Annotated in this window: 52 protein-coding genes and 4 pseudogenes (1 of these 56 cut by a window edge); 21 read left to right on the top strand and 35 right to left on the bottom strand. The window is 53.3% G+C overall.

From position 1 onward, the window contains the following. The 9 genes from ACMZ66_RS20935 to ACMZ66_RS20895 form a co-directional block, all read right to left on the bottom strand. Positions 1-693, bottom strand: partial view of an alpha-hydroxy acid oxidase gene (locus tag ACMZ66_RS20935; protein ID WP_416940312.1) — the 5' portion only. 429 nt of this gene lie to the left of the window's left edge; the window shows 693 of its 1,122 coding nt (coding positions 1-693); it begins with the start codon at positions 691-693; its stop codon lies beyond the left edge, outside the window. 20 nt (positions 694-713) lie between these two features. Beyond that, positions 714-1,118, bottom strand: a complete 405-nt coding sequence (locus ACMZ66_RS20930) for a universal stress protein (protein ID WP_416940310.1) — start codon at positions 1,116-1,118, stop codon at positions 714-716. A gap of 69 nt (positions 1,119-1,187) precedes the next feature. Next, positions 1,188-2,195: an alcohol dehydrogenase catalytic domain-containing protein gene (locus ACMZ66_RS20925; protein WP_416940308.1), complete on the bottom strand. Its 1,008-nt coding sequence runs from the start codon at positions 2,193-2,195 to the stop codon at positions 1,188-1,190. Then, positions 2,192-2,944: an SDR family NAD(P)-dependent oxidoreductase gene (locus tag ACMZ66_RS20920; RefSeq protein WP_416940306.1), complete on the bottom strand. Its 753-nt coding sequence runs from the start codon at positions 2,942-2,944 to the stop codon at positions 2,192-2,194. The genes ACMZ66_RS20925 and ACMZ66_RS20920 overlap by 4 nt, the downstream gene beginning before the upstream one ends. Positions 2,945-2,950: 6 nt before the next feature. After that, the gene (hisD, locus tag ACMZ66_RS20915) at positions 2,951-4,258 is read right to left on the bottom strand and encodes a histidinol dehydrogenase (RefSeq protein ID WP_416940304.1); all 1,308 of its coding nucleotides are present in this window, start codon (positions 4,256-4,258) and stop codon (positions 2,951-2,953) included. A 9-nt stretch (positions 4,259-4,267) separates the two neighbouring features. Further along, on the bottom strand, positions 4,268-5,599 hold the full coding sequence (locus ACMZ66_RS20910) for a TRAP transporter large permease (RefSeq protein WP_416940302.1): 1,332 nt from the start codon (positions 5,597-5,599) through the stop codon (positions 4,268-4,270). Positions 5,600-5,607: 8 nt separating this feature from the next. Further along, positions 5,608-6,042, bottom strand: a complete 435-nt coding sequence (locus ACMZ66_RS20905) for a TRAP transporter small permease (protein WP_416940300.1) — start codon at positions 6,040-6,042, stop codon at positions 5,608-5,610. 206 nt (positions 6,043-6,248) lie between these two features. Next, complete coding sequence (locus ACMZ66_RS20900) at positions 6,249-7,388, bottom strand: TRAP transporter substrate-binding protein (RefSeq protein WP_416940298.1); 1,140 nt, start codon at positions 7,386-7,388, stop codon at positions 6,249-6,251. 27 nt (positions 7,389-7,415) lie between these two features. After that, entirely contained in the window at positions 7,416-7,592 is a 177-nt protein-coding gene (locus ACMZ66_RS20895) for a hypothetical protein (RefSeq protein ID WP_416940296.1), read from the bottom strand. 191 nt (positions 7,593-7,783) lie between these two features. On the opposite strand from ACMZ66_RS20895, the gene ACMZ66_RS20890 reads away from it, so the two are divergent. Beyond that, positions 7,784-8,812 carry a LacI family DNA-binding transcriptional regulator gene (locus ACMZ66_RS20890; protein WP_416940294.1) on the top strand — a complete coding sequence of 343 codons (1,029 nt, stop codon included), beginning with the start codon at positions 7,784-7,786 and terminating at the stop codon, positions 8,810-8,812. A 1,087-nt stretch (positions 8,813-9,899) separates the two neighbouring features. Here the strand turns inward: ACMZ66_RS20890 and ACMZ66_RS20885 are convergent. The 7 genes from ACMZ66_RS20885 to ACMZ66_RS20855 form a co-directional block, all read right to left on the bottom strand. Next, entirely contained in the window at positions 9,900-11,006 is a 1,107-nt protein-coding gene (locus ACMZ66_RS20885) for an ABC transporter ATP-binding protein (RefSeq protein WP_416940292.1), read from the bottom strand. A 1-nt stretch (position 11,007) separates the two neighbouring features. Then, positions 11,008-11,823, bottom strand: coding sequence for an ABC transporter permease (locus tag ACMZ66_RS20880; protein ID WP_416940290.1), 816 nt, complete (start codon positions 11,821-11,823; stop codon positions 11,008-11,010). After that, a complete protein-coding gene (locus tag ACMZ66_RS20875) occupies positions 11,820-12,365 on the bottom strand; it encodes an ABC transporter permease (RefSeq protein ID WP_416940349.1) in 546 nt (181 codons plus the stop codon). Before ACMZ66_RS20875 ends, ACMZ66_RS20880 begins: the two co-directional genes overlap by 4 nt. Beyond that, entirely contained in the window at positions 12,253-12,738 is a 486-nt protein-coding gene (locus tag ACMZ66_RS20870) for a hypothetical protein (protein ID WP_416940288.1), read from the bottom strand. The genes ACMZ66_RS20875 and ACMZ66_RS20870 overlap by 113 nt, the downstream gene beginning before the upstream one ends. Positions 12,739-12,828: 90 nt before the next feature. Beyond that, positions 12,829-14,109 (bottom strand): flavin monoamine oxidase family protein, encoded by a 1,281-nt coding sequence (locus ACMZ66_RS20865; protein WP_416940287.1) that lies wholly within the window; start codon positions 14,107-14,109, stop codon positions 12,829-12,831. Between the two features lie 73 nt (positions 14,110-14,182). Further along, positions 14,183-15,064 (bottom strand): phytanoyl-CoA dioxygenase family protein, encoded by an 882-nt coding sequence (locus ACMZ66_RS20860; protein ID WP_416940285.1) that lies wholly within the window; start codon positions 15,062-15,064, stop codon positions 14,183-14,185. Between the two features lie 84 nt (positions 15,065-15,148). Next, positions 15,149-16,279: an ABC transporter substrate-binding protein gene (locus ACMZ66_RS20855; protein WP_416940283.1), complete on the bottom strand. Its 1,131-nt coding sequence runs from the start codon at positions 16,277-16,279 to the stop codon at positions 15,149-15,151. Positions 16,280-16,494: 215 nt separating this feature from the next. Between ACMZ66_RS20855 and ACMZ66_RS20850 the strand changes: the two genes are divergently transcribed. Genes ACMZ66_RS20850 through ACMZ66_RS20840 form a run of 3 tightly spaced genes read left to right on the top strand, consistent with a single transcriptional unit; the run spans position 16,495 to position 19,268 of the window. Continuing rightward, a complete protein-coding gene (locus tag ACMZ66_RS20850; protein WP_416940281.1) occupies positions 16,495-17,169 on the top strand; it encodes a TetR family transcriptional regulator C-terminal domain-containing protein in 675 nt (224 codons plus the stop codon). Positions 17,170-17,191: 22 nt separating this feature from the next. After that, positions 17,192-18,397: a hypothetical protein gene (locus ACMZ66_RS20845; protein WP_416940280.1), complete on the top strand. Its 1,206-nt coding sequence runs from the start codon at positions 17,192-17,194 to the stop codon at positions 18,395-18,397. Continuing rightward, complete coding sequence (locus tag ACMZ66_RS20840) at positions 18,363-19,268, top strand: FAD-dependent oxidoreductase (protein ID WP_416940279.1); 906 nt, start codon at positions 18,363-18,365, stop codon at positions 19,266-19,268. The genes ACMZ66_RS20845 and ACMZ66_RS20840 overlap by 35 nt, the downstream gene beginning before the upstream one ends. A 10-nt stretch (positions 19,269-19,278) precedes the next feature. Here the strand turns inward: ACMZ66_RS20840 and ACMZ66_RS20835 are convergent, their stop codons facing one another. Next, positions 19,279-20,379, bottom strand: a complete 1,101-nt coding sequence (locus ACMZ66_RS20835) for a mandelate racemase/muconate lactonizing enzyme family protein (RefSeq protein ID WP_416940277.1) — start codon at positions 20,377-20,379, stop codon at positions 19,279-19,281. 115 nt (positions 20,380-20,494) lie between these two features. On the opposite strand from ACMZ66_RS20835, the gene ACMZ66_RS20830 reads away from it, so the two are divergent. After that, positions 20,495-21,289, top strand: a complete 795-nt coding sequence (locus ACMZ66_RS20830; protein ID WP_416940276.1) for a methyltransferase domain-containing protein — start codon at positions 20,495-20,497, stop codon at positions 21,287-21,289. A gap of 190 nt (positions 21,290-21,479) precedes the next feature. On the opposite strand, the gene ACMZ66_RS20825 is transcribed toward ACMZ66_RS20830, so the two are convergent. The 6 genes and pseudogenes from ACMZ66_RS20825 to ACMZ66_RS20800 all read right to left on the bottom strand — a co-directional run bounded on the left by ACMZ66_RS20825 (position 21,480) and on the right by ACMZ66_RS20800 (position 28,694). Next, positions 21,480-22,664 carry an MFS transporter gene (locus tag ACMZ66_RS20825; RefSeq protein WP_416940274.1) on the bottom strand — a complete coding sequence of 395 codons (1,185 nt, stop codon included), beginning with the start codon at positions 22,662-22,664 and terminating at the stop codon, positions 21,480-21,482. 390 nt (positions 22,665-23,054) lie between these two features. Further along, complete coding sequence (locus tag ACMZ66_RS20820) at positions 23,055-23,519, bottom strand: DUF1499 domain-containing protein (protein WP_416940272.1); 465 nt, start codon at positions 23,517-23,519, stop codon at positions 23,055-23,057. A gap of 67 nt (positions 23,520-23,586) precedes the next feature. Further along, positions 23,587-24,057: a DNA methyltransferase gene (locus tag ACMZ66_RS20815; RefSeq protein ID WP_416940347.1), complete on the bottom strand. Its 471-nt coding sequence runs from the start codon at positions 24,055-24,057 to the stop codon at positions 23,587-23,589. A 223-nt stretch (positions 24,058-24,280) separates the two neighbouring features. Further along, a pseudogene (locus ACMZ66_RS20810) lies at positions 24,281-24,988 on the bottom strand (IS6 family transposase). Positions 24,989-25,296: 308 nt separating this feature from the next. Next, positions 25,297-26,691, bottom strand: a complete 1,395-nt coding sequence (locus ACMZ66_RS20805; RefSeq protein ID WP_416940270.1) for an MmgE/PrpD family protein — start codon at positions 26,689-26,691, stop codon at positions 25,297-25,299. Between the two features lie 392 nt (positions 26,692-27,083). After that, the gene (locus ACMZ66_RS20800) at positions 27,084-28,694 is read right to left on the bottom strand and encodes an ABC transporter substrate-binding protein (RefSeq protein ID WP_416940269.1); all 1,611 of its coding nucleotides are present in this window, start codon (positions 28,692-28,694) and stop codon (positions 27,084-27,086) included. A 241-nt stretch (positions 28,695-28,935) separates the two neighbouring features. On the opposite strand from ACMZ66_RS20800, the gene ACMZ66_RS20795 reads away from it, so the two are divergent. Next, on the top strand, positions 28,936-29,676 hold the full coding sequence (locus ACMZ66_RS20795; RefSeq protein ID WP_416940268.1) for an SDR family NAD(P)-dependent oxidoreductase: 741 nt from the start codon (positions 28,936-28,938) through the stop codon (positions 29,674-29,676). A gap of 36 nt (positions 29,677-29,712) precedes the next feature. Here ACMZ66_RS20795 and ACMZ66_RS20790 read toward each other — a convergent pair whose 3' ends face one another. After that, a complete protein-coding gene (locus tag ACMZ66_RS20790) occupies positions 29,713-30,597 on the bottom strand; it encodes a LysR substrate-binding domain-containing protein (RefSeq protein WP_416940266.1) in 885 nt (294 codons plus the stop codon). Positions 30,598-30,838: 241 nt separating this feature from the next. Between ACMZ66_RS20790 and ACMZ66_RS20785 the strand changes: the two are divergent. The 9 genes and pseudogenes from ACMZ66_RS20785 to ACMZ66_RS20745 all read left to right on the top strand — a co-directional run. After that, positions 30,839-31,803: pseudogene (locus tag ACMZ66_RS20785) on the top strand (AMP-binding protein); the annotation flags it as partial. Positions 31,804-31,899: 96 nt separating this feature from the next. Then, positions 31,900-32,361: an AMP-binding enzyme gene (locus tag ACMZ66_RS20780; RefSeq protein ID WP_416940346.1), complete on the top strand. Its 462-nt coding sequence runs from the start codon at positions 31,900-31,902 to the stop codon at positions 32,359-32,361. A 20-nt stretch (positions 32,362-32,381) separates the two neighbouring features. After that, positions 32,382-33,542 carry an acyl-CoA dehydrogenase family protein gene (locus ACMZ66_RS20775; RefSeq protein ID WP_416940265.1) on the top strand — a complete coding sequence of 387 codons (1,161 nt, stop codon included), beginning with the start codon at positions 32,382-32,384 and terminating at the stop codon, positions 33,540-33,542. A 29-nt stretch (positions 33,543-33,571) separates the two neighbouring features. After that, positions 33,572-34,297, top strand: coding sequence for an enoyl-CoA hydratase/isomerase family protein (locus tag ACMZ66_RS20770; RefSeq protein ID WP_416940263.1), 726 nt, complete (start codon positions 33,572-33,574; stop codon positions 34,295-34,297). Between the two features lie 29 nt (positions 34,298-34,326). Next, positions 34,327-35,166, top strand: coding sequence for an amidohydrolase family protein (locus ACMZ66_RS20765; protein ID WP_416940262.1), 840 nt, complete (start codon positions 34,327-34,329; stop codon positions 35,164-35,166). A gap of 32 nt (positions 35,167-35,198) precedes the next feature. Beyond that, a complete protein-coding gene (locus tag ACMZ66_RS20760; protein WP_416940260.1) occupies positions 35,199-35,936 on the top strand; it encodes an SDR family oxidoreductase in 738 nt (245 codons plus the stop codon). Beyond that, on the top strand, positions 35,836-36,606 hold the full coding sequence (locus tag ACMZ66_RS20755; protein WP_416940258.1) for a DJ-1/PfpI family protein: 771 nt from the start codon (positions 35,836-35,838) through the stop codon (positions 36,604-36,606). The genes ACMZ66_RS20760 and ACMZ66_RS20755 overlap by 101 nt, the downstream gene beginning before the upstream one ends. Beyond that, on the top strand, positions 36,528-36,980 hold the full coding sequence (locus ACMZ66_RS20750; RefSeq protein WP_416940256.1) for a helix-turn-helix domain-containing protein: 453 nt from the start codon (positions 36,528-36,530) through the stop codon (positions 36,978-36,980). Before ACMZ66_RS20755 ends, ACMZ66_RS20750 begins: the two co-directional genes overlap by 79 nt. Before the next feature lie 41 nt (positions 36,981-37,021). After that, a complete protein-coding gene (locus tag ACMZ66_RS20745) occupies positions 37,022-37,333 on the top strand; it encodes a GYD domain-containing protein (protein WP_416940254.1) in 312 nt (103 codons plus the stop codon). Positions 37,334-37,466: 133 nt separating this feature from the next. Here the strand turns inward: ACMZ66_RS20745 and ACMZ66_RS20740 are convergent, their stop codons facing one another. Genes ACMZ66_RS20740 through ACMZ66_RS20725 form a run of 4 tightly spaced genes read right to left on the bottom strand, consistent with a single transcriptional unit; the run spans position 37,467 to position 42,526 of the window. Beyond that, a complete protein-coding gene (locus ACMZ66_RS20740; protein WP_416940253.1) occupies positions 37,467-38,657 on the bottom strand; it encodes a CaiB/BaiF CoA transferase family protein in 1,191 nt (396 codons plus the stop codon). A gap of 16 nt (positions 38,658-38,673) precedes the next feature. Beyond that, the gene (locus ACMZ66_RS20735; RefSeq protein WP_416940252.1) at positions 38,674-39,774 is read right to left on the bottom strand and encodes a mandelate racemase/muconate lactonizing enzyme family protein; all 1,101 of its coding nucleotides are present in this window, start codon (positions 39,772-39,774) and stop codon (positions 38,674-38,676) included. Between the two features lie 20 nt (positions 39,775-39,794). Then, positions 39,795-40,931 carry a CapA family protein gene (locus ACMZ66_RS20730; protein WP_416940250.1) on the bottom strand — a complete coding sequence of 379 codons (1,137 nt, stop codon included), beginning with the start codon at positions 40,929-40,931 and terminating at the stop codon, positions 39,795-39,797. A gap of 14 nt (positions 40,932-40,945) precedes the next feature. After that, entirely contained in the window at positions 40,946-42,526 is a 1,581-nt protein-coding gene (locus ACMZ66_RS20725; RefSeq protein ID WP_416940248.1) for a trimethylamine methyltransferase family protein, read from the bottom strand. Between the two features lie 226 nt (positions 42,527-42,752). On the opposite strand from ACMZ66_RS20725, the pseudogene ACMZ66_RS20720 reads away from it, so the two are divergent. After that, a pseudogene (locus ACMZ66_RS20720) lies at positions 42,753-43,756 on the top strand (Ldh family oxidoreductase). 1 nt (position 43,757) lies between these two features. Here ACMZ66_RS20720 and ACMZ66_RS20715 read toward each other — a convergent pair. The 3 genes from ACMZ66_RS20715 to ACMZ66_RS20705 form a co-directional block, all read right to left on the bottom strand. Continuing rightward, positions 43,758-46,070, bottom strand: coding sequence for an FAD-dependent oxidoreductase (locus ACMZ66_RS20715; RefSeq protein ID WP_416940246.1), 2,313 nt, complete (start codon positions 46,068-46,070; stop codon positions 43,758-43,760). Positions 46,071-46,193: 123 nt separating this feature from the next. Then, a complete protein-coding gene (locus ACMZ66_RS20710; RefSeq protein WP_416940244.1) occupies positions 46,194-46,940 on the bottom strand; it encodes a hypothetical protein in 747 nt (248 codons plus the stop codon). Positions 46,941-46,995: 55 nt separating this feature from the next. Then, entirely contained in the window at positions 46,996-48,576 is a 1,581-nt protein-coding gene (locus ACMZ66_RS20705; RefSeq protein WP_416940243.1) for a trimethylamine methyltransferase family protein, read from the bottom strand. A 290-nt stretch (positions 48,577-48,866) separates the two neighbouring features. Here ACMZ66_RS20705 and ACMZ66_RS20700 point away from each other — a divergent pair. Beyond that, positions 48,867-49,103, top strand: a pseudogene (locus tag ACMZ66_RS20700) (IS3 family transposase); the annotation flags it as partial. Between the two features lie 214 nt (positions 49,104-49,317). Here the strand turns inward: ACMZ66_RS20700 and ACMZ66_RS20695 are convergent. Continuing rightward, positions 49,318-50,760 carry an IS1182 family transposase gene (locus ACMZ66_RS20695; RefSeq protein ID WP_416940241.1) on the bottom strand — a complete coding sequence of 481 codons (1,443 nt, stop codon included), beginning with the start codon at positions 50,758-50,760 and terminating at the stop codon, positions 49,318-49,320. A gap of 317 nt (positions 50,761-51,077) precedes the next feature. Next, a complete protein-coding gene (locus ACMZ66_RS20690) occupies positions 51,078-51,200 on the bottom strand; it encodes a hypothetical protein (protein WP_416940239.1) in 123 nt (40 codons plus the stop codon). A 174-nt stretch (positions 51,201-51,374) separates the two neighbouring features. Between ACMZ66_RS20690 and ACMZ66_RS20685 the strand changes: the two genes are divergently transcribed. Further along, on the top strand, positions 51,375-52,307 hold the full coding sequence (locus tag ACMZ66_RS20685) for an IS110 family transposase (protein WP_416940237.1): 933 nt from the start codon (positions 51,375-51,377) through the stop codon (positions 52,305-52,307). Here ACMZ66_RS20685 and ACMZ66_RS20680 read toward each other — a convergent pair. After that, positions 52,267-52,881 carry a DUF5681 domain-containing protein gene (locus ACMZ66_RS20680; protein WP_416940235.1) on the bottom strand — a complete coding sequence of 205 codons (615 nt, stop codon included), beginning with the start codon at positions 52,879-52,881 and terminating at the stop codon, positions 52,267-52,269. The genes ACMZ66_RS20685 and ACMZ66_RS20680 overlap by 41 nt on opposite strands. Then, positions 52,878-54,161, bottom strand: coding sequence for a site-specific DNA-methyltransferase (locus ACMZ66_RS20675; RefSeq protein WP_416940233.1), 1,284 nt, complete (start codon positions 54,159-54,161; stop codon positions 52,878-52,880). Before ACMZ66_RS20675 ends, ACMZ66_RS20680 begins: the two co-directional genes overlap by 4 nt. A gap of 363 nt (positions 54,162-54,524) precedes the next feature. On the opposite strand from ACMZ66_RS20675, the gene ACMZ66_RS20670 reads away from it, so the two are divergent. From ACMZ66_RS20670 to ACMZ66_RS20660, 3 genes are read left to right on the top strand one after another with little or no spacing between them, the layout of a single operon-like run. Continuing rightward, the gene (locus tag ACMZ66_RS20670; RefSeq protein ID WP_416940231.1) at positions 54,525-54,926 is read left to right on the top strand and encodes a DUF2924 domain-containing protein; all 402 of its coding nucleotides are present in this window, start codon (positions 54,525-54,527) and stop codon (positions 54,924-54,926) included. Further along, positions 54,923-56,047 carry a recombinase family protein gene (locus ACMZ66_RS20665; protein WP_416940229.1) on the top strand — a complete coding sequence of 375 codons (1,125 nt, stop codon included), beginning with the start codon at positions 54,923-54,925 and terminating at the stop codon, positions 56,045-56,047. The genes ACMZ66_RS20670 and ACMZ66_RS20665 overlap by 4 nt, the downstream gene beginning before the upstream one ends. After that, positions 55,989-56,588, top strand: a complete 600-nt coding sequence (locus tag ACMZ66_RS20660; protein WP_416940227.1) for a hypothetical protein — start codon at positions 55,989-55,991, stop codon at positions 56,586-56,588. Before ACMZ66_RS20665 ends, ACMZ66_RS20660 begins: the two co-directional genes overlap by 59 nt. Positions 56,589-57,001: the final 413 nt, after the last annotated feature.

Genomic DNA, 57,001 nt, shown 5'->3' with positions numbered 1-57,001 from the left:
CAGGTCCCAGTCCGCAGCGGCCCTGCTTTCGGTCCGATCGAACACGAACCCAGGCTTGGTAAAGTTCGCCATGACCGGCTTGCCATGATAGAGACTCGACAGGGACCATCGTGGATGCATGGCGAAGTCCACGAACTGCCGAGGACCAATCCGGAACGGCATCGTAAATCCATGCCGCATCTCGCGCGGTCTGCGTGCGACTTCCGGAACATCCACTGTCAGAGTCAACGTTCGATAACCGGCTTCCTTCGCTCGGTCGACCAGTTTCATCGTACCGCTGCCATCGCCGCTGAAATACAGTTGGAACCAGGCGTGCCCTTCAGCTGTCTCGATCATCGTTTCCAGAGACGTGGACGCAACGGTAGAAACACCGACAGGAACCTTGTGCCGGGCAGCCATCCGCGCCAGCATCAGATCTGCGCCGGGCGCGGACAAATTACACATGCCCATCGGGCTTATACCAAATGGCAATTTTCCTTCATGTCCGAACACGGTGCTTCCGATCGAACGATTGGAAACATTTACAAGAATCCGCGACTGAAGCCGGATATCGGCAAGAACCGCCCGATTTACCGCTTCGCCATGACCGGTACCCGCAGCGCCATCGATGTAATCGAATACCATCCAGGGCAACCGGCGGCGCGCTGCAGCACGGGCGTCGTCATAGCTGAAGAGTCGGGGCTTTCCGAACACGATATTTCGCGTCCTGTCCCTTATCGAATGACATGAACCGAACAGGGGGCGTGCCTGACAATCCGGGCTGCCGTCGATCCGAGAAAGTAATCGATCAGTCCGGGTTTGTGCGAACCGACGATGATGCAGTCTGCGCCGATCTTTTCTGCATAATCGGTGATAGCACGGCCGGAATGCCCCTTGATCAACATTAACTCGACATCCGGTTCATCAGCAACGCGGGTGGCCAGAGCATCCTTCGCGCCCTGCAGCGCCTTTGCGACGGCCTCTTCATCAACATATGCATTAACGGAGCCCTGCAGCGGTTCGTAGACATGCACAGCAACAATCTGCCCGCCATCGGCCCTAAGGCTGCGCGCAACCTTGAAAGCCTGTTTTGCAATGCCATGTTCAAGTGCCAATGACACAATAATCTTATTATACATAACCGTTCCTCTGGGTGTTTGCCCCGCTACAGGACGCTGATACTGACGGGTAACGAAATCTGACTGTCTTCAGGCGCTTTCCATATGATCGGGAATCAAGATTGTTTTTGGAGCGGGCGCGCTTCCAGACCTGATATTTCTGAAAACCTGCGCCCCTTCGGAAAGGGGTTGCATATCTATCCAGTTGAGCGGTCCAAGGCGTTTGTCGAAAATAGCCCGGGCGGTGTTTCGGAAGTCATCGGCAGTATATGTATACGTTCCGATGAAGCTGATTTCCTGCAATGTCATTCGACGGATATCAAGCCCGCCTTCATTCTCGCCCAGACCGATATGCACAATGGCGCCGCCGGGTCTTGCATGAGTCGAAGCCGTGGCGCGTGTTTTTGAATATCCTACCCCGTCGATGACCAGATCGAATGCGGCTGCTTCATCCAGTTCGTCGGGCGCGATGACATTGAAACCGCTAACCGCCAGAAGAAAATCGCGGCGGTCGGCACTGGCTTCCAGTACCGTGATCGTCTCAACACCCTGTGCATCAAGCGACAATGCCGCTCCAAAGCCGATTGCCCCGCCGCCGATAACAAGACAGTCGATTTCAGGCGCTGCGATATCGATGGCACCGAGGCCAACGCGCACGCCGTGCCATCCACAGGCCAGCGGCTCGGTCAGGGCAGCATGCTCCAACGGGATATCGTCCGGTACGGTAACAAGGTTCTCCTCCGGTATCGCAATATACTCAGCGAAAGCACCCTGGCGCGGCGCCATGGATACTATCTGGCGGGACGCGCACAAATTGGTTCGGCCCGAACGACAGTCACGGCATTTTCCACAGGTAACCAGAGGGTTGAAAGTCACCCGTCTGCCCTGCTCCGGTCCGGACGCAACAATACCGGCAGCTTCATGACCCAGGATGAGGGGCGCCGGCCTGCGCTCATCATGCCCCAGATAGGCATGCATATCCGACCCGCACACACCCGAAGCCATGATGCGAACCAGCACCTGACCTTCCTCGATAGCAGGAAGCGGAACGTCGCAATATTCCAGTGTTTCTGTTTTTGTGTAGACAAGCGCTTTCATTTCGCCGTGTAACCCCCGTCCACAAAAAGGATCTGCCCGGTAACATAATCGCTTGCAGGAGAGCATAAAAACAGCAGAGGCCCGTTCAAATCATCCGCTTCGCCGTTCCGTCCGATACATGTCTGTTTTGCTATCTGTCTCGACAAAGCAGGGTTGTCGAATACGGGACCCGTCAGTTCTGTTTTGAAAAACCCCGGTGCCAGTGCATTCGAAGTAATACCATGACTGGACCATGCTTCCGCCATGGCTCTTGTCATCTGCTCGACGCCGCCTTTTGATGCTCCGTAACTGATACCATTGGGAAACGCGCGCCTCGATTGCAGGGAAGCAAAGTTGATAATTCTGCCCCAGCCTTTTTCCTTCATCGCACCGACAAGGGCCTGTGCCAGAAAAAACGGAACCGAAAGGTTGAGGGTCAATGTCCTGTCCCACCCCTCCGCTGTCACACTGTCAGCCGGTTCCCGCGTGTTGAGGCCGGCAGCGTTGATCAGAATGTCCGGCGCACCGAACGGTTTCGATGCCTCTGTGGCTATACTCTCTATAGCGGATCGGTCCGACAGGTCGGCGACAAGAGATGCCGTATCGCCAGTCGTTTCGCTCCGCCAGGCCTCGAGCAACTCTGCTCTCCGTGCGATCCCAACGACACGCGCACCCTTCGATGCCAGAAATGTCGCTGCGGACCGGCCAAGACCACTGCTTGCTCCGGTAACGCAGGCGACTTTTCCCGTAACGTCGAATAGCTCTGTCATTCTCAGTTAACCGCTTGCAGATAGGTCGAATGTTTCATCGGGAAAGTATTTATGAAGCCGTGCATCGGCGGTACGTGCATGTCCTTCCATGCCTTCGAGCCTGGAGATTCGGGCCGTTGCCTCTGCAACCGGTTTGGAGCCTGCCCGGGTGGCGCGTTGCCAAGTTACAATTTTCATGTATTTGTGCACAGAAAGGCCACCAGTATACTTTGCCGACTGCGATGTCGGCAGGACATGGTTGGTGCCCGAAGCCTTGTCCCCGAATGCAACCGTTGTTTCTTCCCCCAGGAAAAGGGAACCATAGCATTCCAGACGATCAAGCCACCATGGTAGATCCTCAGCCTGAACGGTTAGGTGCTCCGGTGCATATTCATCGGACGTCAGAGCCATTTCTTCGCGGTTATCGCATACGATGACTTCAGCATAATCCCGCCAGGCTGCGGCGGCGTTATCCCTGTTTACCTGCGGCAGGTCTTCAATAAGTTCCGGTACAATCTCCATCACCTTCACCGCCAGATCATGGTTATCCGTTACCAGCCAAACCGGAGAATTGTATCCATGCTCGGCCTGACCTACGAGATCGGTCGCAACAATAAAGGGGTCTGCCGATCTGTCAGCCAGGATAAGGCTGTCGGTTGGTCCGGCTATCATGTCGATCCCCACCCGTCCGAACAGAATTCGCTTCGCTTCTGCAACGAACTGGTTGCCCGGCCCGACAAGAATGTCTGCCTTAGGAAGGCCGAAAAGACCGAATGTCATGGACGCTACACCCTGCACACCACCCATCGCCAAAATCTTGTCCGCGCCGCACAAATGCGCAGTGTACACGATCGCTGGTGCAATGCCTTCGTTCGGCTTTGGCGGAGAACACGCTGTAATATGCTTGCAGCCGGCAACATGCGCTGTGGTTACCGTCATGATGGCGCTGGCGATGTGGCTGTAACGGCCGCCGGGAACATAGCAGCCGGCCGCCTGACACGGGATCGCCTTTTGACCCGCAATCAACCCCGGTACGATTTCCAGCTCTACATCCTGTAATGTGCTTTTCTGCGTTTCCGCAAACCGCCGAACATTATCGTGTGCGAAGGCGATATCGTCTTTCAGTTTCTGGGAAACCTTTTTCGATGCTTCCGCAATGTCCTCTTCGCTCAACAGGATTGACCCATCATACTTGTCGAACTTCTTGGCATAGTCGATTGCCGCCGCGTCTCCGCCGGATTCGATCGTATTCAGTATCTCCTGAACAGTAGCGTGAACATCCGATGCATCGGACTTCGATGTCAGATTGGCTTTTTTCAAGTAATTACGCGGCATTTCAGGTTCCTATCTGAGATTGTCGGGCAGCATCGTCAGCGAAATCTCGGGGAAGAACCCGATGAGCAGGGTGACGATGAGCATAAAGAAAACAAAGGGACCGACACGGGAGGCAATTCGAAGAACGGACTCGCCTGTAATACCGGACACAACGAACAGGTTGAGCCCAAGCGGCGGCGTGATGAACCCGACGCCAAGCGCCGTAATCATCATGATGCAAAACTGGATCTCATGCATGCCGATGGAGTTGGCCAGCGGCTTAAGGATCGGCGCCATGATCACGATATTCGGCGTTGTTTCCATGACGCACCCGGCAGCGATAAGGATGCCGATCATGATGAGGGTAAGCATGTAGGGATTTTCTGTCAGCGACGATACCGACGCGACAAACCCCTGTGGCACGCCGAGGATTGCCAATGCCTGGGCCAGTGGCAGCGAGAAGGCGATAATCGGTAGAATGACACCGTTTACCTTGGCAGAACTGACCAGCATTGCCGGAAAATCAGAGAACTTTAATGTCTTGAGAATGAAGCCGAGAATTATCGTAACGATAACGGCTGTTGCACCGGCTTCCGTTGGCGTAAGCCGGCCCGAGAAAATCCCGTAGAAGATTATACCCGGAACAAGAAAGGCATACCAACCATCGACAACAACCCGTCCGAGATTTGCAGCCCACTCCTTCACACTCATTCGGCCGCCGCCTTCGTAGGAATACACCCTGTTCACCACAAGGTTGGTGATCAGGATGGAGACCAGAATGGCGATACCGGGAATAAGCGCTGCGACAAAAAGCGTTGAGGCGGATATGCCTAGCACCAGCCCGATGATGATATAGGCGATGGACGGCGGTATCAGAACACCGGTACAAGCGCCGGATGCAACCAGCGCGCAGGCATAGGGCCGCGGGTAGCCGGATTCCACAAGGCGGTCGATGGTCATCCGGCCGACCGCTGCAGCTCCTGCTGCGTCCGAACCGGATATGGCGGAAAACATCCCGCAAACAGGTACGGTTGCCGATCCAAACCCGCCTTTCGTCCAGCAGGTGAGCGCTTCGGCAACGTTCAGGAATTTTCGGCTCAGCCCCGACCGGACGAGAACGTCACCGGTCAGAATGAAAAGAGGCACGGCGGTAAGAGCGAACGCATCGATACCGTCAAACAGAGATTCTCCAACAAGCGATAATGGCAATGCACCAGACAACAGAAGCATTGCAATGGCCGACGCGCCGACAGACGCCCAGATCGGCACTGCCAGCACACACAGCACCACGAACATGATTACAGGGATATAGAAATCCCATCCGAGTATGACGGTTTGTTCTTCAATGGAAGGAAATAACATCGTACACCTCAATCAAACAGTTTGTCGCCCTCGTAAACAGGCTCGCCTGTCCGAAGGGCATTGACGTCGCGATACAGCGATTGCAGGAGACGACAAATCATTATGGAAAAACCGATTGGTACGGCGGAAAGAAACCAGACCATAGAGACCCGCAGGCCATGGCTGACAGAACCGAACTCCCAGGAAACCATGACGGTTTCGAATGACCAGTAGAGAGCGATGAGGGCGACAGCGAACATCACCAGGTCGCCGAATATGTAGACAACCGCCTTTCCCCTGGCCGACAGATAATGCATCAACACATCGATGCGGATATGGGCTCGTTCCCGAACGGCAGAGGCCGCGCCGATCCAGGCAAGGTAGATGAAGGAATAGCGCACAATCTCTTCGCCCCAGATTGAAGAATAGGCGAAGATTTCCCGACGCAGCACCTCGATGAACATGGTCGCGACCAGAAGCACATAGAAGAACAGCAGGGCCCAGCGCTCAGCATTTTTGTTTAAACTGGATAGAAATCAACTCATCACTCGGCTCACTTTCATAGCAAGCTGCCATGCGGGAATAACCGGTCCACACGATCAAGCCATTGAGAGAAGTGGGTAAAGAAACGTGCCGCCGGCAGCTGTTTGCTACCGACGGCAAATTCTAGTTAAGCGTCATGAACGTAGTAACGGCCTTGAGTGCTGGCACCCTCTTCGAGCCTGTTGAAAGCATCCATGGAGCCGGCCAATTCGACCTTGAAATCATCCCACTCACTTCGCTGGTAACCGCCTGCCGCTTTCCATTCGCCGAGTTGGCTTTCAGAAAGCGAATGGAATTCCACACCTGATTTCCGAAGTTCCGCCATTGCGTAGTTTCGGGCAGATGGCACCTTGGCGAGGTTCTGGTGACCCGTGATCTCAGAAGCAACCTCTATCCCTTCCTGAACATCGGCGGGAAGACTCTTGAACCATTCAAGATTACAGGAAAATACCTGACTGTCCGGCACTGCCTGGGTAAAGGTTACATGGCTGAGAATATCCTTGAAGCCGAACACAAACAGGGCGCCGACTGACGGATCCAATGCATCGGCAACCCCTTGCTTGATCGCCGAAGGTGTTTCGCCCCAGGCTACAGGCGTCGGGTTGGCGCCGACCATCTTGTAGTACTGCTGGAGCATTTTCGAACCCGGCACACGGAACTTCACGCCTTTCAGATCGCTCGGCGTGATAACGGCGCCGGCACCGCCCTTCCGAACGGCTACGACCCGCGGGTCAATGACAATATAGAACAGGGCCTTGAAGCCCTTTTCCTCGACCTTTGTTTCAACATCGGTCTTCCATGCTGACGAATGCACGAGATTCGTAAAACGCTGGTTAGAACCGCAGAAATACGGCATGTTGATGAGATCTGCCGCCGGCGCGAACGCGGCAAAGTTCGACAACGAATGCTGTGCAGCCTGAATTGTGCCGGCTTGCACCTTTTGAACCAGCGCACCGCCGGCACCCAACTGACCGCCCGGAACAAGCTTGACGTAAATCTTTCCGTTCGTTGCGTTCTGAATGTTTTCCTTCAAATCGAGCTGCAAGATTGGATAACTTCGCGAAGCGCCAAGAACATAAGCCGTGGCAATTGTCATTGTGTATTCAGCGGCGGCCTTGCGCTCGTTTTCTTCTTTTGCAGTTTGAGCCGCAGCCTCATCGGACCACAGAGTTCCAGCGGCACCGGCAACCATCGCTGCTGTGAAGGCACCCGTACCGGTTAATTTGAGAAAGTTTCGACGTTCTGCAGATTTTATTTCATTATTCATACCCATTTCCTCCCTAGGTTGGTGGGCTTAGTTTTTTGATTTCTTGGCGGCAGCCTCCGACTTCAAAATAGCAATGACGAAGAATAGCGTAGAGGCGGCCAACACCAGCATTTCGAAAACATCTTTCAAAATCTGGTTGCCCGCTACAGCACCCAGGAAGACATTCAGAAAGTATATGGCGAACAAGACCACTGCGATTCCCATGTACATATCCCGCCCTTTCGTCCATGGCATAATCTGACGCAAACATAGTGTAAGCCCTTACATTATCGAATGCAAGCGCTTACATTAAAACATATGGCCATAATGTACTGAATAGTCCATGTTGCTTCCAAGCGAACGAGACCCGCTATATTGTTTGGGGACGTACCTGTAACACCGCGCCGGAGACACCGTTGAAAAATGCATCTGTTCCAACACTAGAGGATGTCGCACGCGAGGCGAGAGTGTCTACCGCGACCGTTTCGAGGTGTCTGAATTCTCCTGAACGCGTTATCGAACCTACACGGGACCGTGTTCTGTCGGCGGTGCGAAAGCTTGGCTACTATCCTAACTTCGGTGCACGGGCACTGGTTGCCAAAAGAACAAACACCTATGGCGCCGTCATCCCGACGATGGACAACGCAATTTTCGCCAAAGGCATTCAAGCCTTTCAGGAAGCGCTTCACGAGAAAGGAAAAACACTCTTCATTTCAAGCTCGTCCTACCGGGAGGACATCGAGGAAGAGCAGATCAGAACACTATCGGCGCGCGGCGCTGACGGATTGCTGCTGATCGGTCACCACAGGAACGACGAAATATACAAATTCCTTGAAAAACGGGGCGTTCCGGCTCTCGCTGCTTGGGTTTACGATCCGGAACAGCCCCGGCTTTCGATCGGATTCAACAATCGCCGGGCGATGAAAGAGCTTGCAAAAATTGTAATAGCCAGAGGGCATCGAAAAATTGCCGCGATCTCTGCTCCACAGGCCACGAACGACCGTGCCCGAAACAGAATTCTGGGAATCCGCGATGCGATGACGGAAGAAGGCATACCGCCGGAGTCTTTACAGCTCATTGAGACAGCTTACGGCATTGAAACGGGTGAGAATGCTTTCAGAGACCTGATGGCAAAACCGAACAAGCCGACAGTTGTCATGTGCGGCAACGATGTTCTGGCTATTGGCGCGCTTCAGGGTGCCAGGCATATGGGGATACAGGTTCCCGAGGATGTGTCCATCACAGGGTTCGATGATATTGAACTGGCCTCCATTGCCGATCCCGAATTGACCACCGTCCACGTTCCTCACAGGGAAATGGGAAAGCGGGCTGCACAAATGTTAATCGATATGGTTGAAGGTACCGCACCGGCAAACAGTATCGAACTGATGACCAGGGTCTGTATGCGAAAGTCTTTAGCCAAGCCACGCGACAACGACGCATAACAACCGGTACTAAGGTCATTGCTCTATCGACGGCGTTGTCAGAGGAAAACGGCTTGAGGCTCGTGTTCACTAGAACTCGCCTGACCGGATGATAAACAAGAACCCATTTCGTTATTTCAGAACCTCTCCTGAGATCATCCGCCTGGCCGTCATGATGTACGTCCGGTTTCCACTTTCACTGCGAAATGTCGAGGACCTTTTGCATGAACGCGGCATCGACGTCAGTCTCGAAACAATACGAGTTTGGTGGAACAGGTTTGGCCCGATGTTCGCGTCTGAGATCCGGTGCAAGCGGGTTCGTTCATCGCCCGATTATTCCAACTGGCAGTGGGATGTGGACGAGGTCTTCATGAAGATCAATGGCGACACCATTACCTGTGGCGCGCTGTCGATCGCGTATCCATTTGGTGCGATGTCTTCGACCTTGAGAGCGACGACATCACATCCCCGAAGCTTGCTATCGATCGCCAGATTGAACATAGCGAGATCTCGATACTTCTTCGCCAATTGCAACTTCGTTCTGATTGCCCATACGTGCTTGGGCCGAATCGGTGGTTTCCGACCAGTAATCTTCCCCTAGTTCCACGGAACAAACTCGAAATCATGGCTGCTCATTGCTGCCCCCTTTTCTTTGTAGAGAGGAGTACAGCCTGCGGCTAAAACCATTGATCGACTAGGAATGTCCACGTCCGAGGGCTAAACAACCAGGAGTCATGAGGAATCTAGGGTCCGGGTCGTGCCATAAGCAGAAACAGCACTACGCAACGGCCAGTGCAACTATTTCGTTCTGAATATCTATAGTGGTAAGTTATTGGTGAACCGAAGTAGACAAAAGAGTCCGATATTTTCTGGTTAGACTATTGATCAGCTATCACATCTGTGTCGCTTTGCTCGATAAGGGTATTCCTTGATCGGAGTTGATTGGCCTTCCTTTCATCGCAGGTGCTACAGTTCAGAAGCAGGTTCATTCGAATCTGGTGTGCATCGTATGCCTCGTAGGTAACGATGCCGCCAATAACAAGAAACAGACACAGGATGAGGCTGCCAATTACGGTGCGCCGTCTCAATTTCACTCACTCCAAAGGTTTTATTGCTCGACCATCGGCAGAAGAATGCCTGCTTCATAGCTCCAATTCAGCCAGACATCACTTTTTTGCCCACCAAACTCCGAGACCGTACCTTCCACATTCTGCATCAATGCCATGACAGTATTGCTGCCGCCATTCACTGAGACATAGATATGCGAACGGTCTCCCAGGAAGGCCGCATTTGCGATCTGACCACCAACAGTGTTCGTTTCACCTTCCGCTTTCTGATTTGAAACAGAAATGTGCTCCGGCCTAAGCGCGACAACGACCTTATCGCCTTGCGAGACCGGTAGATCACCTTTCTTCACCAGGATCATCCCAAGATGTTCAGTATCCACGTGTGCCATGTCGTTGGATATATCGCGGATTTTACCATCAAAGAAATTCATCGATCCCAGGAAATCAGCCACGAAGTGTGTTCTTGGGTGGTGATACAATTGAGGCGGTGCACCAACTTCCAGCACCTGACCTTCGCTCATCACGGCGATCCGGTCAGACATGGTCATGGCTTCTTCCTGATCATGGGTCACGAAAATGAAGGTGATGCCGACGCTTTTCTGCAACTCTCTCAATTCAAGCTGCATCTGTTCGCGCAGTTTCTTGTCCAGCGCCCCCAGCGGCTCGTCCAGCAGCAGTACCTTCGGCTTCTTGATCAGGGCGCGCGCCAGCGCGATACGCTGTCTCTGGCCGCCGGAAAGTTGATGCGCACCACGCGAGCCATAGCCCGGCAGCTTGATCATTTCCAGCGCCTCCTCGACCATCCGGGTCATCTGATCCTTCGGCAGCTTGTCCTTGCGCAGGCCGTAGGCGATGTTCTGCTGGACGGTCAAATGCGGAAAAATCGCGTAGTTCTGGAACACCATGTTGACCGGCCGTTTGTGCGGCGGTGTATACCCCATGGGCTGACCGTCGATGAAGACATCGCCTGAACTCGCCTCTTCAAACCCGGCAATGATCCGCATCAGTGTTGTCTTGCCGCAGCCCGACGGCCCGAGAAGCGAGAAAAACTCGCCTCGCCTGATATTGATAGACACATCGTCTACCGCCTTGACCGGGCCAAAACGCTTGGAGAGGTTCTGTATGGAGATGAAGCTCTCATCATTCATTTCAGTCGTTTCCTAAATCAGAGGGTTGTGTTCCCAGCCGCCTAAACCACTCGGCGAAGACAACAACAAAAATGCTGACCACCAGAATGCAGGACCCCAGCGCCAGCACGCTCGGCAGCTTGGTGGGGAACCGCAACTGGCTCCAAATGTAGATCGGCAGGGTCGGTTCGTCGCCTGACAGGAAGAAGGCCAGGATGAACTCATCGAACGAGATCGTGAAGCATAGAAGCAGGCTGGAGACAATTCCCGGCAGCGAAAGCGGGAAGGTCAATCGCCAAAAGGTCATCCAGGGGGTTTCACCCAGATCCTGGGATGCTTCTTCCAAACCCTTATCAAATCCTTCCAGACGAGACATCATCACCAGCATGGAGAATGGCACACAGATCACGACATGACCGACCCCGATGGTTATCAGGGTGAGCGGCACGTTGGCCTGGCTGAACACGACCAGCAGTGAAATACCGAGGATAATTAATGGAATCACCAGGGGGATCGTGATGAATCCCTTCAGCGACCGGTTATAGGGGATCGAATAGCGCGTGAACGCCTTTGCCGCCATGGTTCCGAGAATCGTTGAAATGATCGAGACGACCACGCCGACCTTGACGCTGTTTTCCAGCGCATTCAGAAGGGCCGTACTTTCCGACATTTCCTCGTACCACTGCAGGGTAAACTCCTCCAGCGGAAAGGCGATATAGATTGCATCGTTGAACGAGAACAACGGCAGAAACAGAACCGGAATGTACAGGAACGCCAGATAAATGACGGTGTAGGAGCCGGCCAGAGAGAAGGGTAGTTTCTTGCCGCCGATCCTCATGCCAACCTCTTTTTGATCTGATGCATCAACAGCAGAACGCCGCAGACGACGGCTGTTATCGTCATCATTGAAATGATCGAGATTGCAGCGCCAAGCGGCCAGTTGTTTCCTCGTCCGAACTGCGTCTGAACCAAATTGCCGATCATCACGCCGTTGTTGCCGCCGACCAGTTTCGGCGTAACGTAGTCACCAACGGTTGGGATGAAGACCAGCAGAAACGCCGCCGTGACGCCGGGCAATGACAGGGGAAGGGTTACCCGCAGGAAGCTCCAGAACGGGCTTTCTCCCAGGTCGGCTGAAGCTTCCAGAAGCGAGCGGTTTATCTTTTCCAGCGACACGTAAATCGGTAAAACCGCAAAGGCCGCCCAGGCATGCGCAAGCGTGATGACAACCGCTTCACGGTTGTTCAGCAGGAATGTCAGCGGCTCGTCAATCAGGCCGATTGAGATTAGACCTGAATTGATAACCCCGTTGTAGCCGAGAATGATCTTCCATGCGAAAACGCGAAGCAGATAGCTTGTCCAGAAAGGCAGGGTTATCAGGATAAGCCAGAGCATCTTCCGCTTTCTGACCTTGAAGGCAATGAAATACGCTGCAGGATAGGCTAGGATCACCGTCAAAAACGCGACCATTGCCGAGTTCTCTATCGAGCGCAGCAGAACCAGCCGATAAATTCTCGAAAAACGCGTCGTAGTTTTCCAGCGTGAAGCCAGGCGTCAGGGTCATCCCGACCTGGGTCCAGAAACTGAGTCCGATCAGGACAAGGACGGGCAGGGCGAGTGTCAGCACCAACAGGATCAGTGTCGGCGAGAGCAGCGTCAGCCCACGTCGCGTTTCCTGTGACATGCTGAAGCGATCGCTGTTTGGCGCGGCTTTTCGGCCGGTTGCAATCGAAGAAGCGGTATCAACGGCCATGCAGTTCAACCCTTGCGACCCGGACCAACGCGTCGTTCAGACCATTGGTTTTGATAACACGTCCGATGCCAAGAAAATGATGTCCCTCTATCATACATTTTCTCTCGACAATGTTCGGGCGATTTCTTCTGCGGCCCGAATGCCGGATTCGTAGGCACCATTGCAGGTGCCTTGCCCGCCGTAGACAGTGGCTTCACCCGCAAAAAACAGCAAGTCATTGATGGGGCGCGCCAGATCAGTTCTTTTGTCAGCATGTCCCGGTCTGGCGCAGGCCCAAGACCCGCGTGTCCAGGGCTCCGATTCCCAGGCCGTTGCAATGCAACGGTCGGCATGCTTGCGAATACCGTTGCCGAAGATATCCGCCATACGATCTATCGCAAATTCTTGCAAAGCCTGCCTGCCCTGCTTTTCCAGCCAAACCCCAAGGCGCCCGCCAACGAAGACCGATGCCGTGTTGAGCCCCATGACACTGGCATCAACTTTCCCCGCATGTCCGTCCGTTCTCCATGTCGTAACATGGGCCCGGCCATCATCGCCAAAAATATCCTTGTCAAAACGAACACCGATCTTGTTCTCAGTTCCCATCGGCAGATTGTGTATCGCTTCTGCCTTCCAGTCCGGCAGTCCGGGCGAGAAGCCAAGTTCGCCTGAACCGAGAAACCCTGTTGATACGGTAATCAAGGCGCATCGACCGGAAACCGTTCCCTTCGGCGTCTCCAGCTTCACGACGCTTCCGGACCAGTCGATTTTTTCAACACGACAATTAAGGCTCACATCAACATCGCGCCCCCACGCGGCGACCAGATTGCCGTAGCCGCGCAGAGCCTGATGCCCAAGTTCGCCTTTCGTTGACGCTGAGTCTGCTGTCGACACCTGATCGACATCCATTCCCCAGGCCGTGCCGATAGCGGTCAGAAAGGGCGGCGCATATTCATGATCCATATCGATCACGTCACTGATGGCAACATCGCGGCCTTGCTCACCAGCCTTTGCAATGGCGTTGTAGCAATCCGTATAGTATTGGATGCAGGCGGCTTGCTCGTCGGGGTTCAGAGTGTTTCCGTCGCGGTAGAAGCGATGATTACGGAGCAGGAATCGATCGCTCTTGTCTCTTGAAAGTGCAATGCCCAATTCGTCCGCGATTTTTACGAAAGGGTTGGAATCGCCGCCAACCAGCCAGGCGCAACCCAAGTCGAACCATTCGTCGGGTGCAATTTCTTCAGAATAAGCGCGGCCGCCGATCCTGTGCGAGGCTTCCAGCACCTTATATGTCAGGCCAAGCCTCGATAACTCTTTCGCTGCCGACAAACCCGCCGCCCCGGCACCAACGATGATGACATCCTTGTTCGAATACAGCGCCTTTACTCCCACCCTGCGCAGGGATCATTCATTCGATTGAGTTCCCCTATCAAGTGAGTGGATTCCGGGTACGCCCGGTTTCGTATCATACACCGGCTTGTGCTTTCACATCTTCAGCGGTCCCTACATATCCGCCGCGGTTTCCGCCCCAGGCCGGAACCGGGGGCTCGGCTACCCATGCCGGGCAGTCACCACGGTAGGAGCCGCATTGATCGTCGCCTTTTCCATGCGGTGTATAGCCCAGCAGGGCTCGCAAACGCGGTGAAAACCTGGCGGCGACTTCCGGCGGATGGTTCAAATACTGGTTTGATTCCTGCCGCAGCCAGCCAAGGGAGTAAACATTGATCAGGCCCATACGGGGCGCATTGCTTCTGTTTGCTCCGCCGCCATGCCACATTGATCCCAGATAAAACAGGGCCGAGCCCTTGGGCATTACCGCAGATTCCCAACTATCAAGATGCGGCAGATGCCAGGCCCGAAGGAACCGGTGGCTGCCGAGGACGACGCGCGTGCCGCCATTTTCTTCTGTAAAATCCTCAAGTGACCACATGACGCCAATCTGAAGTTCCATGCCGGCGTGATCGATCGGAAACGGTGTGTCGTCACGATGCAGTGCCTGGGCTCCTTCGCCGGGCAGAATCTCGATCGCCGTCATGCTGCCGATGTGATAATTGGCGCAATGCGGTAAAAGGATTTCGTTTGCAACATCGACAACCATGTCATGATCGACGATTGCGGCGGCGCTCGGCGCGACGGCCAGCACCTTGCTGATGCGGTTTGTCAGCGATCCGTTGAAATTGCTTTCCGATGCAAGCCCTTGCGCATCCAGTTCCGGACGGAGTTCAGCGCGAACGGCATCCACAACGGTATCATCAACAAGGTTCTTGACGATTACAGCGCCATCGCGACGAAGAATTGATACGACTTCGGCGGCATCAACATCCTTGTCGAGAGTTTGGATCGGCATATGGGTCCTCCTTATCGCAAACCGCACCCACCGCATACAATCATGCGGTGGGCAAGGTTACGTTCGTTTCGAGATAGTAACTGACTAGAAACCGGCCTTGATTTCCGAGAACAGCGAGGCTGTCTTGCTCTGAAACTCGACCGTCATCTCTGTCTGGTACTTGCCGGACTGTAACAGCTCTGTCGGATTTCTGCTCAGACCCAGTTCTGCAAGCCGTTCCTCGCTGACCAGATCAAACGCTTTCGTATTCGAATGACCATAACCGTAGTCATCGATCAGGAACCGCCCGGATTCGGGGCTGATCAACGAGTTGATGACGTCATGCGCCTTGTCGAGATGCTTTGCCTCTGCATGGATGACGGCCCCGCAGACCCAGGTCAGCGCCCCTTCCTTGGGGTTGGCGAACTTCACTGGCACGCCTTCCTTTTTCAGCCGTGTCGGTGTTTCGTTCCAGGTCATGGCGGCGACAAGCTCACCGGACGCCAGCGACTGTTCCATGGTCGTCACGTCATCGTAGTAAGCCAGAACCAGCGGCTGCTGTTTTCTCAGGAGTTCCGCCACTTTCTCGATATTTTCTTCCGTGTGGATTTCCTCGAACGGGATGCCTGCATAAATGGCGGCGCACCACCAGGTGTCGCCTTCATTTGCAAGAATACCGATCTTTCCTGCATAGCGCTCGTCCCAGAGAAGACCCCAGGATTCCTCCCCGTTCTTCAGATCGACAAGGTCGGTACGGTAGGTAATAGAGTTCTGGCCCCAGTCCATGGCGGCGAAGTAGTGATCGTCGCCTCGATGCCCGATTTCCGTAAGCGACGGAATCATGTCCGGCCAATTCGGCAGCTTGGATAAGTCGAAGGGCTGAACCACACCGGCGTCAATCCACGTGCCGATATTGGTATTGCAGGGATGCAGGACATCGACCTCAAACCCGGCCTGAACTTTCGTTAAAGCTTCACTACTGCTGGCATAAGGCGCCATGTCCGGCAGCGCGCCGTGCTTTTCCTGGTAATAGCCCAGAAGCTCGGGAACGTCGTATCCGCCCCAGGTAAAATAGAATGCTTCCTCGCCAGCGGCTTCGGTGGAACGTGAAAACATTGGCATTGCAACCAGCGACACCCCTGCTGCCCCCAGCAACTGACTAAACTGACGACGCGACAACTTTCCCTCTGCCGCTTTTTCCATCATTTCATCGACGGTCATTTCTTTCTTCGACATCTTTGTGTCTCCCTGTTCTTGGCAAACTTAAAAAAGCTGGCTCCTAAAAAAGACTATTTTCCTTTTTACGCGTGAGTCAATTAATTAAAATGAGCGTTCACTCAAATAAATCTATTTTCAGAGTGTATTTTTCACTGCTAGGGTCCCGCCGGTGAAAGCTGTGCCTAGGTATTGGTGTCAGTTCCTGAAAATCAATCTGTGGACTTGAGATAACAATGAAAACATCACGGGTTGGCAGGCCGAAAGGCGAGAACGTCGATAACGCCAATCGTCGGCGTAAACAGCTCATCGATGCTGCCATTCAATCTATCGTGGAACACGGCTTGTCTGCGACGACCCTCGCAACCGTCGCCAAGGCATCCGGTTTGTCGCAAGGCACTGCTGTTTTCTACTTCAAGAATAAGCAGACGTTACTCTATGAAGCCTTCCGGTCTCGTTTGGATGATTACAGAAAGACATGGACGGATACCCTTTCAGAAGTCGGCCCTGATCCAGTCGATCGCATTGCAACCCTTGTATTTGCTTCGATGGATTCGAAACTGTTGACGCAACAGGATATGGCATTCTGGAACTCTTTCTGGCCGGCAGCCTCCAGACAAGCGAATCTGAACGAGATATATGAGCAGTTTGACGACGAACGACAGGCTGTTTTGCTATCTTTGTGTGAAGACGCAAAGAAACATATGGAGAAGACGGCCTGGACGCCTAAAACGGTTGCGCAGACCCTTGAAACGATCGTCGAAGGCGTCTGGATTCGGCTGTATTATTCCTCGTCGCATATGTCTGCTAAAGATGCTCGAATTGTAGCAGGAACCTTGCTTTCAACCATGTTCCCTGGCCGGGCTGGCGACATCATGAAAATGGCCAAGAATCCCGTGAACGACAACTAACGACAATTGAAGCGAGAGCCGCATGCCCAGAGATCCCCGCTACGACATCCTGTTCGAACCTGTTAAGATTGGTCCGGTAACCACCAAGAACCGGTTCTATCAGGTTCCTCACTGTAACGGCATGGGGCGTCTTCACCCGGATAGCATGGTCGCGATGCGCGGCATGAAAGCCGAAGGCGGCTGGGGCATTGTCTCTACGGAACAATGTGACTTTCACCCGACAGCTGACACCACCTCCTATTGTGAAACCAAGCTGTGGGATGACACGGACATTCCGTATCTGGCCGGCATGTGCAACGAAGTTCACAAGCACGGCGGGCTTGCCGCAGTAGAACTCGTCCATAACGGCCACGACACGGGCAACCTTTACAGCCGGGAAGTGCCGATCGGTCCGATGGATCGACCGGTGACCTGGCTGAACCATCCAGTTCAGGCCCGCGCCATGGACCGGGAAGATATTCGCGCCTACCGTCGCTGGCATCGCGACGCCGCCCTGCGCGCGCGAAAAGCCGGGTTCGACATCGTCGTTGTCTATGCGGGACATGACGGTACCATGCCGTCTCACTTCCTTGCGCGTCGGCACAACCAGCGTACGGATGAATATGGCGGCAGTCTCGAGAATCGCGTGCGACTGTACCGGGAACTGCTGGAAGACACGCTCGACGCCGTGGGTGATACGATGGGCGTGGTTGCGCGTTTCGCCGTGGATGAGATGATGGGGCCGGACGGCCTGGAATGGGAGGGAGAAGGCCGCGACGCCATAGAGATGATGGCTGAAATTCCACATATGTGGGATGTGAATGTCGCCGACTGGGACAACGATTCGATGACCTCGAGGTTCGCGCCGGAAGGCTATCAGGAAGAGTATGTCGCTTTCGTAAAACAGGTCACCTCGAAACCTGTATCCACCGTCGGCCGGTACACGTCGCCGGATGCAATGGTTTCGGCAATCAAGCGCGGTATTGTTGACCTCATCGGCGCGGCGCGGCCATCGATCGCTGACCCCTTCCTGCCGAAGAAGGTTGAGGAAGGACGGATTGAAGATATACGCGAATGTATCGGCTGTAATATCTGTGCTGCGTGGAATAACGTTTCCGCACCCAGCCGGTGTACGCAGAACCCGACATTCGGCGAGGAATGGCGCAAGAGCTGGCACCCGGAGCAGATCGCGCCCAAGGAGTTCAGAATCGCATGTGCTGGTGGTCGGTGCAGGGCCGGCCGGTCTTGAAGCCACGCATTCTCTCGGCAAGCGCGGCTACAAGGTAACGCTGGCGGAAGCGCGGGGTGAGGCCGGCGGCCGTGTGACCCGGGAAAGCGCACTGCCGAACCTGAATGCCTGGGCCCGTGTGCGCGATTACCGACTGGGGCAAATCGCCCCGATGCCCAATGTCGATCTGTATCTGGAAAGCGAGTTGACGGCCGACCAGGTGCGCGAATTTAGCGCCGATCACGTCGCCATTGCGACCGGGTCTCGCTGGCGGCGGGATTGTGTGGGGCGTGCCGTGCGCGCGCCACTGCCCGGCGCGAACGCCGACACCAGCTTTAGCCCGGACGATATCATGGACGGCAAGCGCCCGCCGAAAGGCCACGTCGTGGTGTTCGACGATGACCATTACTACATGGGCAGCATGATGGCCGATCTTCTGGTTGAGGAAGGCTACAAGGTAACGCTGGCGACACCGGCAGCAACCGTTGCGTCCTGGAGCGTGTATACGCTGGAACAGGGTCATATTGAAAAACGGCTGATCGGGCTTGGTGTCGAGATCCTGACCCGGCATCGTGTCAAAGACGTTGGCAACGGTATCGTTACGATGGTCAATGACCTGACGGGCGAACAGGTTGACCGCAGCGGAACGCTCGTACCGGTAACAATGCGCCTGCCGAATGACAGCCTGTATGACGCGTTGAATTCAGAACCCGAGAAACTGGAAGCAGCAGGCATCAAGTCCGTACGCCGTATCGGTGACTGTTACGGCCCGGCGACCATTGCCGCGGCTGTCTATGAAGGCCATCGATACGCCCGTGAGCTCGATGTCGAGATTGACCGCGACAAGGTACAATTCAAGACCGTAAAATACGATCTGGAACTGGGCGGCTAGACGAGAACGCTCACGGCGCGAGGGCCGTCAGAACCTTTTCGTCAATCTCGATGCCGAGCCCGGGTTTCTGAGGCATGCTGGCGTAACCGTCTTCGATCACATAGTCGCAGTCGGCAAATTCGTTCCCTAATTCCAGATAGTCGTAATAAAGCTCAGCATAGATGGAATTTGGCATCACGGCACAGACATGAAGCATGGCGAGAAAGGCGACGGTCGTACTGTTCCAGCTATGCGGCGAAATCTTCACGGAGTGGGCATGCGCCATGGCGCCGATATCCAGCATTTCCAGAATGCCGCCGGCTCCGGCAATATCGGGGTTCAGTACATCGGCCGCCCGTTTCATCACTACATTGCGGTAGTGTCGAATGCCGGCTTGCCGTTCGCCCGTTGTGACACGACTTTTGATACTGGCGCGAAATTCGGCCATGGCGTCCAGATCGTCGCCGGCAATCGGTTCTTCGATCCAGTACGGATTATAGGGTTCGAACAGATGGGCGGCGCGCAGGGCATGCCGGGGGTCGGTCTGCACCGAAAAATCAAGCATGATGTCTGTATCCGGTCCGACCGCTTCTCGCGTCAGCCGAAGGCATGCTTCGGCATCCGCCAGTTTCGGCCGCCGCAAGGGATAGATCTTGACCGCTCGATACCCCTCGGACCGCATCCGGGCGCACCGGTTCGCAACGGCCTCCGCTTCCTGTGTCGGGAAGTCCCAGGCATTGGCATAAACCGGTATCCTGTCGATGATTGCACCGCCCAGCAGGGCGTGCACGGGCTGTCCCAAAGATTTTCCCAGCAGGTCCCACAGCGCGATTTCGATAGCACTCACCGCCGAAGAATAATCGATGCCCGGATGCTTGCTTTCAAGCGGTTTGGCAATGTTGTGCAGAAACGAGCGTGGAGTCGCCTGCGCCATCTGCTTCACGGCGTCGCCCAGCGCGAGGATAATCTCGCAGATCGCGCGCTGCCGAATGTCCAGCGCGTAGGCCTCACCCCAGCCGATAAGGCCGGTATCCGTTTCAAGTTTCACAAGGATGACGATCTGCCCATGCGACCAGCCGTCCGAACTCGGCTTCGGCCCAACCAGAAACGGTGTGACACGGGTGATTTTCATTCGATACTCTCCTCAAGCGTGACGTTTCGGCGGCGGGCCCTAGTTACTTAATCTAGTGTAACTTCGGATCGACGCCAATTGATGTTAGCCACAGAAAACAACGGAGAATGACCTGATGACACCCTCTGACGATATCGAACCCGAACTGGAATACGATGACGACATGATCGCCGTGTTGGAAGCGGTCTGGGGTGCAGGGTTCCTGTCGCCGGGTGGCACGGACGAGGTGGACCGCATTCTTGACGGCATGGATCTGACAGGCCTGTCGGCCATCGATATCGGCTGCGGGCTTGGCGGTGCGACGCTTCACATTGCCGGCAATTACGGTGTTTCCGGCATTATCGGCATCGATATCGAGGACAATCTGATCGAGGCCTGCGAGACGCTTTCCGCGCGGATGAACCTGCAGGAGAAGGCAAGCTTCCGTCTTGTCGAACCTGGTCCGCTGCCGTTCGACGATGACAGTCTGGACATGGTTTTCAGCAAGGATTCGATCATCCACATTGCGGACAAGCACACGCTTGCAAAAGACATCTTCCGGTGCCTCAAGCCCGGCGGCTGGCTTTCAGCCAGCGACTGGCTGGCAGGCTATTCCGGCGACCCGTCGCCGCAAATGAAAGCCTATGTCTCGGCCGAAGGCCTTGATTTCGGGCTGGCCTCGGCGGAGGTCTACAAGGCGGCGCTTGAAGAGGCGGGCTTCGTTGATGTTCGCATCACCGACCGGAATGCCTGGTACAGGGAAGAGGCGCGCCGGGAACTTGAAAACCTCGCCGGTGCCTTGCACGAAGAGCTGGAATCAACCGTTGGAAAACAGTTTTTGGACCGTCAGGTTGATGTCTGGAGAAAGATGATTGTGGTCCTTGATCAAGGTGAGCTCAGACCGACGCATCTCAGGGCACGAAAACCCTGAAACTGTGCCGACCAATCTGTACGATGATCACCGTTTTGCCGATAGTTGTGTTTAGGGTCAAAAGAGACAACAAACCCGTTCGCAATCGGGATTCTGCTGTCGGAGTTTAAGGCGATATCATACCAGGTTCAGGCCGCAACACTCTGTTTCGAGTGCCACTGTCCTGAGCAACGCAACGATATTGCATCTGCTACCCGCTGCGCCTCCTTGTCCGCAACACCAGAATGGTCGTGAACAAAACGGCGAACATCCCGGCAAGCGCAATGAAGCCGTGTGGGTCCCAAGTCTCCATTGCAACTCCGGACAATGGAGGCGCGGTAATATTGGCGACTGTGTACATCACCACAAAAAGGCTACTGGCCTGGGTCAGTTGTGTCCCCTGGCAGCGGTGTCCGATTTCGATGAGACCCAACGTGTACGTTGCCCATGCTGAGCCACCCCACAGAAATAACACTGCCGACATTAGAACCGGTGTTTGAATCGTGGTGTAGACCAGAAACGGTGATGCAATGCAGATTACTCCGCAAACAGCCAACAACAAGCGACTGCCAAACCTGTCGGCGAGCCACCCTACCGGGATCTGAAGAACGATATTGCCTGCGATAAAGATACTGAGAATGGTGACCGAAAACGTAGGATCGAGACCTACGCGAAGACCCCAAATCGGTAGAAATGCGAAGAATGAGGTATCGACTGCGCCGGAGAGAAACGCAGCGGCGAAAACGGTCGGCATTGCGATGAGCAGTGTCCAACCGCGCATTCCAGGCTCGTTCGTTAGTGTTGGTGAAAATTTTCTGATCAGGAAAACCGGTATCAAAGATAGTGTGCTGAGCGTCACGAACATAACGATAGGCAAAAACCCTTCGATCCCGATGAAGCCGAGAACGAGTGGTCCGCTCGCGTACCCGGTTGACATCACGGCGCCGTACATCGCGAGGATACGCCCGCGCGAGCGTTTCTCCGCAACGACGTTGATCCAGGTTTCGGTGACAACCCATGGGATTGCTCCGACGAAACCATTTGCAAGCCTCAGAATGATCCACGCCGTCACGCCGTCGAACATCGGTAGCATAAGGATCGTAACCACACCGATAATGCCGCTAACGATCATGCAGTTGGCCAAACCAAACCGCTGCGTAATGCGCGATACAAATGGAGCCATCAACATGACGCCGATGGGATTTGCCGCAGAAACGATACCAATAAGGACCGGATCGGTACCGGCTGACTCCAGCGTTAACGCCATCCAGGGCACGATGCCGCCAAACGAGATGCTGAATGAGAACACGCTCGTCAACAGTGCAATCAGAACCAAGTGGCGTTCGCGACGCGAGATGCTATAGGCAGCTTCTTCAGAGACAATCGGATCCAGCATACCATCGCAGTATCAAGATGGCAGGCACCGCGCAATTCTCCTGTTCAATCTTGGAGCTATCGTCGGCTTAGTTCTTTCCGCATAGGGTCATCTGCGGAAGGTATTGCTTAGGCAGAAACATGTCTTCTTCCGGAGCCTCAGCGGACATCTTTCGTGCATTGTCCATTCATGAGTCCACGCCCTGGTTAGAAGTGAGCGCTGAGGTGCCCCGAGAATTGCAGACGTTTTCTTTCTTAAATGTGGGACTAGGAGGCCAGCCTCAGCATAACAAGAAAACTCTCACTTCAGGGGCCCCATTTTAGTGGGTTCAGGTCAAAAGGATGATGCACTACCATTCAAGACAAATCAGTCACTGGGGCAGGTGAGGCCGGTATTTTTTAAGCATCGGCATTACTTGGCGGCAGAAAAAATGTCAGCCAACCAGTTTTCAACTCGACGCTTGTTCACCCCCATATCCCAATAACCATAATTCGATTGGCTGAAAATGATGATCGAACTCTGCGGGGTTAGATCGACGGTCTGAATTCGGATCGTATCGGGAAAACCGAACAGGGCTGAGCGCTGCACGAAGACAAACTGGTTAAGGTTGGCATCCACACTGACCAGCTCCGTCCGCTCTTGCCCAAGGACTACCTGTCGAACGATATCGACAAGTTCGCTGGTAGATAGGTTGAAGACAGGACTATCGATATCAGCCTTTGTCGCGCATGTCTGCGGTGGGCAGGCAAAGGCGTTGTTGGGAAAAGAGGACGGTGCCAGCGTACGAAGATCGATTGGCGTACTGTCAGCTGAACAACCGCAGGCAACAAAGAGAAAGGTCGAAAACAGCACAGTTAGGCTGGGTTTTACTGCCAAGGGAATATACCTCCGTAACGTCGTACGTTTCAGGTTTCTGTCACAAGCTCAGATCCTTTATAGCCAATTATGCCTTGGTGCCTCGATAGGGATTTGATGCGATCCATACTGGTGTTGGCCTTCCTAAACATGAAGGATTTGGATCAGTCCTTGGGCCGCCTCCATCGGTTCGTCTTCCATTGTGAGAAACTGCATCGTCGTGTGCATAGCCTTCCCAGCGGGCGATGATTCGATCGCAGTAGACGGGATCAAGTTCGCAGAGGAACCCCCTGCGGCCTGTCTTGTCTGCGGCAATCAGGGTCGAGCCCAATCCGCCGAAATGATCGAGAACGATGTCGTTGCGCCCAGAAACGACCTTGATTGCGTCGGCGATCATCTGGACAGGCTTTGCCGTCGGATGCATCGATAACTCGTCCATCCGGCCGGCACGCAGGATATTGACGCCCTTGTACTCCCATACGCTGGTGCGATAGCGGCCGTGTTGGCCGCGCTCGAACGTGTTGATGTGAGGCTTCGTTCCCTTCTTGAAGGCAAAGATGAGCTCGTGCCGGGAACCGCCTCAAATAGCCAATTGAGACAAACGACAACATGGCTCCGAAGTTGGAGTCGCTAACCGTCTCTGTTGAAATATGAGATCGCCAAGTCCCCGATAACTCGACACTATTCCCGAAGAAAACAGGCAATCCAGAAATGTCAGGGATGGGTGGCGGTGCTGTCAGACGAACGCGAACTCGTCTCAGTTTAGCAGAAAGTCGCGGGTGTTATGCAGCACAAAGCTGCTGCCACTCATTCAAGGCAGCAGTGCGTTGAATTTTGAATTGGTCTCGGGAGTTTAAGTGTCTTTCGTTGTTGAAGTGGTTGTAGACGGAAGAGTGAAGAGAGACAAACTTCTGTAGACTTCGCATCCGCCTGAACCGCTGCATCGCACGTTCCCGTCTTCAGAAGGGGAGGTGTGAGTTCTCAGCCCGATTGTTTTGCCATCGTCCGACCGCCTGTTTCCGGGTACAGTTGATCTCTTTCATAGTGGCTTTGTAGGAAGCAAATCGGTCCGGCACGATGATCCTTGGCTTGCCATACCGCTTCATCGCCCTCTTCAAAAAAACCAAGGCTGCCGCCTTATCCCGGCGTTTAGTCACGAAGGATTCCAGTACCTCACCCTCGTGATCGACGGCGCGCCACAAATAATACTGCTCACCATTTATCTTCACGAAGACCTCGTCGACGTGCCATTGCCAATTGGAATAGCACTTCAGTCGCGAAACACGGTTCTTTCTGATTTCGGAAGCGAAAATAGGGCCGAACCGGTTCCACCAATGCCGGACCGTTTCATGGCAGATATCGATCCCGCGTTCATGGAGGAGGTCTTCGACATTCCGTAGCGAAAGCGGAAACCGCACATACATCATCACCGCCAGGCGGATGATTTCGGGAGAGGTTTTGAAGTAGCGGAACGGGTTCTGGTTTTTCATCTCGCGAGGGTAGGGAGGCTAGATCCGCACCTCAAGCCGTTTTCTTCTGACAATCCCAGTGCTATTAGGTTGGGTGCGCAGTTCCGATCCGATTGGCATCTTACGCTTCTCGGTCGGAAGGAAGGTATCGTCACGTTAACGGCGACTTATGCCACTAATCTTCGACGAAACACTCGATCTATCGTCGACATCTTTTCAGTCCCGAAACTCGGCGGACTGCATCACCGATACGCCCGGATGTAATTCTCGATAAGGACAGGCACCATTTGGCTGCTCGAGTCGATTTGCTCTGACAAAGCCCTATTGTGTTATCGCGTGATAATCAGAGCCTTCATTAGATCCTGGATGTTGTCCATTTTGTCTACGTTGAGGCAAATCTCAATCACCCGATCTACTTCGCTATCCGACATCATGCCATCAGCACACTCTATAAACTTGGCGCGAAGACCGGCATCTGTGAGGAGTGTTTTTCTAACCTCAAGGATCTCCTCAAGGGACGCCAGATGCTTGTGAACGGCTCCGTCCTTTAGCGAAATCGTGACCTCGGCAGCCGGCTGGTGTCCGTCGAATTCTTCACCATGCTCAAGCGTCGTTCTGTCGATCAGTTCGCGCACTTTCGGGTTTGAGAAGTACTTCTCTTCGTACACCTTGGGCGTAATCTTGCCATGTAAGATCGCCATGGCGGTCAGGAAGTATGAGCTGTGATCTGCGGTTTCCTTATTCTGCGGATATTTCTTGATTGGATCGCCACAATGTCGAACGGCGCGCAAGTTTGTTCGAATCAAAACTTTTTCAATGGCCTCTGGCGTGATGCCATGGATTCGGACGAGTTCCGTCGTGGCGTGCAGGTGTCCTTGTGTGGTCAGCTCCGTGCAGATCGACTTGAACTCGGTCTGCAGGATATGGTGCCTAAACTTCCATGGCCGATCCATGTCGAAGTTCTGAAAACCGCCAAGCAACGCTTCAGCAAATCCTTTGTGCCCTTCGATAATGCGCGTCGGCCCCGTCATTCCGCGCTGTGCCAACATTGCCCCGACGTAGCCGCGTTCAGCCAACATGCCATCAGCTAAATTTTTGGTCATGTTGTACTCTTCGCCCTCGGCATCGAGAATATCGCACCCCGCACCGACACTGCCGGCGATTCCCATTGCATTGACTATTTGTTCAGTGTTGAGGCCCATGAGTTTTCCGGCGATCGCGGCGCTGCCGTAAGCGTGGACAGATCCATGGTGTATTGCGTTCATCTGGAGCGACTCGATGTAACGCGAGATCAGCTCCGCCATCACTTCATATCCCGCAACAATGGCGACGATCATATCCTTGCCGGATGAATTGAGGGCTTCAGCGACGGCGAACGCTACCGGCAAAGAGCCGCTTGGGTGGCAACCGGCCAAATGCCCCGGCCCCAATTCGATGTCGAAACAGTCATTGTAGTCGAGATAGCGAATAATTGCTTGATTGGCCAGTATTGCTGGCGAACTGGCGACCTTAATGTTCGTACCGAACAAGGTTGCCTCTGGCGTACCACCCGTCGATTGAGCGAAATCCCGAACACTTTTCCCGGTTGAACTGTTGAAGCCGCCAATTGCGCATCCAAGCCCGTCGATTATGACTCGTTTGGTTATGTCAACGACCTCGCTGGGTAATTTTTCAAACGTCAATGCCTCTGTTTGTTTGGCAAACTTGGTCGTAACGGATTCCATGATTTATCACTCCAAAGGATCGAGAAAACAGGGGCAAGACATAGCACGTCTCGTACCAATCTAATCACGCTGCCGCCTCCCAGATATTCACTTTTAATTCAGTGCGGCATAAAAAACTTTGAGGTGCCCCTAGATTTGTAGACGCTTTCTTCCCTAAATTTGAGGCCGCCTGTACCAGAAACCTTGTTAGAGAAAGCGTAAATCAGTGGTCCAGAACATTGGGGCTAGACACTGGAACATCCGTCATCGTGACTACAATGAAAGATACATGCACTTGCTGACCGGTCTAGTCACGGCCTAAGCACCGCAAAAAATAACCGCCACACGCTGAGGACAACGTGATGGCGGCAGTTCTCATTCAATACAATCAGGAGGAGTTCGCTATGGTAAATCTAAGACTTGAACCAGCCTGTTCGCGTGATCGCATAATTGTCCAAGTATCTTTTACCACGGAATTTTGGATGGCCGAGATTGTCCGAAGCGGCATGCAGGAATGAACCGAAAACCGGGATAATAACAGAGCCTTCTTCGTGAATGATCCGTTGGATCTCGAAATACATCTCCTGGCGCTTGCTATTGTCCAGTTCACTGCGTGCCATCCTGTTTAGCTCGTCGACGCGCTCGTTTTTCCATTTGCCATCATTCCACGCTGTATCCGATGTGTAAGCGGCTGAAATCATCTGACCCACCGTGGGACGGCCTGACCAATACGCTAGACACCATGGCTTTTTGAGCCAGACATCGGACCAGTATCCATCGGATGGCGTTCGCTCGATATTGATTGTAACACCGGCCGGCTTAGCCCATTCAGACATCAGCGTGGCTGTATCGACCGCACCGGGGAACGGCGCATCTGCTCCAGCAGACAGGGTAACATTGAGGTTCGACATTCCTGCCTTTTTCAAATGGAATTTTGCCTTATCAGGATCGTATACGCGTTGTTCCAGTTGATCGTTATAGTACTGTTGTCCGCGCCCAATCGGCACATCGTTACCAATATAGCCAAAGCCAGAAAGGATCTTTTGCAGCAATTCGTCGCGTTTCATAAGATGTTTGAGCGCAAGACGAACATTGTTGTCATCGAACGGCGCCGTATCAGCTAGCATGGGTGCCGTATAGTGGAGGTTGCCCTCGCCTTCAACAAGATGGATGCCATCCGTTTCGCCAAGACGCCTTGCGGTCTTTGTATCTGGGCGCGTTATGATATCGACATCACCAGTACGTAAGGCTGAGGTTCGACTGGCAGCGTCTGCAATATTCAATGAATTAAACGCATCGAAGTGTGCCTCGCCGTCGTTGTAGTAGTTCGGGTTTTTCTCACCTCGAATGCGGACACCCGGTTCGAAATCCTTGAGAACATACGGGCCGGTCCCATTGCCCGATTGATCCCATTGGTCTCCAGCCGTTCCTTCGGGCGCCACCAGCAGCCCTGAAGAAGACATAATAATGGGCCAATCTGCATCCGATTCACCAATATCCATGACAACAGCATTGCCATCGACTTTCATTTCTTTGATACGACCAACAATCTTCTTTGGGTCCGCCGCTTTGGTTTCTTCTGACCCAACATAGGCGAAAGATGCAACCACATCCTGCGGCGTCAATGTCTTGCCGTTGTGGAATTCGACGCCCTTTCTGATCTGAAAGCGCCACACGGAAGCGTCCGCGTTTGTTTCCCAGCTCTCGGCGAGTTGCGGTTGCGGTGCGCCTTTCTCATCGAGATATGTCAAGCGTTCATAGACTGACCATTGTGCAGCGGTAATATGATTCGTTGAAATGGTAACCCTAGAATCAAATGAATCCGTTGTCGCACCACCATCTGTGCCGATGCGCAAGGTCCCGCCCTTTTTAGGGGTTGATGCCTCTGCTTCGTTCCAAATAGCGGATGCAGCCGCTATGGAAACACCCAGAGCCGTAGCGCGTTCAAAGAAAGCGCGGCGCGATATCAAGTCGGTCGAGGCAGTTTTCTTCAGAACCTCTTGTTCGTAACTTTGGTCACCCATAACAGCGTACTCCCTTGTTCGTATTATTGATCCTCTGATCGCAAATCATCCGAAACAAAGGCTACAAGTTCAAATAACGAATTGTGATCGAAGACTTAACCATCGCAAATCACATCCCTAATGCGGTCTTTGACCAATCCGACCGACGTTATTCCGTCGATGATTTTTCGTTACTTGAATTCGCAGCGTAAAGAATCTTGAATCTCGCCAATCGAAATGATGACAATTGAAAGGAAAAAATATGACCTCGAAGGGAGTAGCACTGGTGACCGGTGCAGGTGGCGCGATGGGGTCTGCATGCGTCGCGAGGCTTACAAGAGATGGGTACAAAGTAGCGTTAATGGATAAAAATGAAGACGGGCTGAAAGAGTCTGTCAAAAAAGCGAGCTCGGATTCAAAGTACTGGATAGTCGATCAAACAAATGAAACAGAAACGCGCACGGCAGTACAGGAGATCGAAGACCAGCTAGGCCCGATTGAAGCTCTAGCCAATACTGTCGGGTGGTGCGAAGGCACGAAATTCGCAGATGAAAGTTCTGACTACTGGCACAAGGTGGTGGCGGTAAACTACCTGGCTGAACTTTATGTTACACACCCCGTACTCAAGGGAATGATCGAACGCGAACGAGGTAAGATTGTTTATATTACTTCGGACGCTGCAAAGATCGGTACAGGCGGCGAAGCCGTCTATGCTGGCGCTAAAGCTGCCGTCTGCGCATTCGCCAAAAGCATCGCCCGGGAGAACGCACGGCACAACATTCGTGTCAATTGTACCGCGCCAGGAGCAACCGAGACGCCGTTGATGCGTGAAGTCGAACAGCAAAATCCTGAAATGATCAAACGCATGGTTAAGCTCGTGCCGTTTCGTCGTCTCGGTACGCCGGAAGAACAAGCAGACGTTGTGAGTTTCCTTTTGTCTGACGATGCCCGCTGGATTACCGGGCAGGTAATCAGCACCAGCGGCGGGCTTACTATGTGTTGATGGTAAAGTGAGTTATTACAAAAGGAGAGACAACAATCACGTTTCGGAAAATGCGCGAATATAGTCAACGAATGCCCGTGCTTCCTCGCTCAACGGCTGGTCTGAAGGATAGATAAGATAGAATGTTACATCGACACCGAGTTCGGTGTCGAATGGAAGAACCAGTTTTTCATTATCTAAGTGATCTGTCAGCGGTGGGTATAGTAACAGCGAAATGCCCAATCCAGATATTGTGGCAAAAAGCATGGATTCGTAACTGTCGAATACAATACCGCGTTTGCCGGGCCGAAGCGAAAGATTGTGAATGCGAAGCCAGTCGTTCCAGTTATCATAGTCATATTCGTGCAACAGTGTTGCATGCTCCAAAATGCCAACGTCTGCTTTACCACCCATCTGGCGCAATAATTTAGGAGAGCACGCTGGTACGAACCGCAGCGAGAATAACGGCTCATTATGGTAGTGCTCAGGGTTGCTTTTGCTCCACCAAATCGCAGCATCAAACTGACGGCTATCTATATCGTCTATATGCGCTGAGTGCCGAATATCGAGATCGAGTTCGGGCATCTGATTTAGAAACCCATCTAGTTTCGGCACCAGCCAACGCGCCGAAATATGCGGCGTTACGAACAAAGATAGAGAGTGACGTTTACTCGCACGATAAAGCTGATCAGACCCAATTGCGATATCATCCAGCGCCCGAGTTACCGAAGATAGAAGCGCTTTTCCCTCCACCGTCAGTTCAGGTCCTTTTGGAAATCGCTCAAACAGCTTGGTTTGAAAGTGATCTTCAAGAACCTTTATCGATCTGCTGACAGCCGGTTCAGTGACAAACAGTTCGTCAGCAGCTCTCCGAAAACTATTGTTTCGTGCAACTGCTTCAAACGTCCTGACGGCATTAAGTGGGGGAAGCTTCCTTCGCATTCTTTCTTAAAACAATGTTATCGGTTGAATGAGTTAGTCTGATTTGTTCGCAACGGAACCCACTGCTAACAAAGAGTAGGGATTGTTCTGGCAAGAAACAATACGATTCCGAATATTGATGTGATGGACATTTAGTGTGACCCGTAATCTCTTCAGTTTGGATGAAAGTATTCTCAAGCCCGAAAATTCGGTCTTACCGAGTCTTCTGAAGCAACGGGCCGTTAGTGATCCTGAAAAAGCGATGATTGTCTTCGACAATGGCCCGGTATGGACCTATTCGAAAGCAAACGATCTTGCAAAGGGAACCGCAGCCGCCCTAGATCAGCTTGGTGTTAACAGGTGCGACCGTGTGCTGGTCTGGCTACCTGACACACCTTTGATTGTTCGATTGGCACTTGGCATTATTTACCAGGGTGCTGTCTTCGTTCCAATAAATCCGGCATACAAAGGAGGCATTCTGGAGCACGCCATAAACCTTTCCGGTGCCACGCTCATGATTGCCGATACATCCTATTTGGAAGAGCTTAAAGATCTTGATTTAATTCATTTGAAAACGATTGTGCCAATAGGCGGTACGCCGGATCACTCAATTGACATTGAATTGGGCTCGGAAGATCAGTTAGGTCCACTTGCTCCAGGTATGTACTCAGAACCAGAGCAGCCAATTCAGGCATGGGACATTCACAGTATCGTTTATACGTCTGGCACGACCGGTCCTTCGAAGGGAGTAATGCTTACACATGCTCATACCTTTCAGATGGCGTGTGACGGATTGCATTTTCTGGATGAGACTGATCGATACCTAAGCCCGTCCTCTTTTTCCATATTGCAGGTATTTATGTGCTGTGGGCGGCCGCTGCAATCGGCCTGACAGCGGTGATGGTGGGAAGGTTCAGTACTTCCGAATTCTGGGCGCAGGTCGCGCGAACCGGAACGACAAGTACGCTCTTGATCGGCGCTATGTCTGATTTTCTGTTAAAACTCCCGGAAAGCAAAACTGATCGTGCGCATGGCCTTAAGAAAGTTTTGCAGCAACCAGTGACGCATGATCCTGCCGCATTTGCTGAACGATTTGGTGTTGATATCTATACCCAATTCGACATGACGGAAATGGGGCCGCCGATCCTATCCAACTCCCTTAGCCAAGAAACTAATCTTGGCAAAGGCTATTGCGGGCAGCTCAGACCTGGGTTCCAAACACGGATCGTGGATAGCAACGATGTCGAAGTTCCCGTCGGTGCTCCCGGCGAACTAGCGGTCCGGTGTGACGTCCCCTGGATCATTACCCCAGGCTATCAGGACATGGCTGAGGCGACGGTGCGTGTTTGGAAAAACGGTTGGTTCCACACAGGTGATGTATTGAAGGTTGATGAAGCTGGAAACTACTATTTTGTCGACCGAGTGAAGGATGTCATCCGAAGGCGTGGTGAGAACATTTCATCCTACGAAGTCGAATTGGAGGTGCTATCCTTTCCCAGCGTCAATGCAGCGGCAGCGTATGGTGCCCTTGTTGATACAGGAGAAGGTGAAGTCATGATCGCAGTCGAGTCGACAAATGGCACTAAAATCGACCCACTGCAATTGACCGAGCATCTGATCAAGCGGCTTCCTTACTTCATGGTACCTCGTTTCGTTCGAACGGTTTCATCTCTTCCCCGGTCTACAACCGATAAGATAGATAAAACCACCCTTCGATCTGAAGGAGTTACACCGGATACATGGGATAGGGAGCAGGCGGGAATCCGTTTGCGTCGTCCTCGATGACTGACATGCGAAAGGAACCAATGGCCACATCAACGGATGAGATCGAAAATCAGGTTCTCGATAGCGTTGATCGCTTCATCGAGCAGCATCTGGAGCCAAGAGCTGCTGAGATTGACGATAAGGATGAGTATCCTCAGGACTTGCACAATATTGCCTCGGATTTAGGGCTTTTCGGCCTTGCTATCCCAGAGGCATATGGCGGCGTGGATGTAAGTTTTCGAACACGCTTGTTTGTGATCGAAAGGATATGCCGCTCAAGTGCGAGCTTCGCCTGTCTGTTATCGGCATGGCCTGATGGTCTCGCACCGCTGCTTGAATATGGAACGGACGAACTTAAGCAGCGGCTATTGCCGAAAACCGCCCTTGGTGAATTCGCCCCGGCATTCGGACTATCAGAGCCAGACGCTGGTTCGGATGCTGCCGCCTTAAAGACACATGCGGTTCGGGATGGCGATTCTTACATTCTGAACGGAACAAAAACGTGGATAACACACGGCGGATTCGCGGATTATGTAACTGTATTTGCAAAGACCGATCAGACTGTCGGCCATCGAGGTATCACCGCTTTTCTGGTCGAAAAAGGAACACCGGGTTTTAATGTCATCCGTGACGAAAAGTTAACCGGGCTACGTGGCTCACCACAATCGACACTCGAATTCGTTGATACCCGCATTCCGGCAAGCAATCGCCTGAGTGATGAGGGCGCGGGCTTCAAGATCGCGATGGCGGCTTTGGACGAGGCAAGATTGAACTGTTCGGCACAAGCTCTTGGTATCGCCTATAGGGCAATTCAGGAAGCAACCGCTTTTGCACAGAATCGAAAGGCGTTTGGACAATCAATCATCGAGTTTCAAGGTGTTCATTTTCTATTAGCTGAGCTGTGTACAGAGTATGCCGCCGCGCGGGCGCTTTGGCTTCAGGCGATCTTTGAATACGAAACCGATCGTAGCCGTCGATCCGGTATTATCGGCTCTATGGCGAAGAATGCGTGCAGTGCTATCGGGATGAAAGCGCCGATCGAGGCAATCCAGATTTGCGGAGCCATGGGCCTTCACAAAGACATGCTGCTCGAGCGGTTGATGCGCGATGCCAAGGCGTATCAGATCTTCGATGGAACGACCCAAATACACAATTTGATCATCGGCCGCTATCTCCAGAAAGAGGGATTACCGTTCGAGTAGGGATAACCAATGCGCAGATGGAGAGAATAGTGAACAAGAGTATTCTTTTTGAGCGCGACGAAAACGTCGCAACAATAACAATCAATCGTGAAGATCGGCGGAATTCTCTGGATCATGTCGCGATGAAAGCGTTGGCATCATGCCTCGAAACCTGCGCTGAGGAAGACATCAGAGTCGCAATCATCACCGGCGCTGGCGGGAAGTCATTCTGTGCCGGAGATGATGTCAAAGCGTACGCTGATCGGTCCAAGGACGAGAGCCGGGCCCATTTCGAACACGGTTTACGAACTTTTGACGCTTTGGAAAGAATGCCGTGCTTAACAATTGCAGCCATTGATGGTTTCTGTCTTGGTGGCGGGTTGGAGCTTGCGCTGTGTTGCGATCTTCGGGTCGCTGGCAGAGGTGCGCTTTTCGGGTTGCCCGAAATACTTAAACTCAATGCCCTGCCAAGTTGGGGCGGGCTAACCCGTTTATCGAAAACTGTCGGACAAGGCGCAGCCAAGCGGATTAGCTTTATGGGCGAGAAGATCGGAGCTGAAGAGGCATTCTCGATGGGACTCATAGCCCGTGTCGTCGACGACAATGATGTGCTGGCGGACACGATGACGTTCGCAAAAGCGTTCGCTGACAACGTAGATAGGGAAACGATAGATGTTGCAAAGCGCGTTATCAATGATGCCGGGACGCTCACGCCAACCACCGCGACTCTAGTTAACCTTCTCGCAGAACGGTCCCAGGCATTTGAGGGTGTTTAATCTCAACCAACTAAGAAGAGAGAGCAGCAATGGGCGCAATTGACATATTGTGTAACGACTTCAGCGTTGAAGGCATCGCACGCAACTTTCTGAATACCGATGAAGCTGAACTCTTCGCAGGTAAAGGTCGGTCAGATAATCTTGTTGGCCTCTCTGTTCCTGACATGGTGTCAAGAATGAATGAAAATGGCGTTGATAAAGTGCTTGTAACCGCTATCAAGGTTTGGGATTTTTTCCATCAGCGAATGCACTCGGAGAACAGTCCAGCAGATATACATGCGTTATGTAAAGAAGCGCCAGATCGAGTTCATGGCCTATACGGGATCAATCCTTTTACACGTATGGAAGGGGTTCGTGAGTTAGAAAAGGTTGTTAAAGAATTTGGTTTTGTCGGTGCGCATATCCATCCGCACGGATTTGATCTTCGTCCAGACGACGCCTTCTATTTTCCGTTTTATGCAAAATGTGAGGAACTGGATGTACCCGTTGTATTATCGATGGGGCATACGATGGACTTTTTGCCGAACGAAAATGGGCGACCATTGCATTTGGACAAAGTGGCTCTCTACTTCAAAAACCTTAAGATCATCAGTACACATACGGGTTGGCCATGGGTTGAAGAAAACATAGCCTTAGCTTCTAAACACCCGAACGTTTTCATCGGAACTTCCGCCTATGCACCGAAGTATTGGAAACCGGAGCTTGTGAAGTTTCTCAATTCATGGGGGCGTAACAAGGTGATGTGGGGGACGGACTATCCGTTGATCATGCACGATGAATCACTGGCACAGATCGATGAACTTGGTCTTCGAGAAGAATCCAAGAAGGCACTACTGGAAGGTAACGCACGAAGTGTGTTCGGATTGTAAGATAGCCTCCAACGAGAAATGAGGTTCGATATATGACTGTCGCGATTGTAGTGGGTGCCGGACGGGGTATGGGGGCGGCTGTAGCTCATAAGTTAAAGTTGGATGGGTATGATCTCGCCTTGCTCTCGCCTTCTGAAAACGTCTTCGATCGTGCCGCTGAACTTGATGCTCTTGCCGTCAAAGGCTCCAATACAAACATCGAAGATATTAATCGTCTTGTTTCGGAAACGATAGAAAGATACGGACGCATAGACGCACTTGTGAACAATACCGGTCACACACCTGGTTCGACGGGTGGCACCGGGCCTGCATACGATCCAAGCATCGATACAAATGTAGTTGGTATTTCAGACGAAGATTGGCTCAAGACGTTTGAAATCACGTTTATGAGCGTCGTCAAAGTGACGCGTGCAGTGTTTCCAGAGATGCTAAAGGGTGGCGGCGGATCAATCGTCAATATCTCGACATTTGCGGCGTTCGAACCGCGTTTAACTTATCCAACCTCCTCAGCGGTCAGATGTTCTGTATCCGGTTACACAAAGCTTTTCTCTGACCGTTATGCACGCGAAGGCATTCGAATGAATTCTGTTCTGCCAGGATTCATCGATAACTGGCCACTAGGTGACGATGTTTACCGCTACATCCCGATGGGACGACCCGGAACCACGGATGAAGTCGCCGATTTGGTCAGCTTTCTGCTTTCAGATTCGAGCCGCTACATTACCGGTCAGAGCATGCGAATTGATGGTGGAGCGACCCGGTTTGTTTGAAGTGTCACTAATCAAAGAAGCACTACTCGATAGGCCGTACCCTGCAAACGAGGACGATCACCTCGCGAAACTTCGAAACATTGAACATGTTCGTCAGGGCTTAAGCAGGTATGTTGAATGCAGTATTCGTATCGCAGTAATTTTGCTGCGCGGATTCTCGAAACACGAATATCACTGTCTGATCGCCCCATTCAATGAGACCAACGCTATTTTGGAGCACTCCTGCTGCAAAGTTGACATTTTCAGGCCCTGTAGTTTCCATTCTTCCAAAACGACGCCTGTCGGCAAACAGACCTCTGAAGTTCGCTTTGGAACCCAAATCTATGATTTAGTCGTCGTCGTTGGAGGCGCTTTCGACTCAGCGCTTTCGGATTTGGATGCTGGTTGGATCCGTCGCCAACACCGACATGGCGCAACTATCGGCGCTATCTCATCTGGCGTCCTTGCGATTGGAAGGTGTGGCCTACTTGATGGAAGACGTTGCACAACGCACTGGAGGTACCTCTCGTTACTTGAGAGTTCTAACGCCCGTGCGATTGTAACTGGAGAAAATTTCGAAATGGATCGAAGGGTCTTTACTTCTCCGGTGGAATGCGCTCATCCGATCTCTCTCTTAAAGCAATTGAACTATGGGTGGGGAGAGATGTCGCTGAACTGGTTTCGGAAGTAATGCTGCATGAATTCGATAGTTCAAACTTGTTTAGAAGAAATTCTGTCCGACGCCGGCTTGGGTCTCCAAACCGACTTGTGAACATGGCTGTTGAACAAATGGTTGTGAACCTGGAAACCCCGTTATCCTGCCGGACAATAGCCAGGCATATTGGTATTTCTGTACGTCAACTCGAAAGACTATTTCGCAGTTATCTGCAGAAAAGTCCTTCCGCTTATTATAGGGATTTGAGGCTCAGGAAAGCGCGGAATCTGCTCAAAACTACGGATGAAAGTATAAGCGAAATTGCACATCAAGTAGGGTATGCAACAGCGTCACACTTTTCGAAGAGCTACTCTGATTTTTTCAGTTGCCGACCATCCGATGACAGATAACAACCTAACAAGACTACAATACCAGTAAAGGGTATCAAGCTATGGTTTCCTACATTGCATTAGTGAAAATGACAACAAAAGGGCGACGGGAAATAACGAAGTCGCTTGGGCGGGGTGCTATAGTTGATAGGCGTCTTGAAAAAATCGGCGTCAAAAGAACGGGATATGCCCCAGTCATCGGTGCATTTGATTGTTTGCTCTATTTCGACGCACCATCCGAAGTGGCGATGGGGCAGGCATTAATGGAACTTGGTCGTCTCGGTGCCGTCGAAACAAACACGTTAACCGTAATTCCTCCTGCGGAGTACGAGCGAATGTTGGAAGAGATGGCTGAGGACGAGTTAGATAGTTAGGACATAGCAACCGCATCACCAAACGACTTCAATTTCAGCCTATGTAAGTTCTATTCTAAAAAACCGGCTCCTGTTCTAGATATAGCTGTCCTGCTTCAGGGAAGCGCAATCCTCGGGTCAGGTGTTGTCCGTGCTAAACGACGCCGTCGTTGATAAAGGCACTAATCTCTTCGTGACAAAATCCAAGCTCGGAAAGCACTTCGTGCGTATGCTGACCCACTCTAGGTGCCGATGTAACTGCACGCGGCCCATCTTCCGAGCACGAAAAAGCTGCAACGGCCGGTGCACCACCATCAACAGAAACCGACCATTCCCCAAGCAGTGAGCGGCTTTTTACCTGTTGGCTTTGAACCGCTTCAACAATAGTACGAATCCGAGCAGACGGAACCCCCGCCTCGTTGAGGAGAACCTCCCATTCCTCTGCTGTCTTGGTCGCGATTGTCCTGCGCAATACTTCCTTATCGTTCTCCCGCCGGGCTGGCATATCCCGGATTCTCTGTTGTTCCACTTCAATCGCCAAATCGTTACGCCCAATTGCGCGCCACAAACGTGCATGTTGCTTCGGTGTGAAAATGCCAATCATCAAGTCCGCATCCGACGCCCGATAGCAACCGTAGGCGGCGACAAAATCGCGCCCGTCTCTGGAACGGCCAGGGGGCTTTTCGGTTTTCGTGGCATTCAGAACATTGCATGACATCATCATCAGGGCGGCATCCAGCATGGCGACGTCCAGATACTGCCCTTCACCAGTCCGTTCACGCCTCAACAATGCCGTCGATATTGCGAAAGCCGCATGAATGCCAGTGCCATAGTCCAGCATTGGTGGGCCGATCATCGTCGGCGGATCGTTCTGATCGCCCGTGGCGCTCATAACACCTGAGAACGCCTGAATTACGTTATCGAAAGCTCCGTAGCTGCTACGGGGGCCGGTCTGACCATATCCTGTTATCGAACAGTAGATGATATCGGGTTTGATCTTCCGAATATCGTCATAACCAAGCCCAAGTCTGGCCATCGCACCCGATCGGAAGTTTTCCACGATGACATCTGCGCCTTCGGCCAGCTTCAGAAAAATTGCGCGCCCATCCCGGGTCTTGAGGTTCAGCGTCATTGCCCGCTTGTTGATGCCTTGTGCCTGATAGTGCGTCCCCATCAGAGCGTCGTTCAGTTCTTGCACCGGCCCGATTTGCCGGTTCATATCAGTTTCAAGCGGTGATTCTATCTTGATGACATCAGCACCGAGAACCGCCAGCTGATAGGTAGAGAATGGTCCTGCCAGCACATGCGTAAGGTCTAGAACGCGAATACCGTCAAATGCCTGCATCCGGCCCTCACTTTAGTTAGGAAAACTGCGCTACGGGCTTGCCAAGCACTGTCATATCCGGTTCGAAGCCAAGGCCAGGAGTCATATCCGGAACGTACATCTCGCCATTCCCATGAGTTAGGTTCGCCGTGCCCGTCACCACGTCGACCATATCGACGCAGTTCAACGTTCCGATCATGTTCTTTGAAAGCCTTGAATGCGCCATGTGCGCCGTTGCCAGTGTGGCGATTTCTGAACCAATCACGTCTTTAATAAAGTAACCGATGCCGAGGGAGTCGGCGGCGTCGCAGATGCGCTTGGTTCTGGTCAGGCCACCGCATCGGCCCATTTTTAGCCCGATGTATTCTAGGATTCCTGCAGCTCCGGCATGGATGATGTCTTCTGGAGTAACGATGCTTTCGTCGAGCCCGACTGGCAAATCAATTTTCCGGCGCAACAACGCACATTGCTGAATATCGGCCACCGGTTGTTCTAGCATAACTGTCAGACCCTTGAAGGCTTCCGCGACCTCAATTGCAGTACGCATCGACCAACTCTGGTTAGCGTCAATTAGCACCACAGCGTCTTTGTCAAAAGATACGATAACATCTCGGTACGCCTGGAACTCCTCTCTAACCGGCTGCGAGATATGAATGGAGAACTGTCGATACCCTTGACTCTTGTAGTGCTTAACAGTCGATCGCATCGCATCAACACCGCCGGGAATTGAAGCAATCATTGGTAAGTGCTCGGTCAGTTTCCCACCGAGCAGGGCATATACCGGAAGTCCCGCCACCTTCCCCAGAATGTCCCAGCAGGCATAGTCGATCGCACTTTTTACATAGAATTGGTGCATAACCGCGCTGTCCATCGCTTGGTTCACTTCTGAAAGCATGCGTGGGTCACGACCGATCAACGCCGGTGCAAGCTCCGCCAGGATGGGCAAAATAGCACCGTGCAGCGCAGGCAGGTACGCCGCACCCCATGGGCAAACCTCGCCCCAGCCAGTTAGTCCCTCATCCGTGTGTACAGCAACAATCGTGCTTACTAGAGTGTCGAGAGTGCCTTTTGCGCTAACATAGGGCCCGAGTTTGAGGCCCATAGTCACTTCATAGGCAGCAATTTTAGTGATTTTCATGTCCAGTACTTTCGTTCCGTTCAATCTGAAACGACGATTTCATCTCCGTCCCATTCGAGCTTTGTGTCAAATCCCTGACTGTGACTGAGGAATTTGAAATGCTCAAAAATCTGCTGGCCACGAGCGTCTCCGGCTCCAACTGCTTCTGGTTCGTTGTGGTCGCTTATCCAGCACGGGATAAACGCTGTGCGGACAATCTTGGCTTTATCCACACTGATTTTGGCAATCATTGACGATCTTTTCTCGTCCGGGTCGATCTCGCCGTAGAACGTGGCGAATTTTTTTCCATGCTCCGTCCAATCCCACTTGTAGCTGTCAGGGTACTTCGAACCGGGCTGATAGGCAGGGCACGTCCATTCGCCACGAGAAGAAAAGTTGTGCATGCCATAAAAGATCGTCTTTCCGTTATAGACTTCTATTCCTTTCGGCAAATGCGCATGCTGACCGAAAATGATGTCGGCACCGGCGTCGATAGCGGCGTGCCCGGCTTCTCTTTCATAGTCGGCAATTTCAGCCGGGATGTAATGAACACCCCAATGGAAGGTGCAAATCAAGATATCGACTTTCGGCCGTAACGCTTTGATGTCCTCAATCATGGCGCTCAGGTCTTCGCGGTCGACAAAGCTTTTGGTTAAAGCCGGCGTGCCGGGCTGTGGATCCCATTGCTGATAGTAGGTATGAGCACGAAGCGGCACGTGACCCGGGCGACTTTCAGTTGCCTCGTATCCAGCAGGACCGATTGAACAGTAGTTCAGAAAACCGACTTTCGTTTCATCCTTGTTGATGATGGTTGGTCTGCGGGCTTCTACGATATTCTTTCCAAATCCTATCGGGGTCATGCCGGCGTCACGGCACCCTTCCATGCAGTCGAAAACAGCTTCGTAGCCCCAGTCCAGACTGTGGTTGTTGCCAAAGTTGAGGACAGAGAATCCGGCATCCTTCACGCAGTCGATCATGGATGCGGCATGCGGAACGGCGCTGACATAGATCGGCCAGAACCCATTAGGATCACTGCCAAGATCGGAGAAGGTCTGGTCGCAATTTGCAAAGACGATATCGCCTTTTCGCAGAATGTGCTTGACCCGATCGAAGGCGGTTCCGTGATTGTCTAAATCAAGGATGATATCGCCTACGCCTAAAATGGTTGTTTCGCTCATGTATCAGCTCCGTCTTAGGTTGCCGCGTGTGATAACTTGATCCAGTCCTCGGCGTGGCACGTTTCTTCATCAAGGAAGATATTGTACCGCTCCCGAATGATAAAATCTGTGGCATCGGCTATATGCCTAGGAAAATGCTTACTGAGTGTTTCGTTGGCATAGTCCTGAGCGTTCTCCAGGATCGACCGCTTGCCACTGGTCAGCCAATCGTTCATGGATGCGCGGTCCGCAACCATCGGATACAGAAAGTCAGACTTCATCCTCTGAAGTGTTTCATCCCGGCCGAGATAATGACCGGGCCCGTCGATACAGACTTCACGAATAGCGTCCACGGCCAATTCTTCATCTGACATTCCACAACCTGAGACGGATCTGAGTGCAGCTCCGATAATCTCGTTGTCGATTACGACACCGGCGGAGCTACACCCAAGTCCACCGGCTAGCGCACCTGCAGCGCAGAACATGATATTGCCGCCGGAATGGCCGATGACGGCATGCTGGATACCCTTCTCATAACCGGCCTGGACGTCCGGCAATTTGGAATCGGTAATGCCGGAAACGCAGCCGTTCGGAATGCCGTAAAACCGGGACATCTGACAGGCGAGCGAAGAGACGATAGCGTGTTCGGCGCTGCCAGTCGTGGCGGCGCCGGTTCGTAGATCGGAAACAAGCGGCCAGGTTCCCATCAGGACTTTGGCGTCCGAGGATACGGAGTAGGCATAGACAAGACCGCCAAGGACTTCCGCCATCGTCTGGACGATCGTTCCTGCTGCCGTGACAGGTGCAGTTGCACCTTGCTGGCCGGAGCTCGTTAATTGGACCGGCATGCCGCCACGAATGGCATTTTCCAACCCTAGACAGGATTCGGGCGCAAACTTCAGCGGCGGCACAACATAACAGCATGTGTTGACTACAAAGGGGCGCGCCCGCCACTGTTTCTCTCCGCCAGCGATCAGATGCATCATCTCGATTGACCGGCTAACATTCTCACCATTGAACCATGAAGATGATACAGGTTTTGACGTTCCACGGACGCAGGCGTAACAAAGATTGATATCGACATCATCGGTATCGGCAATGTCGCTCGGTATTCCCAACCGATGAAACATGTGGATATTGTCCAGAGTATCCACGAGACGTGCGAAATTGTAGATATCCGCGACCGTTGTGTTTCGCACTTCTCGCGACTGCGGGTTTACAACCCGGACCGACCCGCAGCCGGTTGAAAAATATGTTTTGCTACCGCTGATATCCAAATCGTGCTCGGGCTTCTGGCCATATAGGACGATCGATTTGTTTGCCTTTGCAATCGTGTCTTCGACAAGCGACCGCGGGAACAGTATGCGCCCTGTATTTGTCACAGAACATCCGGCGTCGGTTAATATCCTCTGGGTCAATTCTGGCGCTTCGCCGAAACCAACCGTTTCCAGAATCTCTAGCGCGGCATCGTGAATTCTGGATTTGTCACTACCAGTCAAGCTCTTCAGCGCACCGCTTTCCACACCCTTGGGGTCAAACTTTTCGGTATCCGGCACTGTCGCTGCTTTGCGCTTTGCTGAGCGGCCACCACCACGGCGAGATCGTTGCTCTGACATTCAGTATTTCCAACTCTAATTCTAACGCATTATGTTTTAATTTCATCGTCAAACAGCTTCGATAATGATCAAGAGAATTTGCTGTCCCGGCAATTCATTTTAAGTAATGTGATCAATAACTACGCGTTAGAAGAAGTTAATGTTTGCTTCAGATTTGATCATTTGTATTTCCGCCCAAAGAGGCGAACTCTTGTAGTTAAACAACGGCAAAGAAGTGATCAGAGTTATGTTAGAACGCTTAAGTCTCGATGAGATTGAAGAGCTTGCTTACTTAGCGCTTGAAAACTCTGGAGCGTTACCGAATACGGCTGCGGTCGTCGCGGAAAGTATTCGCGATGCAGAAGCAGACGGGATACGGCTGATCGGTCTAGAATATCTGCCAGTCTATTGTCGGCATCTGCGAATTGGAAAGGTTGACGGATCTGCGGAACCGAATATCGAACCTGCGGGAGTCTCCGGCTTAGTTGGCGACGCAAAGCATGGCTTTTCTCACGCCGCCTTCGTGGCTGGTGAAAAGCAATTCTATGACACCGCTCGTCGAACCGGAATTGCCGGGTTCGGACTTTCCGTTCTTATGCATCCGGTGTTATCGGCTGGTTCAGTGACCGAATCGCCCAAGCCGGGTTTGTCGGAATAACCTTCACGAATGCCTCGCCGACGATGGCGCCCTTCGGTGGACATCGCCCGGTCTTTGGGACAAACCCTATCGCTGTTGGTGTGCCCCGAAGCAACTGCTCGCCCCTACTTATTGATCTATCCCCCGCCGCTACAACCAGGCTTGAGATAAAACGTCATAGGGCCGAAGGATTGTCACTGCCGGAAGGTTGGGGGCTCGACAGAGAGGGTCATCCGTGCACGGATCCGAATTCCGTCCTAGATGGCGGAAGTGTCGCCTTTGCGGGCGGTCACAAGGGAAGCGCGATCGGTTTGTTTGTAGAGATCATGGCTGCTGGTCTCACCGGTGCGAACTGGTCCTTCGAGGCTTCGGATTTGGGTGACGACAGTGGTGGTCCTCCCGGTATCGGTCAATTCTTTATCGCCATACACCCCGAAACCTTCGCAGGGCCTGCCTTTCGCGACCGTTTAGAGGTGCTGCTGTCCGAGATGCTGAAACAAGACGGCGTGAGATTGCCAGGAGAGAAGCGAATTAAGCATCAATCGATAGCCGCAAACGAAGGCGTTGAAGTACCTGGTTCCCTTATTACAAAAATAAGGGAGTATTGCGACTAGATCAGTTTTCCGCTGCTTCAGGAAGTACTAAATCAATCACGAGGAAACTCGAAATGGATGCGTCTGCACACCCAATCCTGACGGTATGGCCAGACAGTTCTGTCGTGCTATCCGGTGCGACGAACCCCGTTGCGCGCCACGATCTTAACTCACCGCTGGGCGACAGGTCAGTGTTGAGTTCAACAACAGAAGTCAGCCGGCCTATCTGATTACGGTCTTTGCTAATGATGCTTGCGCCCGCATATACATCACCCGATGTGTCGGTAACAAAGTCGATCGAGGCCAGTCTTCGAGGCACAGCAGTTTCATTTTCACTGTTCGTCCGGTGGGACAGAAGCTCCTGCCCGTCAGGATAGCAGTTTCCGGTGATGTCCACTTCTGGAACCGGCTCCCGGTACGCCGTGCGCAGATTGGAATAATCCGCAATGCCGAGATTGACGGTCCCAGCGTCACCCAGTGCTGAGAGACAGGTATCGAATACATCGTCATGGATATCCGAAGAATGAACGAGTAGGTAGCGTCCAACACCACCTAGATCGTGCAGAGGCAGCGTCAGGACGTTCAGCCCAGTGAGGGCAGCCAAGACTTTTTTGCAAATTTCACCCCCTGCAAGGAGAACAAGGCAGCATTTGGCGACAGAGTCATTCTCTATCGTGACATGTTCCCAATCCGACGCCAGTTTGATAAACGCGTCATGTTCGCGCCGTTCGCATACCGTCTCCCCGACTAAAACGAACTCATCACTTGCAACACGTTTCACAGTGTAGACCGTTTCCACCGTATTGCGCGGAGAAAGCCTCAAGGAAACAGCGCTCTCCCCATTCTTTAGCGGAAAGGCGCCATGAAGATTTCCAGCCAGGAAGTCAGCAGCATTCTGTCCGCTAATTCGAAGGATAGTTCGTGGAGACGGCTCATGTAGGGCACTCAAGCCACTGAAGCCAACTCCGCAGGCGTCTTTCGACAGGTGGTCATATGCATCGGGGAACCGCAGGGCACAGTCGGTTCCGTAGATTTCGTCAAACGATGCGCCAGCAGCCTCCAGCCGGTCGTAGAGTGATGACCGGAGGGGAGCTGCCGGTCGTTTGCCACTGCCGAACACGCCCTGATACATGCGGACTGCACGGCTATCCGACCAGGCGTCGTCCGCGTAACTTCCAAACCGGCGGCAATCGATTTCGGATGCATCCTGGCCCGGGTCGCCATGTACAATCCAACGGGCCAATGCACGCGCGATCCCACCGGACCAGATCACACCATAGGAAGCACATTCAGCGACCCATAGCCCCTGAGTGGCCGGCACGGGACCGACGAGAGGCGCGAAATCCGAACTCCAGGGCATCGGGCCATGAACGATGCTTTTGATCCCGGCACGTTCTAGGCAAGGCACTCGGTCGATCGCCTCCAGAAATGCGTCTTCGATGCTGTCGAAATCTTCGGGGAAAAGCTCCATACCAAAATCTGCAGGTGGCCCCTCGGGCCAGATCGCATGCGTGTTCTGTTCATACAGACTGATGAACAAGCCCTCGCCTTCTTCACGAACGTTCATCCCGTTGCTTGGTTGCCGAAGGATAGGAAGAGGTCGGTCGCTCTTCGAGCGATGATCCAGAACTTCGGATACGGGTTCGGTGACGAGGTATTGATGCGATACCACGGCACTCGGCAATGAGATATTGAACTTGGCAAATGTGCGACGTGCGAATATTCCGGTAGCGAGAACAATGTGATCGGCCGTTATCCGGCCCTTCGACGTTTCTATAATCCACTCACCAGCGGCACCTTTGGAGAACTCCTGAACTTCCGTGTGACGTTTCACCGTCGCGCCTTTGGCGCGTGCCGCCTTCGACAACGCCTGAGTGAGATCGGCGGCATTCAGATGGCAGTCGGCTGGGATAAACAGGCCTCCAACATACCCGCCGGGGCGCATCAAGGGCCAGAGAGCAAGTGATTCCTCGGCATTGACCATCCGCGCACCGGTTGATTCACCGACCGGTGTATGGGGAAACTGCTCGAAGCGAGCGTATGCTTCATCGTCGACGGCGAGCCGCAAGCTGCCAGTTTCACGCAAGCCGATTTCCTGGCCGGTTTCCTCGACGATGGGCTTCAACTGGCTTCGCGTGTAGAGGGCGAAGTCAGTCAACAGCGGACTGCCGGTATAGCAACTGATATGGCCGGAAGAATGCCATGTGGCCCCGGCGGTTAGTTCTTTCCGCTCACAGAGGGCTATGTCGGTCCACCCTTCCAACGTCAAGTGATGCAGGATGTTACACCCGACCACCCCACCGCCGACGATAAGAACGCGATAGTGTTCCGTCATCTCACTCTTTCTTCTCCTTTGTGATTGGCGGCCCTGCGTCTTGAAGCTTGCACAAAAATGAGGAATGCTCATCTACCTGATTGTTCAACTTCTGTGCCTTTTCAACGAAGAAATTTTATTGCCTCAATTAAACATAGAGCCGAACCCGGGCTTTGCAGACAGAGACAGTCGCTTAAGTATTCTTGAATAGAGCGCCGGATAGCTAATTACCGGTTTACCCGCCTGAGCTTCCAGTTCATCCAGCATGTCAAGTTGAGGGCATGGCAATCCGGCCAGAAGCACAGCCTCCGCATCCGGCGCCCTTTCACAGCAGCGCGCCACGGTGTTGATCATCGTTTGCTTGGTGCAGATATCGTGACCTTGGCATAACTCGAGCATTGTCACCTGATCGAGAATATCCAGCTCAGAGAAGCTGCCTATAAAGAGGACTTTCAAACCAGTGTTTTCCAGGAACTTCCTGTAGGCATTTGTCCAGTCCTCTGTAAAGAACACGGTGCAGACGGATACTGATCCTATTCCCATTTCTCGGCAAACGCGCGGTAACGACAAACCCATCATTTCGAACGGTTTGCCAATTTTTCCTTCAATCTTCCGTTCCAGATCATTCGCTCCATCCCAACCGTGAACCATAGCAAACGGTGTGCCGATTTGAGCAACGAAATCCGTATCACTATCCGCGAGAGATTGGGCAGCCGCCAAAAGCTCATCTGGTGCTTGGGTTATCTCGTCCAGATCGTACCTGAAATCACGCGGCATCCGGATTTGCGCGTTCATTACTCGAATATTCTCAGGTCCAACTTTCACCAGTTCATCATCGCAATAGCTGAACCATTTTGGCGGCGACAGTAATCCTATACGTTTCAAATCCATTCTAACTGCCTGTAGTCATAAGTTGTTACGATATATTCAGAAAGTACTCCGAGTTCTATTTTGCGGGCCGCATATCGTCCGGCGACAGGGCGATATCGTAACGTTCCCGAATAGCCCTGTCGTAGTCAGGGTCGATATATGTCGGAAAATGTGTTTCAAGTAGATTGAACATTTTCGAACGCGCCCGTTCACGAATATCTTTCGCCCCTTGTTCCTCCCACTCATCGATACTTTTTCGATCTGCCAGATCCGGGTAGACGTACTCCGTTTCCATTAGTTCCAGGGTCACTTTGTCACCGAGAAAATGGCCCGGTCCGTTTATCGCGCGTTCGATCAACTCAAGCCCCAGCGATGCATCAGTTACTTCAATTCCGCGGACACTACGGATCGGTCCTGCCATCATGCTTTCGTCGATGAGCAGTGCCTCCGGCGAGTAACCTACATTGTCAGCAAGACCGCCCATGGTCATCATAATCAGGTTGCAGCCGGCTAGCGCGGCAAGCGTACTCAGATTACCTTTCTCCCAACCCGACTGCGCATCCGGTATCTTGGAACTGGTCATGCCGCACGCACAGGAGCTAGGAATATCATAGAACTGCGCCATCTGCGCCACACCCGCCATCATCAGTCCAAGTTCCGCGCCGCCGCCTGCAAATGCGCCAGTTCTCAAGTCCGATACGAAGGGCCAGTTCTTGAACGTTAACGGATGTCCCGGTTTGAGCAGGTTCAGAGCCACGAACCCCGACAGGGCTTCCGCGTTTCCCATGGCGATTGTACCGGCGAGCGTAACTGGCGAAGTCGCACCAGACTGCGGCACTGTCGCGACCGTCAAAGGCATTCCTGCTAGAACAGCAGCATCCGCCAAATCGCAGGATTTTTGCGAGAACCTCAGCGGCGAAACAACGATCGTGCAGGTTGTCGACAGGAATGGTCGCTTCAGAAATATATCGCCATTGCCCGATCCACCGACAGACAGATCGCACATGCTGATCGCATTTCGAATACTTTTTGGCTGAAAGAAAGTGGTTATGATGTGTTTCGCCGTAGCGGCTGTCGAAGCATATGCAGTATTTGTGTCAAGTTTATCTGAATCACTCAGTGCTGGATCACGCGCGATAATCGGCCTTTGTACGAAATGAACATTCTCGAGCGCATCGGCAAGCCGAACCATATCGTACAGATCTTTAAGCGTTGTTTTGCGATAGGTGCCAGTATGTGGATCAAGATACTTGATGGCGGCCGTGGAGCCGGCAAAGTACGTTCGTTTCCCTGAAAGAAGGATATCGTATTCTTCCTTCCGACCGTAGAGCGTAAAGTTGCGGCCAGCCTTGGCGATCATGTCTTCGACGAGAGTACGCGGGAAACACAAGCGGTCCTTTTCGTTCATCCATCCGCCGGCCGCGATGACCCGTTCTCGCCACGAATCCGTTGGACTCGCGATGCCGTAGCTTTCGAGAATGAAGAGACTTGTCTCATGCACTTTTTTTACGTCGTTCGGTGATAGCGGTGCGTATTGCCCACCTTCGAAACCCGGCCGGATCGGCCCCGATGAATAGGATGGCCCCTCAAGCCGAGCCTGCTTCCGAGCCTCCCGCGATCGGCGCTTTCCTAGTTTCCCAGACGATGACGCAGACATGTCTAAGTTATCCGACGCTACTGGCGACATTCATCATCCCTTTTCGCTTGTATGATTGAGTCCACAAGTCGCTACCAACTTCACCCGGCGCTTATTTTCTTTCAAATAAGAATAACTGAACACGTCGATAACGGGCCTTTGGGCTGACCTGATGCTGTGGACGGCCGCTGCACCTCTTTAGTGTGCGATGATTTGGCCGTTAAGCCAGGTCTCAGGAGTTTTCTCATGCATCAGAGTATTTCGCCAGGGGTGAGGCATGATCCCGCCATTGGTCCGAGGGTCTTGCCGAACAAATGAAGTGCGCGTTCGTTGCGGGCCATTGTCTTCGCTTTTCCTTGCAGACGATGTGCTGGTGTCTACGCATCCATCCCAGCAGGTTTTGTGCGTGGCTGAAATCACCGGTCAGCAAGTGAGCCAAGGAAGACAACCGCCAGACTGCATTTATCAAACAGGCCCGGCAGGACAGCGGCAAGGTCTACGGTTACCGCAAGCTGCACCATGATCTGCGTGATCAGGGTGAGACGTGTTGGGAGTAACTGAGAAACGAAACGTCGGTACGCTTAGTCCTCTTTGGGTCTTAGCCGTGTGAAAACGTTTTGGTCGAGCGGTGATTTGAGGGGCGAGCTTGGATCGCCGGACTGTTAGCGATTTCGTTGATTCTGGCCCGAGCGGGCCGGATAGTTGCCCTAAGGGACGGCTGAGCGACGATTTGCCGGGGAATAGCAAGCGCAGACCGGCCTGTCAGGCCCTGATGGCGTGGATCAGCGGCCCGGTTCCCAGAATGTTCATGACCCTGGTGAGATTGTAGGCGAGCACGCTCAAAGCCGTTTCCGTTTTCACGTTCTTCAATCGTTTCATCAGGAAGTGTGTCGCGCCCATCCGGGCCTTGATGGTCCCGAACGGATGCTCCACCGTCTCCCGGCGGATGCGCATGGCCAGGGGATTATTGTCGAGACGGCGCTGTACGTCATCAAGCAGGTGCTCGTGTTCCCATCGGGTGACCACGCGCTGGGTAGCGGTGGTGCAACGGGCCTTCATCGCGCAGGCTTTGCACGCCGTCGCCCCATATCGTCGTAGGTTAAGGCCGCCCGTCTCTCGTTTGTGGGAGATAAACGATAGCGTCTGATTGGCGGGACAGATGTAAATGTCCTGGCCATCCAGATAGCGAAAGTCATGCTTGCCGAATATCCCTTTGGCCTTCATGCCAGTGGTCACGGGCTTTGGCAGCGTCGGCGTGACCCCGACATCGGCACATGCCTTGATCTGCTCCGAACTGAAATACCCCCGGTCGGCAACAACGTCGATCTTGTCGACCTTGAACGCCTGTTTGGCCAGTTCCGCCATCGGGGTCAGAGAGGACCGGTCGCTCCCGCTCTGGATAACGTCATGGGCGACGATCAGGTGATGGGTGGTGTCCACTGCCGCCTGCACATTGTAGCCGACAACACCTGATCCCCGACCGCTGGTGGCCATGGAGCGCGCATCCGGGTCGGTCAGCGAAACCTGCTCATCGGGCGAGGCCATCATCTCGACCTCCAAGGCCTTCAGCCGTTGCATCTCGGCCTGAAGCTTATCGATCTTCTCATGCAGCCGGACAACCCGGGACCTGACAGCTTCCGTCGGTTCCTGTCTGTCGGCGCTATCAAGTTGATGCAGATAGCGCTCAACGCTTTCCTCGATCTGCTTCGTCCGCCGCGCCATCTTCGCCTTGGTGAAGTTCCGGTCACGATTGTTGACCGCTTTGAACTTGGAACCGTCGATGGCGACACTGGCCTCGGCCAGCAACCCGATGCGTCGGCACAACTCTACAAACCGGGAACAGACCTTGCGGATCTCGGGACCGTTATCCCTGCGGAAGTCGGCGATGGTCTTGTGATCGGGAACCAGTCGGCCCAGGAGCCACATGACTTCTACGTTGCGGCCTGCCTCACGCTCCAGGCGGCGGCTCGACTGCACCCGGTTCAGATAGCCGTATATATAGAGCTTCAGGAGAACCGCCGGGTGATACGACGGCCGCCCCGTCGAGCGTGGATCGACCCGCTCGAACCCCAGATCCCGGAGATCGAGCGCGTCAACGAACACATCAACCACCCGGACCGGATTGTCCGCGCCGATAAAGTCGTCCAGGCACTCGGGCAGAAAACTCGCCTGATCCCGCGATACACCCTCGACAAATCGCTTCATGAAAAACCCCACTTCAGGTAACAGTGAGATTCTAACACAAGAGCGTTTTCACACAGCCAGGGTCAATAGCTGACTAAGCATAGTTCTGGCCGATCAGTCTGTTTTCTGTGTGCCTCTGGACGTCAAAGTTGAGCAAAGTTTACATGCAAGTAACGTCGGTTGCAGGTCCCCGCAACCAACATAACCTACGACGGATCATCCGGACGTAGGTTAACTCTAGATCACGCCATCACAACGAATGATGGCCTGACAATTTGATCACGTTCTGGTGCTATCTCGACCGGTTCTGTGCGTTCATTTTTTATGGAGGCCTTGAATCAGCCCTTTGGTCTCCATCCCTGTATTTGTGCATCAAGCTTTTTGATGACTTTGTCTGCGATTTTAATACGGCTTTGCAATTTCGCTCTTTCTTCTTCGTTTGCTTCATCATCAAGTGCCATATCGGCCCCTGTGTGTCGGATTGGTGTTAAATTGGTTCCGGGAAGGAGACCGTTGGGTCCCAGGCTGCTATGCAAGCCGAGAGCCGGCTCGGTCCCTTCCCGGTTTTTTAACACCAACCTGAACAGTTGCACGAGGCTGGTTGCAACAGACCTCGCAGCACAGGGATAGGCGCTATGACCATACACCATGCTTACGTCGGATGCGACGTTTCAAAACATCATCTCGATTTTTACGATGCCTCAACCCGCAAGGGGTGGCGGATCGACAACACCGACGCCGCCGTCGCCGAAGCGGTTCGGTCCTTCACGGACGGGAAACGCTTCGTCATCCTTGAGGCGACCGGCATCTACGACCGTTGCCTGCGGCACGGACTGGCGGAGGCCGGCGTCGTGTTTGCCCGCGTCAACCCGACGATGGCCCGACGCTTCGCCCAGGCCTGCGGCCGGCGCGCCAAGACAGACGCCCTCGACGCCCGCCTGCTCGCCGATCTCGGCCATAAACTCCAGCCTGAGGCGGACCCGCCCATCGACACCGAACGAGAGCGGCTTACCGCTCTGGTGCGACGCCGCGACCAGCTCGTCGCCATGCGCGCCACAGAAAAGGGACGGCTGAAAGACCTGGCGGACGATGCGGTCGCCGATTGTATCGCGGAGACCGTCGGCTTCCTCTCAAGACAGATCGATATCCTCGAACGCCGGATCAATACAATGGTCGGGGACGGCAAGAGCCTCGCCGACGACAACCGTATCCTCTCCACAGCGCCCGGGGTCGGGCCGGTCACGGCGACAACGCTGCTGGCCCTGATGCCCGAACTCGGGAAAACATCCCCGAAACGCATCGCAGCTCTTGCTGGTCTCGCCCCCTACAACCACGACAGCGGCATGCTCAAAGGACAACGATGCATCGCCGGCGGCCGGCGCCGGGTTCGCAAAGCGCTCTACATGGCCGCCATCGCCGCCATCCGATCCTGCAAACGCATGAACGCCTTCTACAACCGCATCGCCGACAGAGCGCCTGCTAAGAAAATCGCCATCATCGCCGTCGCAAGAAAACTGCTCACTTGCCTCAACGCCATGTTAAGAGATCGAAAACAATACGCCCAGTAACACAGTTGCCGGCTCTCCTTTTGCGGAGTAACTCGATGGTTTCCAGGATTTCCTCAAACTTACGTTTCTGTGCGTAGGTCAGAGGACCTGTAAAATAGGGAAGCCCCGTGTGCTCATTAAATCTGATGTCGTCGGGATGAGGGATTATGTCAGGACCGGTTGTGCCTAACCTTTTCCTGCGCTCAAGTTCGAAATCAGCTTCGTTGATGTAGGTGATCATCGCCTCCATGGCTTCCTGGCGCAGAGCGGTTTCCGCCGCTTCTATCTGTTTGACCATGTCGGTCAGTAGCTTCTGGGATCTGTGATCACCCTTCGCCGCCTTGACGGATATTGATCTCATCACGGCCTGCGCCAGGGGCATTGTCACCGGACCTTTTTCTTCATTGACGCGGATATCTCTGTAGGCTTCATCCAGAATTATCTGGTTGAGCTTTTCATCGGAGACGAGCTTCGGCTTGTTCTTTGAGCCCCGCGGGCGTCCGTTTGGATTGCCGGACTGTCCTTTCCTGAACCGAGTCTCTTTCGGGGGCATCCCAAACCCCACTTCATAATCAGGAGCGACCTTCTTTTTCATTGGGCCGCCTCCATCGGTTCGTGTTCCGTTGTGAGAACCGCCTCGTCGTGTGCATAGCCTTCCCAGCGGGCGATGATTCGATCGCAGTAGACGGGATCAAGTTCGCAGAGGAACCCCCTGCGGCCCGTCTTGTCTGCGGCAATCAGGGTCGAGCCCGATCCGCCGAAAAGATCGAGAACGATGTCGTTGCGACCGGAAACGTCCTTGATCGCATCGGCGATCATCTGGACAGGCTTTGCCGTCGGGTGCATCGATAACTCGTCCATCCGGCCGGCGCGCAGGGTATTGACGCCTTTACATTCCCATACGTTGGTTCGATAGCGACCGTGTTGGCCGAGTTCGAACGTGTTGATGTGTGCCGCCGTTCCTTTCTTGAAGGCAAAGATGAGTTCGTGCCGGGATCTGTAGAATGTCCCCATGCCGCCATTATCCTTGATCCAGACAATCATGTTCTTGAGCTCGTCATAGACAGCATGGCCAGCCTCAAGGAGTTCCTGCATATGGCGCCAGTCCATACAGATGAAGTGGATCGAGCCGTTGAGGCTGTGATCATGGAGCTGTTGGAAAGTGGTGCGAAGAAACGTGGTGAACTGATTCCGGCTCATCTCGCCGGCAGCCATTGCAAACTCCCGGTGCTTTATTTTGCCTGAGTTGCCAACATGCCCGTCGATTGGAACATTATAGGGCGGGTCAGTGAAGACCATGCTGGCTTTGTAGCCACTCATAAGCTGCTCGACGACCTGCGGCTCGAGCGCATTGCCGCAGATCAACCGATGGGATCCGAGGTGCCAGAGATCTCCGGGCTTGCATCGTGCGGGCGGGGCTTCCGGGATGCGGTCGTCGTCCGGATTGCCCTGCTCTTCCATGGACAGGCCTTCAATCAGGTTATCCGTCTCCGCAATGGAAAACCCCGTGATCTCCACATCGAAGTCGAGATCCAGTTCGTAGAGCGCCCCAAGCTCTGCTGCCAGCAACTCGTCATCCCATCCGGCGTTCAGGGCGAGCTTGTTGTCGGCAATAACGTAGGCTCGCTTCTCTGCTTCCGTCATCTGGTCCTGGCGCAGACAGGGCACTGTCTCCAGCCCCAGAGCCCTGGCGGCTTCGACCCGGCCGTGCCCGGCCAGTATGCTGTTGTCGTCATCGATGATAACGGGATTGGTAAAACCGAACTGCCGGATGCTATCGGCAATCTGCTTCAGCTGTTTGCTGGAATGGGTGCGGGCGTTGTTGGCCCAGGGTTTAAGGGTATCGGGTTTGAGGTGTTCAACGTGAGCGGTCATGAAAAATGTCTCCAATCGTAAAGGTACCAAAGGGGCTGATCCGCTTTGGCATGCGAACCCTCCCAATTGCGTATTTGGCTTTATGATTGGACGGTCTGCCCCAGCAAAAAGCCTGACTGACCGTTGAGCAAAAATACATCAGGTTACTGGCTCTACCTAGTAAAACACCCAAGTCATTGTAATTACGCTTTATTTTTGCCCTGCAGAATCAAGTAAATTGCCAAATTGTTCTGATTCGTGCGAATCGGCCTGTGCAACGGCAGCCGACCGGATACGGGGTCGTCTGAATGCCGGATAAGACGTGGACTTGTCGCCTGAAGAGAGCGTCACTGCTTCTGTGAAAATTAAAGATTGAGGCAGGCCATGAATGTTACAGACATACACAAAATGAGCAGGGACGAACTTCTGGGCACGTGGAAGGACGTCTGTCCCGAACCCGTTCCGCATCGAATGAGCACGGTCTTCCTGCGCCAGGTCCTGTGCTTTGAAGCACAGGCCCGGCTGCATGGCGGATTGGCGAAGACCTTCCGCCAGCGTCTGGGGAAGGCGGCTTTGAAGAAACCTCAAGACAGGAATAGGCAGGCCCTGCAGATAGGCAGCCGGTTGTTGAGGGAATGGAACGGCATCACCCATAGCGTCGAGGTGACGGATCGCGGCTTTGAATGGAATGGAAAGACCTATCGATCCCTATCCGTCATCGCCAGAACGATTACGGGGGCCCATTGGTCGGGACCGCGCTTCTTCGGTCTTGGGAAGACACAATGAGCAAAACCACCATCCGCTGCGCCATCTACACCCGGAAGTCTTCCGACGAGGGTCTCGATCAGGCATTCAACTCGCTGGATGCGCAGCATGAGGCCTGCGCCAGCTATATCGCCAGCCAAAGACATGAAGGATGGAAGCTCAGCAAGACCCGGTATGACGACGGCGGCATCTCGGGCGGAACGCTGGACCGGCCGGCAGTCCAGCGCTTGCTGGAAGACATCGATGCCGGCCGCATTCAGATGGTCGTGGTTTACAAGATCGATCGCCTGACGCGCTCGCTGACGGATTTTGCAAGACTGGTGGAGCGTCTGGACGCAGCGAACTGTTCGTTCGTATCGGTTACACAGGCCTTCAACACATCGACGTCCATGGGGCGTCTGACCCTGAATGTGCTTTTGTCTTTTGCCCAGTTCGAACGCGAGGTTACGGCCGAACGCATTCGGGACAAGATCACGGCGTCAAAGAAAAAGGGGTTATGGATGGGAGGTGTGTGTCCGCTGGGTTACGACAAGCACCCTGATACGCAAGAGCGCACATTGGTGGTCAATGAAGGGGAAGCACAAACCGTCCGGAAACTGTTCGAGGCATATGACACGCTTGGCTGCCTGAAAGCGGTTGAACTGGAAACCCGTCACCTCGGACTGGTATCGAGGAAGCAGGAATACAGCACCGGCAGGGTTGCCGGCGGGAAGCCGTTTTCCAGGGGGCAGGTTTACTACATACTTCGCAATCCACTCTACCTTGGCCAGATCAGGCATAAGGATAAAACCTATCCGGGCCGGCATCAGGCAATCATCTCTGAAGACCTTTGGGAGCGGGTGCAGCAAAAACTGACACTGGCCAGCCAACGTAAGCGAGGCAAAACTGAAAACCAGCAGGCATCACAATCCGTCTTGTCGGGAAAGCTCTTCGACGAGACCGGCGCCCGGTTGACACCGAGCTACACGGCAAAGGGTCAGCGAAGGCACAGATACTATGTCTCGAACCGGCTAATGACCGGGGTTAAGGACTTCTTCAGGTTGGCGGTTGTCCGCCCCGGCGCTGGAAAAGCAGATTGCCGATATGGTCGCGGATCATCTGGAAACGCATGCTTCGCGCATGACGCTGTGCAAAGATCTTAATTTGAGCCGGATCGAGACGGCGAATGCGAGGGCGCGGAACCTCGTTGCAGAATTGAGAAACCGCAACCCGACAGGATTGAGAGACCTTCTGTCTGACATCCATCTTGATACAAAGGAAATACGGATCTGCCTGGACCCTGAAAAACTCTGTCAGTCACTGGGGACTGATCCCGGCGACCTTGATCCTGCGGTCATCTGCTTCCAGGTCCCCTGGCAGATAAAAAGGCGGGGTGTGGAGAGAAAGATCATTGTTGGAGACTACAAGGCTGGCCCCGACCTCATATTGATAAAGCTTCTCGATCAGGCCCATGACTGGGTCGAGCAATTGCAGAACGGCGTTCCCCTGAAAACAATCGCCGACAAAAAGGGTGTCACCCCGGCTTACATCCGGACGCGATCGAAACTCACTTTCCTGGCGCCGAAAGTTCAGGAAGCCATTTTGGACGGAACGGTCAATCCCGAGGTGACTGCCAACCGGCTTGTCCGGATGAATATCCCGCCGGACTGGAAAACCCAAGAATCCCTGTTCCTTCAGGCATGATCCCTGTTATGGCGTCGATGCTTCCCTGATACGGGAATTATTGTTCCCTGTTCTCTAAACAACAGGGAAATGGCATCTAACCCGCTGAAAACATGCAAGAAACCGGACCAGAATCCGGCGAAAACACCCCGAATCCATCAAAAACGAATGATATTTCCTGCAAATACCCTGTTAATCAGGGAAGCCGCGCTAAGGGAACCGCCTCAAATAGCCAACTGAGACAAACGACGATTTGGCTCCAAAGTTGGAGTCGCTAACCGTCTCTGTTGAAATATGAGATCGCCAAGTCCCCGATATCTCGCCACTATTCCCGAAGAAAGCTGGCAATCCAGAAATGTCAGGGGTGGGTGGCGGAGAGACAGGGATTCGAACCCTGGGTACGCAAGCGCACAACGGTTTTCGAGACCGCCCCG

Source organism: Thalassospira sp., from assembly GCF_048059015.1.
Taxonomy (GTDB): domain Bacteria; phylum Pseudomonadota; class Alphaproteobacteria; order Rhodospirillales; family Thalassospiraceae; genus Thalassospira.
The sequence above is the reverse complement of the archived record's forward strand: the minus strand, read 5'-3'. Positions and strand labels throughout refer to the sequence as shown.

Excerpts from the sequence above, each read along its gene's own strand:
- ACMZ66_RS20930 (WP_416940310.1), bottom strand. The coding sequence starts at position 1,118 with ATGTATAATAAGATTATTGTGTCATTGGCACTTGAACATGGCATTGCA.
- ACMZ66_RS20925 (WP_416940308.1), bottom strand. The coding sequence starts at position 2,195 with ATGAAAGCGCTTGTCTACACAAAAACAGAAACACTGGAATATTGCGAC.
- ACMZ66_RS20920 (WP_416940306.1), bottom strand. The coding sequence starts at position 2,944 with ATGACAGAGCTATTCGACGTTACGGGAAAAGTCGCCTGCGTTACCGGA.
- hisD (WP_416940304.1), bottom strand. The coding sequence starts at position 4,258 with ATGCCGCGTAATTACTTGAAAAAAGCCAATCTGACATCGAAGTCCGAT.
- ACMZ66_RS20910 (WP_416940302.1), bottom strand. The coding sequence starts at position 5,599 with ATGTTATTTCCTTCCATTGAAGAACAAACCGTCATACTCGGATGGGAT.
- ACMZ66_RS20905 (WP_416940300.1), bottom strand. The coding sequence starts at position 6,042 with ATGTTCATCGAGGTGCTGCGTCGGGAAATCTTCGCCTATTCTTCAATC.
- ACMZ66_RS20900 (WP_416940298.1), bottom strand. The coding sequence starts at position 7,388 with ATGAATAATGAAATAAAATCTGCAGAACGTCGAAACTTTCTCAAATTA.
- ACMZ66_RS20895 (WP_416940296.1), bottom strand. The coding sequence starts at position 7,592 with ATGGGAATCGCAGTGGTCTTGTTCGCCATATACTTTCTGAATGTCTTC.
- ACMZ66_RS20885 (WP_416940292.1), bottom strand. The coding sequence starts at position 11,006 with ATGAATGATGAGAGCTTCATCTCCATACAGAACCTCTCCAAGCGTTTT.
- ACMZ66_RS20880 (WP_416940290.1), bottom strand. The coding sequence starts at position 11,823 with ATGAGGATCGGCGGCAAGAAACTACCCTTCTCTCTGGCCGGCTCCTAC.
- ACMZ66_RS20870 (WP_416940288.1), bottom strand. The coding sequence starts at position 12,738 with ATGGCCGTTGATACCGCTTCTTCGATTGCAACCGGCCGAAAAGCCGCG.
- ACMZ66_RS20860 (WP_416940285.1), bottom strand. The coding sequence starts at position 15,064 with ATGCCGATCCAAACTCTCGACAAGGATGTTGATGCCGCCGAAGTCGTA.
- ACMZ66_RS20855 (WP_416940283.1), bottom strand. The coding sequence starts at position 16,279 with ATGTCGAAGAAAGAAATGACCGTCGATGAAATGATGGAAAAAGCGGCA.
- ACMZ66_RS20850 (WP_416940281.1), top strand. The coding sequence starts at position 16,495 with ATGAAAACATCACGGGTTGGCAGGCCGAAAGGCGAGAACGTCGATAAC.
- ACMZ66_RS20845 (WP_416940280.1), top strand. The coding sequence starts at position 17,192 with ATGCCCAGAGATCCCCGCTACGACATCCTGTTCGAACCTGTTAAGATT.
- ACMZ66_RS20835 (WP_416940277.1), bottom strand. The coding sequence starts at position 20,379 with ATGAAAATCACCCGTGTCACACCGTTTCTGGTTGGGCCGAAGCCGAGT.
- ACMZ66_RS20830 (WP_416940276.1), top strand. The coding sequence starts at position 20,495 with ATGACACCCTCTGACGATATCGAACCCGAACTGGAATACGATGACGAC.
- ACMZ66_RS20825 (WP_416940274.1), bottom strand. The coding sequence starts at position 22,664 with ATGCTGGATCCGATTGTCTCTGAAGAAGCTGCCTATAGCATCTCGCGT.
- ACMZ66_RS20805 (WP_416940270.1), bottom strand. The coding sequence starts at position 26,691 with ATGGAATCCGTTACGACCAAGTTTGCCAAACAAACAGAGGCATTGACG.
- ACMZ66_RS20800 (WP_416940269.1), bottom strand. The coding sequence starts at position 28,694 with ATGGGTGACCAAAGTTACGAACAAGAGGTTCTGAAGAAAACTGCCTCG.
- ACMZ66_RS20795 (WP_416940268.1), top strand. The coding sequence starts at position 28,936 with ATGACCTCGAAGGGAGTAGCACTGGTGACCGGTGCAGGTGGCGCGATG.
- ACMZ66_RS20790 (WP_416940266.1), bottom strand. The coding sequence starts at position 30,597 with ATGCGAAGGAAGCTTCCCCCACTTAATGCCGTCAGGACGTTTGAAGCA.
- ACMZ66_RS20780 (WP_416940346.1), top strand. The coding sequence starts at position 31,900 with ATGGCTGAGGCGACGGTGCGTGTTTGGAAAAACGGTTGGTTCCACACA.
- ACMZ66_RS20775 (WP_416940265.1), top strand. The coding sequence starts at position 32,382 with ATGGCCACATCAACGGATGAGATCGAAAATCAGGTTCTCGATAGCGTT.
- ACMZ66_RS20765 (WP_416940262.1), top strand. The coding sequence starts at position 34,327 with ATGGGCGCAATTGACATATTGTGTAACGACTTCAGCGTTGAAGGCATC.
- ACMZ66_RS20760 (WP_416940260.1), top strand. The coding sequence starts at position 35,199 with ATGACTGTCGCGATTGTAGTGGGTGCCGGACGGGGTATGGGGGCGGCT.
- ACMZ66_RS20755 (WP_416940258.1), top strand. The coding sequence starts at position 35,836 with ATGAAGTCGCCGATTTGGTCAGCTTTCTGCTTTCAGATTCGAGCCGCT.
- ACMZ66_RS20750 (WP_416940256.1), top strand. The coding sequence starts at position 36,528 with ATGCGCTCATCCGATCTCTCTCTTAAAGCAATTGAACTATGGGTGGGG.
- ACMZ66_RS20745 (WP_416940254.1), top strand. The coding sequence starts at position 37,022 with ATGGTTTCCTACATTGCATTAGTGAAAATGACAACAAAAGGGCGACGG.
- ACMZ66_RS20740 (WP_416940253.1), bottom strand. The coding sequence starts at position 38,657 with ATGCAGGCATTTGACGGTATTCGCGTTCTAGACCTTACGCATGTGCTG.
- ACMZ66_RS20735 (WP_416940252.1), bottom strand. The coding sequence starts at position 39,774 with ATGAAAATCACTAAAATTGCTGCCTATGAAGTGACTATGGGCCTCAAA.
- ACMZ66_RS20730 (WP_416940250.1), bottom strand. The coding sequence starts at position 40,931 with ATGAGCGAAACAACCATTTTAGGCGTAGGCGATATCATCCTTGATTTA.
- ACMZ66_RS20725 (WP_416940248.1), bottom strand. The coding sequence starts at position 42,526 with ATGTCAGAGCAACGATCTCGCCGTGGTGGTGGCCGCTCAGCAAAGCGC.
- ACMZ66_RS20715 (WP_416940246.1), bottom strand. The coding sequence starts at position 46,070 with ATGACGGAACACTATCGCGTTCTTATCGTCGGCGGTGGGGTGGTCGGG.
- ACMZ66_RS20710 (WP_416940244.1), bottom strand. The coding sequence starts at position 46,940 with ATGGATTTGAAACGTATAGGATTACTGTCGCCGCCAAAATGGTTCAGC.
- ACMZ66_RS20705 (WP_416940243.1), bottom strand. The coding sequence starts at position 48,576 with ATGTCTGCGTCATCGTCTGGGAAACTAGGAAAGCGCCGATCGCGGGAG.
- ACMZ66_RS20695 (WP_416940241.1), bottom strand. The coding sequence starts at position 50,760 with ATGAAGCGATTTGTCGAGGGTGTATCGCGGGATCAGGCGAGTTTTCTG.
- ACMZ66_RS20690 (WP_416940239.1), bottom strand. The coding sequence starts at position 51,200 with ATGGCACTTGATGATGAAGCAAACGAAGAAGAAAGAGCGAAATTGCAA.
- ACMZ66_RS20685 (WP_416940237.1), top strand. The coding sequence starts at position 51,375 with ATGACCATACACCATGCTTACGTCGGATGCGACGTTTCAAAACATCAT.
- ACMZ66_RS20680 (WP_416940235.1), bottom strand. The coding sequence starts at position 52,881 with ATGAAAAAGAAGGTCGCTCCTGATTATGAAGTGGGGTTTGGGATGCCC.
- ACMZ66_RS20675 (WP_416940233.1), bottom strand. The coding sequence starts at position 54,161 with ATGACCGCTCACGTTGAACACCTCAAACCCGATACCCTTAAACCCTGG.
- ACMZ66_RS20670 (WP_416940231.1), top strand. The coding sequence starts at position 54,525 with ATGAATGTTACAGACATACACAAAATGAGCAGGGACGAACTTCTGGGC.
- ACMZ66_RS20665 (WP_416940229.1), top strand. The coding sequence starts at position 54,923 with ATGAGCAAAACCACCATCCGCTGCGCCATCTACACCCGGAAGTCTTCC.
- ACMZ66_RS20660 (WP_416940227.1), top strand. The coding sequence starts at position 55,989 with ATGGTCGCGGATCATCTGGAAACGCATGCTTCGCGCATGACGCTGTGC.